The organism is Paenibacillus hexagrammi, assembly GCF_021513275.1.
Classification (GTDB): Bacteria; Bacillota; Bacilli; order Paenibacillales; family NBRC-103111; genus Paenibacillus_E; species Paenibacillus_E hexagrammi.
This window is the reverse complement of the sequence record NZ_CP090978.1, coordinates 5,756,198-5,813,868: the sequence shown is the minus strand read 5'-3', so window position 1 is coordinate 5,813,868 and position 57,671 is coordinate 5,756,198. Positions and strand designations below refer to the sequence as shown.

Below are 57,671 nucleotides of genomic sequence, written 5' to 3'. Positions count from 1 at the left end.
CTTTTATTACACACCATAATGCTCTGGACATGCAGCTTTATATGCGTATTGCGATCGAGCTTCATTTGAAGCGCCTAATTGTCGGAGGACTTGAAAAAGTCTATGAAATTGGCAGGGTTTACCGCAATGAAGGAATTTCGACAAGACATAACCCAGAATTCACTATGATCGAGCTCTATGAGGCTTACGCTGATTACAAAGATATTATGCAGCTGACAGAAGAGATGGTAGCACATATTGCGCAAGAAGTGCTTGGTTCCACAACTGTAAAATATGGCGATCACGAAGTGAATCTGGCTGTTGGTTGGAGACGTGTTTCGATGGTTGATGCTATTAAAGAAGTAAAAGGCGTCGATTTCAGCGTGCACATGTCAGATGAAGAAGCCCATCGACTGGCTAAAGAACACAAAGTTCCAGTTGAGCCGCATATGACGTTTGGACACATTGTTAATCAGTTCTTCGAAACCTTTGTGGAAGAAACGCTGATTCAACCTACATTTATTTATGGGCATCCATTGGAAATCTCTCCTCTAGCGAAAAAGAATCCGGAAGATCCACGCTTTACGGATCGTTTTGAGTTATTTATTGTTGCTCGTGAGCATGCCAATGCATTTACCGAACTTAATGATCCCATAGATCAAAGAGAGCGTTTTGAAGCACAGCTCCGCGAAAAAGAGCAGGGCAACGACGAAGCGCACGAGATGGATGACGACTTTATCCGAGCTTTGGAGTACGGTATGCCTCCTACAGGAGGACTTGGCATCGGTATCGATCGCTTAGTCATGCTGCTTACCAATGCGCCTTCGATTCGTGACGTACTGTTATTCCCATTAATGCGCGAACGCCAAGGGGAGTAAAATGGCTTCATATCGGGGTGCCAATGGTGCCTCGATATTTTTTTAAATAAAACTTGCATTGTTTATGGCGAATGTGGTATCTTAATAAACGTCGCCGCTGAGAAGCGACAGCAACTTACAAGAAACAAAGAAGTTGCAAAGCGATGGAGAACATGATATATTGGTTATCGGCTGTCGGAAGACAGCGAATGATGACGAAAGAAATTGTTCTTTGAAAACTGAACAACGAGTGAAGAAAGCAAGTCGTGTAAACGACTTTAAACAAAGAGATTATACAATCTCGTCAGCTTTAACATTGAGCTATTCAGCTTAACAATAGGTTTACCTTATTGGAGAGTTTGATCCTGGCTCAGGACGAACGCTGGCGGCGTGCCTAATACATGCAAGTCGAGCGGGCTTGTCCCTTCGGGGACAAGCTAGCGGCGGACGGGTGAGTAACACGTAGGCAACCTGCCTGTAAGACCGGGATAACTATCGGAAACGATAGCTAAGACCGGATAGCTGGTTTCTCTGCATGGAGAGATCATGAAACACGGTGCAAGCTGTGGCTTACAGATGGGCCTGCGGCGCATTAGCTAGTTGGTGAGGTAACGGCTCACCAAGGCGACGATGCGTAGCCGACCTGAGAGGGTGAACGGCCACACTGGGACTGAGACACGGCCCAGACTCCTACGGGAGGCAGCAGTAGGGAATCTTCCGCAATGGACGAAAGTCTGACGGAGCAACGCCGCGTGAGTGATGAAGGTTTTCGGATCGTAAAGCTCTGTTGCCCTAGACGAACAGCAGGGGGAGTAACTGCCCTTTGTGTGACGGTATAGGAGAAGAAAGCCCCGGCTAACTACGTGCCAGCAGCCGCGGTAATACGTAGGGGGCAAGCGTTGTCCGGAATTATTGGGCGTAAAGCGCGCGCAGGCGGCTATTTAAGTTTGGTGTTTAAGCCCGGGGCTCAACCCCGGTTCGCATCGAAAACTGGATGGCTTGAGTGTAGGAGAGGAAAGTGGAATTCCACGTGTAGCGGTGAAATGCGTAGAGATGTGGAGGAACACCAGTGGCGAAGGCGACTTTCTGGCCTATAACTGACGCTGAGGCGCGAAAGCGTGGGGAGCAAACAGGATTAGATACCCTGGTAGTCCACGCCGTAAACGATGCATGCTAGGTGTCGGGGATTCGATTCCTCGGTGCCGAAGTAAACACAGTAAGCATGCCGCCTGGGGAGTACGCTCGCAAGAGTGAAACTCAAAGGAATTGACGGGGACCCGCACAAGCAGTGGAGTATGTGGTTTAATTCGAAGCAACGCGAAGAACCTTACCAGGTCTTGACATCCCTCTGACCGCTCTAGAGATAGGGCTTCCCTTCGGGGCAGAGGAGACAGGTGGTGCATGGTTGTCGTCAGCTCGTGTCGTGAGATGTTGGGTTAAGTCCCGCAACGAGCGCAACCCTTGATCTTAGTTGCCAGCACTTCGGGTGGGCACTCTAAGATGACTGCCGGTGACAAACCGGAGGAAGGTGGGGATGACGTCAAATCATCATGCCCCTTATGACCTGGGCTACACACGTACTACAATGGTCGTTACAACGGGAAGCGAAGGAGCGATCTGGAGCCAATCCTAAAAAGGCGATCTCAGTTCGGATTGCAGGCTGCAACTCGCCTGCATGAAGTCGGAATTGCTAGTAATCGCGGATCAGCATGCCGCGGTGAATACGTTCCCGGGTCTTGTACACACCGCCCGTCACACCACGAGAGTTTACAACACCCGAAGTCGGTGAGGTAACCGCAAGGAGCCAGCCGCCGAAGGTGGGGTAGATGATTGGGGTGAAGTCGTAACAAGGTAGCCGTATCGGAAGGTGCGGCTGGATCACCTCCTTTCTATGGAGACTCGGTTCTGCAACGAACCAGTCAAGTGCGTAAAGCACAAACAGCTTCTTCACTCGTGTTCAGTTTTGAAAGGTCAATCCTTTCGGCAGTTTGAAAGAACTGCAATCGTTTGGTGATGATGGCGGAGGGGACCCACGCGTTCCCATCTCGAACACGACCGTTAAGCCCTCCAGCGTCAATGGTACTTGAACCGAAGGGTTCTGGGAGAGTAGAACGTTGCCAAGCGAAGCCCATAGCAAGCTTTCGGAGAAAGCTTCGAAAGCTTGTAGGTGGGTTTTTATTTTGGGTAATTACCCGTATAGATATGGGCCCTTAGCTCAGCTGGTTAGAGCGCACCCCTGATAAGGGTGAGGTCGGTGGTTCGAGTCCACTAGGGCCCACCATATGATTTTTTTATAATAGCATGGGGCCATAGCTCAGCTGGGAGAGCGCCTGCCTTGCAAGCAGGAGGTCAGCGGTTCGATCCCGCTTGGCTCCACCAATAAAAAAAGTCGATAAAATTCGACTTGAAATGACGAAGTGGTTTGTGATAAGATAACTTTCGCCGCTGAAAAGTGGTAAAGAACTTGAATCACAAAGCATGGAATCTCAATACTTGTTCCTTGAAAACTAGATAACGAAACAGTTGCAATCTCTCTAGGCGCAGCTTAGATAAATTGTCAACAGACGTAAAGCGTGAAACTTAGAAATCCTTTTCGTTGACTGTGTTACAGCAGTTAATGAAAGTTATTTTTAGCTGGTTAAGCTAGAAAGAGCACACGGAGGATGCCTAGGCGCTAGGAGCCGAAGAAGGACGTGGCGAACGACGAAATGCCTCGGGGAGCCGTAAGCAGGCTTTGAGCCGGGGATGTCCGAATGGGGGAACCCAGCTGTGGTAATGCGCAGTTACTATGCAGTGAATACATAGCTGCATGAGAGGCATACCCAGGGAACTGAAACATCTAAGTACCTGGAGGAAAAGAAAACAAAATGTGATTCCGTCAGTAGCGGCGAGCGAACGCGGATTAGCCCAAACCAAGGAGCTTGCTCCTTGGGGTTGTAGGACCTCAACGTGGCAAAAGTTTGTTAGGTGAAGTAGTCTGGAAAGGCTCGGCAAAGAGGGTAAAAGCCCCGTAACCAAAAACAAACGTATGCCTAGAGGGATCCTGAGTACGGCGGGACACGTGAAACCCCGTCGGAATCCGGCAGGACCATCTGCCAAGGCTAAATACTACCTAGCGACCGATAGTGAAGCAGTACCGTGAGGGAAAGGTGAAAAGCACCGCGGAAGCGGAGTGAAAAAGAACCTGAAACCGTGTGCTTACAAGAAGTCAGAGCCCTCTTTATGGGTGATGGCGTGCCTTTTGTAGAATGAACCGGCGAGTTACGTTCCCGTGCGAGGTTAAGTCGAAGAGACGGAGCCGCAGCGAAAGCGAGTCTGAATAGGGCGCTTTAGTACGTGGACGTAGACCCGAAACCGTGTGATCTACCCCTGTCCAGGGTGAAGGTGAGGTAACACTCACTGGAGGCCCGAACCCACGAATGTTGAAAAATTCGGGGATGAGGTGGGGGTAGCGGAGAAATTCCAATCGAACTCGGAGATAGCTGGTTCTCCCCGAAATAGCTTTAGGGCTAGCCTCGGAATCAAGAGTTGTGGAGGTAAAGCACTGATTGGGTGCGGGGCCCGCCAAGGGTTACCAAGTCCAGTCAAACTCTGAATGCCACAAACTCATATCCGGGAGTCAGACAGTGAGTGCTAAGATCCATTGTCAAAAGGGAAACAGCCCAGACCATCAGCTAAGGTCCCCAAGTGTGTGTTAAGTGGGAAAGGATGTGGAGTTGCACAGACAACCAGGATGTTGGCTTAGAAGCAGCCACCATTGAAAGAGTGCGTAATAGCTCACTGGTCGAGTGACTCTGCGCCGAAAATGTAACGGGGCTAAACACGCCACCGAAGCTATGGCATGTACGTAAGTACTTGGGTAGGGGAGCGTTGTATGTACGTTGAAGTCTGACCGTAAGGACAGGTGGAGCGCATACAAGTGAGAATGCCGGTATAAGTAACGAAAAGATCAGTGAGAATCTGATCCGCCGAAAGCCTAAGGGTTCCTGAGGAAGGTTCGTCCGCTCAGGGTCAGTCGGGACCTAAGGCGAGGCCGAAAGGCGTAGTCGATGGACAACAGGTTGATATTCCTGTACCACCGTAGCCGTTATGAGCAATGGAGTGACGCAGAAGGATAGTGACGCGAGCTGATGGATGCTCGTCCAAGCAGTGAGGCTGGTGTGTAGGCAAATCCGCACACCGTTAAGGCTGGGCTGTGATGGGGAGGGAAACTTATAGTACCGAAGGTCATGATTTCACACTGCCAAGAAAAGCTTCTAGCCAGGCGAAGGTGCCCGTACCGCAAACCGACACAGGTGGGCGAGAAGAGAATTCTAAGGCGCGCGGAAGAACTCTCGTTAAGGAACTCGGCAAAATGACCCCGTAACTTCGGGAGAAGGGGTGCCTCGGTAGGGTGAATAGCCCGAGGGGGCCGCAGTGAAAAGGCCCAAGCGACTGTTTAGCAAAAACACAGGTCTGTGCGAAGCCGCAAGGCGAAGTATACGGGCTGACGCCTGCCCGGTGCTGGAAGGTTAAGGGGAGCGGTTAGGGGTTTACCCCGAAGCTGTGAACCGAAGCCCCAGTAAACGGCGGCCGTAACTATAACGGTCCTAAGGTAGCGAAATTCCTTGTCAGGTAAATTCTGACCCGCACGAATGGCGTAACGACTTGGGCGCTGTCTCAACGAGAGATCCGGTGAAATTTTAATACCTGTGAAGATGCAGGTTACCCGCGACAAGACGGAAAGACCCCATGGAGCTTTACTGCAGCTTGATATTGGACTTTGGTACGATCTGTACAGGATAGGTGGGAGCCGTTGAAGCCTGAGCGCCAGCTTGGATGGAGGCGCCGTTGGGATACCACCCTGATCGTATCGGAGTTCTAACCTGGTACCGTAATCCGGTGCGGGGACAGTGTCAGGTGGGCAGTTTGACTGGGGCGGTCGCCTCCTAAAAAGTAACGGAGGCGTCTAAAGGTTCCCTCAGAATGGTTGGAAATCATTCGAAGAGTGCAAAGGCATAAGGGAGCTTGACTGCGAGACAAACAGGTCGAGCAGGGACGAAAGTCGGGCTTAGTGATCCGGTGGTACCGAATGGAAGGGCCATCGCTCAACGGATAAAAGCTACCCTGGGGATAACAGGCTTATCTCCCCCAAGAGTCCACATCGACGGGGAGGTTTGGCACCTCGATGTCGGCTCATCGCATCCTGGGGCTGAAGTAGGTCCCAAGGGTTGGGCTGTTCGCCCATTAAAGCGGTACGCGAGCTGGGTTCAGAACGTCGTGAGACAGTTCGGTCCCTATCTGTCGCGGGCGTAGGAAATTTGAGAGGAGCTGTCCTTAGTACGAGAGGACCGGGATGGACGTACCGCTGGTGTACCAGTTGTCTCGCCAGAGGCATAGCTGGGTAGCTATGTACGGAAGGGATAAGCGCTGAAAGCATCTAAGCGTGAAGCCCACCTCAAGATGAGATTTCCCAATTCGTAAGACCCCTTGTAGACGACGAGGTTGATAGGTTCGAGGTGGAAGTGCAGCAATGTATGGAGCTGACGAATACTAATCGGTCGAGGGCTTAACCTAAGAACTTTCCGAAGGAAAGCTAGCTTCGGAAGCATTAAGAAATACTCACACTTTACGTAAGTTTCGTATCTAGTTTTCAGGGCGCAAGTTCCTGGGATATACATCTTGGAGAGATACCCAAGTGGCTATAAGGGGACCCTCTGCTAAGGGGTTAGACTGCGTAAGCGGTGCGAGGGTTCGAATCCCTCTCTCTCCGCCAGTTTCAAACAGTATATCTTTATGTATGGCGGCGTAGCTCAGCTGGCTAGAGCGTACGGTTCATACCCGTAAGGTCGGGGGTTCGAGCCCCTCCGCCGCTACCATACAGAACCCATTTGGAGGCTTAGCTCAGCTGGGAGAGCATCTGCCTTACAAGCAGAGGGTCGGCGGTTCGATCCCGTCAGCCTCCATAGCTTTACTCGATGGAGTAAAGTGACGTAATATGGTTTTTAATTTTCATATATGCCGTTGTAGCTCAACTGGTAGAGCAACTGACTTGTAATCAGTAGGTTGGGGGTTCAAGTCCTCTCGACGGCACCATCCATAAATATATGACACGGAGCCGTGGTGTAGAGGCCTAACATGCCTGCCTGTCACGCAGGAGACCGCGGGTTCGAATCCCGTCGGCTCCGCCATTTATTTTTTGGAGAAGTTGCAGAATACATACGGCTCGGTAGCTCAGTCGGTAGAGCAGAGGACTGAAAATCCTCGTGTCGGCGGTTCGATTCCGTCCCGAGCCATTTGAGATGTATGCGTATTATGAAGCTAATATTACGCAAAGATCTCTTCTGTGGAGGCTTAGTGAAGTGGCTAAACACGGCAGACTGTAAATCTGCTCTCTTCGAGTTCGGTGGTTCGAATCCATCAGCCTCCACCATTAATATAAGAGCCATTAGCTCAGTTGGTAGAGCACCTGACTTTTAATCAGGGTGTCGTAGGTTCGAGTCCTACATGGCTCACTTTTGATAAAAGTGATAAAGACCTAGAGCGGTCTTTTTTTTATGTATTTTAATCATGTGAGGTTTCCAGAACACCAAAAAACCAAAACTCATGGACTATCCCAGAACAGTGATACTGGAGATGATGGTCTTGGTTTTGGTTTTATTTTTTTGCAGGGAAGAAGAGAACTGCGCCATGATTTGAGAGGGTGAACGATCGAATGACCCTATGTTTACCAACGTTATGGCTACAATTTGTCTTTCACGGATTGCAGCTTCTGCTCCATAGTTGCATGCTTATCGCGTCGATCATCAATTTTAATTGAAGTAGATACGCGTTGTGCACCGTGTAGAAAGGGGACCTCGTGGACAAGTCGAATGACTTCGAAAAGTCGCTCCAAAGGACCTTCCAGTATGGTTCCCATGGGGGTCATTTCGAACTGGATGTCGGTGTGTTTTTCAAGCTCCTTATGAAGATCTGCAACGTAGCTGCTTAAACTTGTAGTTCCAGTTCCAATGGGAATAATCGTGAACTCAGCGATGGCCATGCTTAGCCCTCCTTATCGTGTACATCAGGTGATTCTTCTCATTGTAATGGGTGTAAACCTGCTGTGCAAATGTATGAATCCGCAGAATGATGCTTAGGTAAAGAGTGAGGTGCTCAAGCACACGGTACATGGACTCACGATCAGATGTCCTGCAAGGTGGCCAGCTCCATGATATATTCAGCTGTTCTTGCTGCAAGCGCCATAACCGTATTCGTAGGATTGCCCCCACTAGAGGTTACGAAGATACTGGCATCGCAGATGAACAAGTTAGGTATGTCATGGCTCTGACCAAAGGAATTGACAACGGATGTATGTGAATTGCTGCCCATCCTGCATCCGCCCATGAGATGTGCGGTATCCGGTACTACATACTCGACCTGTCCGCCTGCGGCAGTGAGGATGGAGCTCATCGTGTCGACGGCATGTTCGATTAGCTTTCGATCATTGTCGCTATAGCTAAATGTAACCTTGGATCTAGGTATACCTAGCTCGTCTTTTTCGTCGGATAGACTTATGGAATTGTCCCAGCTCGGGAGAACCTCGCCAACCATCGTCAGGCGACCGTAATGATTGTAATTTTTCATAGCGTCACGCAGCGTCTCCCCCCAAAGCATACCGCTTACCGAATTGCTAATTCCATTCGCCATACTAACCGGTCTGGCACCATGAGCGTGGATCGTATAGCCGCGGGCGAAGCCTCTATTTTTATCGGTCTCATAGAGATCTTGCGTAGAAGCAAGGACCGGTGTCCCCTTATACAACCGTACTTCCTCTTCAAACTTCGCGTAGACATCATAGCTGCTGTGAGTCATAAAGCCACGACCTACCCAACCACTGCTGTTACTGAGCCCGTTGGGAAACTGGGCATTCGCAGAATGAAGCAGCAGACGGGGAGTTTCAACAACATATGCTGATACAATCACAACTTTGGCGCGCTGTCGGTACGATTGGCCACCGTGCATAAAGATAACACCGGATGCTTTACCCTCAGCATTGGTCTCAATTTGGGTGACCCTACAATCGGATAGTAGAATTGCTCCGGCATGGATCGCTTTTGGTATATGTACAATTAGAGTACTAAACTTTGCATTAGGCATACAGCCCTGGTTGCAAAAGCCGCGGTTGATACATGGAGGGCGTCCCTCAAAGGGAGCAGATAAAATAGCCAGAGGAGTTACCACTGACTGATACCCTAGCATCTCGCAGCCCTTTTGAAATAAATATGCATTGGGGCTAAGCGGTTCTCTCTCCGGGTAGGGATACGGCCCATGAAAGTTTCCCCATGGAAAATAGCGAGGTCCCGAGACTGCGATTTCTTTTTCAATTTTATGATAGTAGGGTTCAAGGTCTTTATAGTGAATGGGCCAATCCTCACCGACGCCGTCAATCGACTTGGTCTTGAAATCGGACTCGTGGAAACGGAGAAATACGCCGGTAAAGTGCTGGGTCCCGCCGCCCACACCCCAACCCGAGTTATTGTGACCCATGGTTAGTGGGTTAGAGCCGTCGACAAGGCGGGTATCCTGCCAGCCTAGGGATTTCATGGCCAGTTCATCACTGGCAAAATCTTTTTGAGGATCGCGATGGGGGCCTGCCTCAAGGATGACGACACTCATCCCTGCTTCGCTGAGCTCTTTGGCCAAAACTCCCCCAGCAGCCCCAGCTCCAATAATGACAATATCTACTTCATCTTGCTCATAGCGCCATTTCATTGCTCTTTCACAGCCTCCCATGGATCCGTTTGTCCCAAATGAGTTCGAATATAGCCGCGTGGATAAGCAGGCCCCCCATAGCCGATTTCAGACCATACTTGGGGATGAGAATAATAAGCCTCTATGGTTAGGGAGAGAAGCTTTTGAAACAATTCTTTTTGAGGGATACCTTGCCATTGCTCGCTTTGAGCGAGCTGGCCGCTGCTAATTTCGGACATAAGCTGCCGTTTTCGGCTCTCATCTAAATGGAAGAACGATTTTGAATCTGCGAGTTGAGAAGCTTCATCGATCGCCTTAAGGCCCTCTCTTAATAATATGCTTGCAACTGGAGTACCTGGTTTACGTTGGCCTTCACCCTTATGGCTCGAGAGGCTCTCATCAATGTGACAAAGCACATACTGAATGATTTCTCCACGATCGTCATCGACAAGCAGCGCACACCATGCACGGAGGATTTCCGCTTCAGTCAAAGTAAGAAACCTGTACTCATGCTCGCGAATGAGTCTGGATTGCACAATGGATTGTGTATGCGGATCCCAATGTTCGATCTCGTTCATAACGTTATAGGACGGATAGTGCGTATTTACTTTCATGCCATTTTACCCCCCATATACCGCAATTAGGCCAAGTATGCTAAGACCAGAAAAAAGTAACGGCAGCATAATCGGAGGGCCAATAAGAAAGTTACGAAAGGCATATCCGCCAACCCGTTTGCCGACACCTTTGACGTGATAATAAAAACCGATTAAGCCTGAAATAGCCCCAAGCCAAAAAAGCACTTGGGTAAGTCCGAACCACCCTGAAGTATTGGCTAACGTGGAAATGATACTGACCAAGCAAATGAGAGGAGCCAGTAAAACAGGTGCCCACATCACTTTGCTATGGAAGTTTTGCCTGTAATGGAACATGGTAACCTGGGCCCATAACAGGATATAGAACAGGCCGATCATAAAGATAATAACTCGATCCGAAGACCAATGACTCCAAACCATCCTTTATCCCTCCGAATTCATTCTCATGATGATACTTTCACTTGCGGGAATGTGATGCCGCCGTAGGGGAGGACCGCCACGGAGGTTGCCGGGTCTTTGAGTAGCATGGCTAATGTGGCCTTGAGGTCTGGAACCGGCTGAAAACCAAGAAGCTCAATAGATTTTGGTGACATTAGTGAGTGTAGGTAAACGGTATGCTTGTTCAGCACCTTGTCGATATGCTCGATTTTGTGAGCACCCATTGTGAATTTTTCCTTCAGCTTCTGAACCATAACGCGGCGGTCTTGAATAGTATCTACCCAGTACTGCAGGATGCCGTTCCCATACTGCTCCTCGCACTGTGCAATGAGGATTATGGTACCGCCAGGTTTGGTGATGGAAGCTGCATTTGTCAAGGATTTGACAGCCTGATAGAGCTGCGTGTCCTTCGGATACCCTCCGGGTGAAACGATGACTACATCGAACATGTAGGGAACCGTTACGCAAAATGTACGCCTGACCAAGTCCATGGCAGCACGATGAGCCTCGATAACATCTCCGGCTACAGCCCCAAGTAGATTTCGTTCGTGGTCAACTACTACGTTCAGCAAATAATGGATAGGAACGAACCCCAGCATCTCTTCCATATCAGCTCGAACGGCGTTATTTGGATCTCCGGGCGTAGCTGGATAGGCTTGGGACAGGCTGTGATTATGCTCAATGGCTGCTGATGAAGCAGCCCCAGGGAAGAGTGCTTTAACCCCACCGGAAACCCCGGCCAGTGCGTGAGGCTCCAGGTTGCCGGTTACCATGCGAAAGTCAGCCTCCACAACATGCTTGTTGATTTCCACAGGTGTTCCCATTTGGGTGACCCCGAGTTGAATACAATCTTCAGGTAAGCTGGAGTGGTTGAGAACTTGAACTCGGCGGAAGACGGATGTTCCTACAAGCTCCTTAATCTCCTGCTCCGTCTGCTTGCGATGAAGACCTAGAGCTATGACGATGGTTATACAAGCATCCGCGATTCCCCCTTGATTTATCGCATCCAGTAACTGTTCTAAAAACAAGTAGCTGGGACAAAGGCGCGAGGCGTCACTAATCAGAATGACTGCTTTCCTATATCCGCGTACAGCTTCATGCAGGGGCTTGGCCGCAATTGGGTTTTGGAGTGAATGCGATATGTAATCGAAGGCAAGGTCCGCAGGATGCGTGTTATAGGTAACCCAATGCGGAGAACGATGGTCCGGCAGAGGCAGCGGAATTTGCGTTTTCCCAAATGGAATGAAGTAGATAACAGGACCTCCTCTCAGTGGATACGTTCTAATTATTTCCAAAAGTTTGAAGTTTATGAGTGAGTTAATGTATTTCGAGAATCTGGTGAAATGTTACATATGGACCAAGTTTATTCTATTAACTTTGTGGAGTCAGAGATATGACAACTAAAAGTTGGCTCCATGCGGGAAACGGTGGATGTATTGCCATTGGTTTATTTGGCGGGGCTACCAGAGGTTTAGGTAAAGAGGAAACATTTAAGGAATGAAACGCTTTTTACTTCCATGGTAATCTGTTGCTAGATAGAGAGGACATTCCCATATGTACAAAAAAACGCATCGGAGGAAGAGTTATATGTTCAAGAGTCTAGTTCATCGCACTTTAGGAATTACTGTAGCCGTTACAATCGCTATGTCAGCAACTACAGCTGTTTCGGCATATGCAGCCTATGATGATATGGATGCCGTATCTCTAGTTGATAAAATGGTAGGGAAGGATTACTCCAGAGGTGATGAATCACCATCTCAAGGATTCGATTCTTCGGGATTGATCTATTATATTTTCCAGACGTTGGATTACTCGGTTCCTAGAACACTTTCGGCACAGCTTGCTATGAATAAGCCTTATATCAGCAATATTAGCAAAGCGCAGCCAGGTGATGTCTTGTTCTTTGGTAGTGGGAAGAACCCTACGTATGCCGCAATTTATGTTGGAAACGGTAAGATGGTTATGGCCTCCCAAAGCAAAGACGAAGTCGTCACCCGCAATGTCAGTGATTATAAGAAGAGCTTCATCGGAGGAAGAAGTATCTTATCTTCCAAGGATCGTTTGAAGGCACAAATGATTTTGGCAGCGCAAAAATATTTGGGCACCCCTTATGAATTTGGAGCTAAATACGGACAAACGGATACGCTGGATTGTTCCTCCTTTGTAAAGACAGTATTCGCTGAATACGGCATCACATTGCCGCGTGTTTCTCGAAATCAAGCCAAGGAAGGCACTTATGTAAGCAAAAGCAATCTGGAGGCAGGTGACTTGGTATTCTTTACGACGGCAGCATCCGGTAAGAACATCGGTCACGTGGGAATTTATGTCGGTAACGGTATGATGATTCATACGTACGGCGAAGGCGGAGTGAAGTTTACTTCTATTAATAAAGATTGGTGGGCGGACCATTACGTAACCGCTCGTCGGATCCTGAAATAAGACCGTAATGGAACCCTGAGAGCTCCGGCGACCAGGGTTCTTTCGCATCCATTTCGATTCATATGATACAATGGAGGAAGAGAGAGACTATGAGTACAGGGAGAGAGACACATGGAATGGGAACGCATGAAAGAACGATTGGAAGCGGTTTTACATGCGCCTATGAAGATAGGCTTACTGCCCGAGGCGCAATGGAATCGAATCATCGAAGAGTTTCAGGAACATAACGGTACGAAGCAATCGGTACGAAGCGTTGAGTCTGATGGGGATGTGCTCTTTTATATAAACAAGGAAAGCTCGGAGATTCGTGTGCTTCGCATTGCAGCGACAGGCTTATCGGCTACGGAACGAGGGCTTGTTGAATTAATGTTGGAGTCGAAGCAGGCCCCGGAAAAGAAAACCAAAATCTCCTACGTGTCGGAAGACGAGAGGAAAGCGCATCAACTTCGGGACTGGCTGCTAGACCAGATGCAAAAAGGATTCACTCATGCGGAATTACCGGACACATTGGCTTCTCAGTCTTCTTTGTATTCATCCAAAATCCCGCTGCTGCTGTACGGAGATTACTCGCAAAATCAACGCGTCTCCTATATAGAATTGAAGAAACTGTTAGAATCGTTCTTTGAATCCGAGGTAACACTGATACCGCTATTAGAAAAAGAATGGCTGATTCTTGCTTCGGAAAGCTTATTGACCAGCGGCGCAGAAGAGCGTGAGGGTGATGAAGAGGAAAGTGTCGAACAGATTCTCGACGCGATTGGCTCAGGTTTATATGAGATGCTAGCAAATGAATGGATGGGTGAATATCATCTAGCGATTCACTATCCAATGAAACCAGCCAAAGCAATGTTCTCCACGATCCTGCAGCTGAGAGAGACCATTATGCTGGGCCGCTCGTTTCATGTGGGAAGCTTCATTCACCTTCCCTGGGAGCTTCATTTGGAGAAGCTGCTGCACATGGTGCAGGAGCACGATAAGGCGGACTTCCTGGAGCAGGTTCTGCGCGGCACCGACTATGTGCTTGATGCGGAGACGGTTACGACGTTGGAGCAATTTTTTGCACTGGATTGTAACGTAAGCGAGACAGCCAAGAAGCTGTACATTCACCGCAACACATTGCTCTACCGGTTGGATAAATTCAAGCAGGAAACTGGACTGGACGTAAGAACGTTCAATCACGCTGTTTTGGTAAGACTGGCATTATTATTGTACAAAGTCACGAAAAGAAAGTGATTTTTTTGTAAGAGTTGTGCATAGTCAGTCTGGTGGTTGTGGGGTAAGATGAATACATGAAGTTCGAGAAACCGTAGGGGGAATGAAACCATGGCAGGCGTACGTTTAAATCATATCGTTAAGAAATATCCCGGTGCAGAAGAATCCACTGTTAAAGATTTCCACCTTGAAGTTCAAGATAAAGAGTTTGTCGTTCTTGTAGGTGCTTCCGGTTGCGGAAAATCCACGACTCTTCGTATGATCGCAGGATTAGAGGAAATTACAGAGGGTGAATTGTACATCGGCGACCGCCTGGTGAATGATGTAGCTCCTAAAGATCGCGATATCGCGATGGTTTTCCAATCTTACGCTTTGTACCCGCACATGACTGTATACCAAAACATGGCGTTTGGTCTGAAGCTTCGTAAATTCAAAAAAGCTGATATCGACGCTCGCGTTCGCGAAGCGGCGAAAATTCTAGATATTACTCATCTGCTGGATCGTAAGCCTAAGGCTCTGTCCGGTGGTCAGCGTCAGCGTGTTGCTTTGGGTCGTGCGATCGTTCGTGAGCCTCAAGTGTTCTTGATGGACGAACCGCTTTCCAACTTGGATGCGAAACTTCGCGTACAGATGCGCGCTGAAATTACAAAATTAACAAAACGTCTTGGTGTTACAACGATCTACGTAACGCATGACCAAACAGAAGCTATGACAATGGGCGATCGTATCGTTGTTATGGATAAAGGTATCATTCAACAAGCGGCTACTCCAGAAGAAATTTACAACACTCCTGTTAATATGTTCGTTGCAGGCTTCATCGGATCCCCATCCATGAACTTCCTGAACGGTACATTGACACAAGAAGGCGGCGGCCTGTTCTTCAAATCGAACGGACTAAGCGTAGAAGTTCCAGCTGGTAAAGCGCAAGCTCTTCGCGATAAAGGCTACGCAGGTAAAGAAGTGATTCTGGGTGTTCGTCCAGAGGATATTCATGATGAGCCAGTATTCCTGGAAGCTTCCCCTAACTCTGTAGTGAATGTAAACGTAGAGTTGACAGAGAACCTTGGTCACGAAATGTACCTGTACCTGAACGGTATCGGCGCGGGCACAGTAATCGCTCGTGTAGACGGCCGCGCAGGAATCAAAGAAGGCATGAACACGAAGCTTGCTCTGGATATGAACAAAGTTCATTTCTTCGATAAAGCATCTACATTGTCCATCTTGGCTAACTAATTCAATAATGTTGTAAAAAGATAGGCCAGCCGTTATCGGTTGGCCTTTATGTTTGTATATAGGACTGCATTTTCCGCGGTATAAGTTGATTTCGCCTAGGGATTGCATTACGATGAAACTAATGGATATGATACAACTCGAAGGAGACAAGTGAATGGCAAAAAAATTAAAGGTTTCCGACATGGTTGCACAGTTTCACATGGAAGTCTTGGCCGGGGAAACCGGGCTGAAAAGACCGATTACAACCGCTGATTTATACCGGCCAGGTCTTGAAATGGCGGGTTATTTTAACTATCATCCGCGGGAACGCATTCAAATGCTGGGAAAAACGGAGATTACTTTTCTAGAAATGTTAACGACAGGTGTACGCCGTAACAGAGCGGAGCAGCTGTGTGCGCCAGAAGAAACCCCGTGCATTGTTGTAACGAGAGGACTCGATGTGCCTGCTGAGCTTCTCGAGGAAGCAACAAAACGGGAACTTCCAATACTCAGAAGTCAGGTATCTACGACTATTTTTTCAAGCAGATTAACTGGTTTTCTAGAGAATAAGCTAGCCCCGAGTACAACTATTCATGGGGTTCTTGTTGACGTTTATGGAGTCGGCATGCTGATTACCGGAAGCAGTGGGATCGGTAAGAGCGAGACGGCTCTCGAGCTAGTGAAAAGAGGGCATCGACTTATCGCTGACGATGCGGTCGAAATCCGTCAAACAGCGGATAAAGTGCTGACAGGGAACGCTCCTGAACTCATTCGCCACCTGCTGGAAATTCGTGGTGTTGGTATTATCAACGTGATGACGCTGTTCGGCGCTGGGGCGATACGGAACGTCAAAAAAATCTCCGTAGTTGTCAAATTGGAAAACTGGCAGCAGGACAAGCAATATGATCGATTGGGATTGGATGAAGAGCTGACTCGAATTATTGACACGGATCTGCCTCTTGTAACGATCCCGGTACGACCTGGCCGAAACTTGGCCGTCATCGTCGAGGTAGCAGCGATGAATTATCGCCTGAAGCGAATGGGATATAACGCGGCGCTTCAATTTACGAATAAATTGACAGAGTCGTTGTCCGAGGATTTCGAAGACGCCGACTAACATTCATTATGAGGGGGTAACAGATACAGATGCTTAATCCGATCGCATTTGCTATTGGTCCTGTTAAGGTACACTGGTATGGGATTATTTTAGGTACAGCAGCGTTAGTAGGACTGCTCCTGGCTATTCGGGAGGGAAAAAGATTTCGCATTCAGCCTGATTTTTTCATGGATTTGCTATTAATAGGCGTTCCTTCCGCAATTATATGCGCCCGAATTTATTATGTAGCTTTTCAATGGAAAGACTACAAGGATAACCTAGCTGAAGTATTTATGATTTGGCACGGCGGCATAGCGATTTACGGTGCATTAATCGGTGCGATTGCAGCGGGTTTCTTCTATACAAGATCGAAAGGGTACTCATTTTGGCGAATTCTAGACATTTGTGCACCTGGACTCATCGTTGGACAAATGATAGGCCGGTGGGGTAATTACATGAATCAGGAAGCGCACGGCGGTCCTGTCGAAGAGTCGTTCCTGCGGCATACACTGCACTTGCCTAATTTCATTGTGAATCAGATGAATATCGAAGGCGTTTTCTATCATCCTACCTTTTTTTATGAATCGTTTTGGAACTTCGTCGGCCTGCTGCTGCTTTTCTGGCTGCGACGCAGACCTTTTTTGCGAGCAGGGGAGCTCTTTTTCAGCTATCTGATCTGGTATTCCGTTGGCCGATTCTTTATCGAGGCGCTTCGCACGGATAGCTTGGACTTTATAGGACCGACATGGCTTGCTTCCCTGATGAATGCATTATGGTCTCCGATGACCCTCCTGTTCGAGCAAGGGACACTGACATACGGCGGTAATGTCCGAATTTCTCAATTGTTAGCTGTTCTGCTGGTGATTGGCGCCGTTATTACGATAATCGTAAGAAGAAAAAAAGGATATGCCACTGTGCGTTATTCCGATCCGATCGTATCCTCGAAGGCGGTAACGTCAGGTTCGGAGAACAACGACGCGGAAGAGCTATCCACCAAAGGAGCAGAGTATGATTCAAACCGTACTGTTTGATTTGGATGGAACTATTGTTGATACGAATGAATTGATTGTGCAGTCTTTTTTACACGCTTTGGATGGCGAGACGCCGGAGCCTTTGACAAGAGAGATTATCATTCCGAATATGGGTAGGCCTCTTGTGGAGCAAATGGAGTTTTTTACAGGAAAAAAGAAGTGGAAGCGCTCATTCAGAAGTACCGCAAGTTCAATATTACAAAGCATGATGAGCTCGTAAAAGAGTTCCCTCACGTTCATGAAGTGATGGCAAGCTTACATAAGCAGGGCTATAAAATAGGTATCGTAACCAGCAAAATCCGCCAAACCACACTAATGGGGTTAAAGCTTTGTGGACTGGATAAGTACGTTAGCACGATCGTGACGGTTGAGGATGTAACCGAACCGAAGCCGAGTCCAGAGGGAATATTGAAGGCATTGGCTGAATTAAACGGTAAGCCCGAAGAGGCTGTGATGGTCGGAGATAGCCATTATGATATTGAGGCAGGACAAAACGCCGGTGTTACCTCGGTAGGCGTGGCATGGTCGTGGAAGGGGCGGCCCTATCTCAATGAATATAAGCCGGACTATATCATCGATGATATGAGAGAGCTGCTTCCGATTGTCGGCGCCTCTCCGGATGTGAGTGCTGATTGAGACGAACGGAACGCTACCCGGTAGAAGGCACGAACGCTTTGTGGCAGATCTACCATACCGTCAGTAAGTGGAAAGCCGTACGCAATTTTGTCTTCATACAAATTACACGTTATTCCCCATCCCTGCACGTGAAGAATTGGATTTACCGTAATGTGCTTGGTATGAAGGTGGGGAATCATACCGCATTTGCGCTTATGGTTATGGTCGATGTCTTCTTCCCGGAAAAAATTCATATTGGCGAGAACACTATTATTGGATACAATAGCACGATTCTAGCTCATGAGTATTTGACGAAGGAATACAGACTGGGTGAGGTCCGCATTGGCTCCCATGTGATGGTTGGGGCGAATACGACAATCCTGCCAGGGGTGACGATTGGCGACCACGCTGTAATTGGGGCAGGTTCAGTCGTTCATAAAGACGTAGCGCCACATAGCTTTGTTGCAGGGAATCCTCTTCAGGTTATTCGGGTTGGCAATAAGGAATAACGAGTGAAGCAGGCTGATTGAGCAGCAAGTAATGATGATTGGGCTGATTGAGGGTTTAGACCCTACGCGGTTCTCAGAGTTGCTGAATCAGTGGTAAAAGTAGTCTGCAGTTAACGTAACAGAAGGATCATCGTCAGGAGGAGACTCCTGACGTTTTTTATTGCAGCCGGAACGAACGTATAATTGACGCTAGGATGGGTTCGTGATAAAATTACTACATTCTTTATTTTGGTAGTATGGTAGCACGGTAGTGGACTAAAGCAATTGGGATTTGCATAGTTGGTGGATATGTAGAACGTGCAAGAACAATAAATGAACACATGCTCTGCATGATGTTAGATATAAATTGAGGTGAGACAGTGTCTAAGCCAAAGGTGTTTGAAAAACCGGTAGGAGTTAAGGATTATTTGCCGGAAGCGGTGAAGAAGCTTCGAAATATTGAGTTTCGCGTACTGGCTTGTATGGAACGTTGGGGATACAGTCAGATTATGACGCCGACCCTGGAGTATTATGATACGGTGGGAGTGGCAAGCTCCACAGAGGATAAAAAGCTGTTCAAGTTGCTGGATCGTAAGGGGAAGACCTTAGTCATGCGTTCGGACCTTACCGCTCCGATTGCCCGCGTAGTGTCCTCTTTGTTGAAGGAAAAATCTTTTCCGCTGCGCTTGTCCTATCACTCTAATGTCTTCCGGGCCATCGAAGAAGAAGCGGGCAGAGATTCCGAGTTCTTTCAGACCGGTGTCGAGCTGGTCGGCGATGCTTCTCCAGAAGCGGATGCTGAAGTAGTTGCTCTTGCTATCGCTTCCTTGCAGGCGGCAGGTGTGGACAAGTTCAAATTTGCCCTGGGGCACGTTGGCTTTCTGAATGGCTTGTTCCAAGAGACCCTCTCAGGCAGAGAGGAAGCTCAGACCATGCTTAAAGAGTGTCTGCTGAATCGTGATTATGTCGGGTATCGGGAAGCTATTCAATCCCTTTCACTAAAGCCAGAAGTCGAAAATGAGCTGCAAGGCGTACTCAGACTTAGAGGGGGCGATGAAATCTGCGAGCAAGCCCGCCAAGTGTCTAAGGACCCGGTTGCTCAGCATGCGATTCATCACCTCTGTGAAGTGTGGGATGTGCTTAAAGCGTACGGAGTCAGCGAACATGTGGTCATTGATCTCACGATGATAGGCGACTTCTCCTATTACACGGGAATGACCTTTGAAGGCTATGCAGCAGAGTTGGGCTTCCCTGTGTGCAGCGGAGGCCGTTACGATAACTTATTAAATCAATTTGGACGTCCAGCACCTGCTACAGGCTTTGCTCTCAAGACGAATCGGATTCTGGAGGTCATCGGCAAGGAGCCGGTCGACCAACCTGAAAGAGAGTTGATTCTGTATAGCGCAGCGAATAGAGCCGAAGCTCTGAAGCTCGCTCAAGAGCGGAGAGACCGTGAAGGACGCATTGTTGTCACTCAGTTGGTTTCGGATTCGCAGACAGAAGCATACACAGCTTCAAGTAATGGTACCTATGAGTTTGCCGGCACGATCTATCACAATGTGATTAAGATGTTTCCTTAAGGGAGTCGCAGAGCGTTGATAAAAGGGGAATGGAGAGCTTCGTAGTTTTCGGAGAAGAGTAGCTGGCGCCTTTGAAAGTTTTGTTATTACCTTTGAAGGATATGATTTCAATCGAATAACAAAATGTCGACAGCGATCGGGCAAAATCTGCTGAAGCTCGGAGTGGAACCTACGTTATCAACAACCTCTTTCCTTTAAAGGAGTAACGATAGAATCAGCTTACAAGACGAGTAGCCTTGAATGGGAGACTCGAAGGAGGCTTTGCATCATGGAAGAAATTTTAAAAGTAGCGATGCCGAAAGGCCGCATTTATAAACAGGCAGCGAAGCTGTTGCTCAAAGCAGGACTTCCGATTCCGGAAGACTTGGAGGAAGGACGGAGGCTCATTATTCCGGTCCCTGAAGCTAAGATGGAGTTCATTCTGGCCAAGCCGGTCGACGTTCCGACCTATGTCGAATACGGAGTTGCGGACATCGGAGTAGTAGGCAAGGACGTGTTGATGGAAGAAAACCGCAACGTCTACGAGCTGTTGGACTTAGGGATTGCTAGATGCCGCATGTCGGTAATCGGCCTTCCGGACTGGAAGCCGTCGATTCATCCGCGTGTAGCGACCAAATATCCGAATGTGGCATCCCAGTTTTTCAAAGAACAGGGACAACAGGTTGAAGTCATTAAGCTCAATGGTTCCATTGAATTGGCACCTCTGATTGGACTTGCTGACCGTATCGTGGATATGGTCGAGACGGGGCAGACGTTGAAGGAGAACGGTCTTGTGGAGCAGGAGGAAATATTTCAGATCACCAGCCGTTTGATCGCCAATCGAGTGAGCTACCGGATGAAAAATGCGCAGATTCAGCAGCTGTGCGATCTATTGCAGCCTGTTTTGCCGGTGCAAGCGGCGCAGGTATAGTCAAGCGGATCAGCTCAAAGTAGGCTGCTCTGACCTTCGTCGGTCTGGGCAAGCTGGAGGAGGCCTAGGAGGAGCTGTAAGCTCCTAAAAAGGTTTAGGAAAAGCAAAAAAGAGTTTTTAAGCGAGCTAACATTATCAATAGAGAGTCAATGGATATAAAGGAGCGCTAGATGCTCCATAGAAGGGATGATAGGCATGCGGATACTACCTGCCTCGGAATTTCAATTAAAGCGAGAGGTCGAGTACGGCACTCCTGAGCAAAATGAGAGCGTCCTCCGCATCATCGAAGCGGTGCGGCAGGACGGAGACGCAGCACTGCGGCGCTTCGCGCAGCAGTTCGACGGCGTCAGCGTCGCTGAGCTTCGCGTGAGCGACGAAGAAGTGCAGGCGGCGTACGAGCAGGTCGACGCCGGGTTCGTGGCGGCGCTGCGTCAAGCCGCCGCCAATATCCGTGCGTTTCATGAGAAGCAGAAACGCACATCATGGATGGACCTGCAGCCGGACGGCAGTCTGCTGGGCCAAATCATCCGACCGCTGAAGCGGGTCGGATTATACGTGCCCGGAGGAAAGGCAGCATACCCTTCCTCCGTGCTGATGAATGCCATCCCCGCGCTCGTGGCGGGGGTGCCGGAGATCGCCATGGTGACGCCTCCGGCTACCGCTGGCGAGGAAGGCATTAACCCGCACATCCTCGTGGCGGCAGCCGAAGCGGGCGTGCGGGAGATCTACCGTGCAGGCGGAGCGCAGGCCGTTGCCGCGCTCGCCTATGGAACGGACTCCATTCCGGCCGTCGACAAGATCGTCGGACCGGGCAACATCTATGTAGCGCTGGCGAAGCGCTACGTGTTCGGCGTCGTCGATATCGACATGATCGCCGGACCGACGGATATCGTCGTGCTAGCTGACGAATCCGCAGACCCCGAGTATGTCGCGGCGGACCTGCTGGCGCAGGCGGAGCACGACGAGATGTCGCCGGCGATTCTGGTGACACCGTCCCGCGAGCTGGCCGAGTCCGTGAAGCAGGAGCTGTGGAGGCAGCTGGAAGTGCTGCCGAAGAAAGCGATCGCTGCGGTATCGACAGCAACGAAGGGGGCCATTCTTCTGGTCGACAGCTTGGATGAGGGCATCGATGTCATCAACCGCTTGGCGCCGGAGCACTGCGAGCTGCTCGTGCAGGATGCATTTAGCGTGCTGCCGCAAATTGAGAATGCAGGGGCTATTTTCCTGGGGGCATACAGTACGGAACCGGTAGGCGACTATTTTGCCGGACCGAACCATGTACTGCCGACAAACGGTACAGCGAGATTTTCGTCTCCGCTTAACGTCGATGATTTTATCAAGAAGTCCAGTGTGATCCACTACAGTAAAGAAGCGCTGCTCGCAAACGGTGAACAGATTATGATATTAGCTCGGAATGAAGGGCTGGAAGGCCATGCAAGAGCCGTAGAGATCAGGCTCAAAAAAGAAGGGAAGTTGAAGTAACGATGTCACTGCAAGAATCAAACGTTCGCTCGGCGAGCGTTTCCCGCAAAACGAACGAAACCGATATTCAGCTGACGTTTCAGGTAGATGGAACAGGCGTTTCCGAGATTCAGACGGATGTCCCTTTTCTTAACCATATGCTCGATCTGTTCACCAAGCACGGTCAGTTTAATTTGAACGTCGTGGCAAAGGGTGACATCGAGATCGATGATCACCATACGGTTGAAGATATCGGCATTTGCCTCGGTCAAACACTGCGCGAAGCGCTAGGCGACAAGAAGGGCATCAAGCGCTATGCGAGCGTATTTGTGCCGATGGACGAAGCGCTGGCGCAAGTGGTCATCGATATCAGCAACCGTCCGCATTTGGAGTATCGCGCGCAGTATCCGTCCCAGAACGTAGGCAGCTTCGATACGCAGCTCGTTCATGAGTTCCTGTGGAAGCTGGCGCTGGAAGCACGGATTACGCTGCACGTCATCGTTCATTACGGCCAGAATACGCATCATATGATTGAAGGCATATTTAAGGCGTTGGGACGCGCGCTTGATGAAGCGACTTCGATTGATCCTCGTGTGCAGGGGGTTCCTTCGACGAAGGGAGTGCTGTAAACATGATTGCAATCATCGATTATGGAATGGGTAATTTACATAGCGTTAGCAAAGCAGTAGAACGTCTGGGATATGAAGCTGTCGTGACCGGCGATGCGGAGCGGATTCTTGCGGCTGATGGAGCGATTCTGCCAGGCGTAGGAGCTTTCGGCGATGCGATGGGGAATCTTCGGGAATCCGGGCTGCAGGACATCGTGATCCGCTATGCGGAGACGGGCAAGCCGCTGCTGGGGATTTGCCTCGGTATGCAGCTGCTTTTCTCAAGCAGTGAGGAGCACGGTAATCATGAGGGTCTGGGGCTTCTGCCAGGCAAGGTTATTCGTTTTCAAGGCGATTACAAGGTGCCTCATATGGGCTGGAACCGCCTGGTCTACAAGAATAGCGGAAGTCCGTTATTTGTGGATGTGGAAGAAGGTCATGTGTACTTTGTGCACTCCTTCCATGCAAAGCCTGAAGTTGAATCGGATTTGCTCGCGGTTACGGATTATTATCAGCAGGTAACGGCTATCGTAGGCAGGGACAATGTGTACGGCATGCAGTTCCACCCGGAAAAAAGCGGAGATATTGGCATGCGTCTGCTCGCTAACTTTTTGAAGCTGACAGGGTCGACGGTGGCGTCGTAGCCTTCAACTGGAAAGGGTTGTGTATTGTGAAATTCAGGCCATGTATAGATCTTCATCAAGGCAAGGTCAAACAAATCGTCGGCGAAACGCTGCAGACAGACAGCGATCGTGTCATAGAGAATTTCGTATCCGAGCAGTCTCCTGGCTACTACGCGTCGATGTATCGTGAAGACGGTCTTCAGGGCGGCCATGTGATCATGCTTGGCGGCGGCAACGAGGAGGCGGCTTCGGAAGCGCTGCGCGCTTACCCTGGCGGCTTGCAGATTGGCGGCGGAATTTGCGCAGACAATGCGGAACAGTATCTGGAGCTGGGCGCTTCGCACGTCATCGTAACCTCTTATATTTTTCAGGATGGCAAGCTGAATTGGGAGCATCTTGAGGCCATCGCCTCCAAGGTAGGGCGCGAGCGGCTCGTGATTGACCTCAGCTGCAAGGAGCGGGACGGCAAGTATTATGTGGTGACCAATCAATGGCGCACGTTCAGCGATTTTGAAGTGAATGCTTCCGGAATCGCCAGTCTGGAGCAGTATTGCGATGAATTCCTAATTCATGCGGTGGATGTGGAAGGCAAGCGTCAGGGCGTTCAGGAACGTCTGGCTGCTCAATTGGCAGAATGGACGACGATTCCAACGACTTACGCAGGAGGCGCGCGGTCACTGGATGATCTGGCTCGTTTTCGGGATATCACCGGGGGCAGGCTCGATATTACGATCGGCAGCGCTTTGGATATATTCGGCGGAGAGCTTCCGTACCGTGATGTGTTGAAATTTTACCAATCTTAATTTGGCAGGCGGCTACTGAAGCTCGGAGTGACCCTGCTTTATCAATAAACTCGCAGGCGGTTGGGCGCCTGAGGCTTTAAGAACTTTTCAAAAAAAGGAGGTGCGCCTCATGTTAGCCAAACGAATTATCCCTTGTCTGGATGTCAAAGACGGACGGGTGGTCAAAGGCGTCAATTTCGTGAATTTACGCGATGCCGGAGATCCGGTTGAGCTGGCGGCCATTTATGACCGTGAAGGCGCCGATGAGCTGGTTTTCCTGGATATCTCCGCTTCGCATGAAGGCAGAGCGACGATGGTCGAGGTGGTGCGTCAGACAGCGGGCGAGATCACAATTCCTTTTACCGTTGGAGGCGGGATCGCAAGCGTGGATGATATGAAGCGGCTGCTGAGGGCGGGAGCCGATAAGATAGGGATTAATACGGCAGCTATCCGTAATCCTCAATTGGTGTCCGACGGAGCCCGTAAGTTCGGCTCCCAGTGTATCGTTGTCGCGATGGATGCCAAGTTCAATCCGGAGTGGGGCGAATGGGAAATCTACACGCACGGCGGTCGAAATGCTACGGGCATCAAAGCACTGGAGTGGGCCAAGAAGGTGGAGCAGCTGGGAGCCGGTGAAATTCTGCTGACCAGTATGGATGCGGACGGTACAAAGGACGGCTTCGACCTTAAGCTGACACGCGCTGTATCCGAGCTGCTGACGATTCCGGTCATTGCTTCAGGCGGAGCCGGCAAGATCGAGCATTTCTACGATGTGTTTGCGGATGGGAAAGCGGATGCCGGTTTGGCCGCTACGATTTTTCACTATAAAGAATTAACGATCCAAGAGGTTAAAGATGATTTGAAGAACAAAGGAGTTGAAATTCGATGACATTCTCTATAGATGCTATTCAATTTGATGCACACGGTCTAGTTCCCGCTGTCGTGCAGGACGCCGTTAGCAAGGAAGTACTGATGCTGGCTTATATGAACAAAGAGTCGCTGCAGCGCACGATTTCTACAGGTGCTACTTGGTTCTGGAGCCGCTCGCGTCAAGAACTTTGGAACAAAGGTGCGACCTCCGGTCATACGCAAAAGGTAAAATCCCTCCGTTATGATTGTGATGCGGATACATTGCTCGTTCTGGTTGAACAAGCAGGACCTGCATGCCATAATGGGACGTATACCTGCTTTACGAACAACATCCCGATGGAAGCGCAAGAGGAGTCTGCTGATGCGGCCGCATCACCTGCTCAATCATCCTCCGCTGGACGTTTTGCTATCCTGTCCGAATTGGAATCTGTCATTGCTTCACGCGAAGCGGAGCGTCCGGAAGGCGCTTATACGACATACCTGTTCGAGAAGGGCATTGACAAGATTCTGAAAAAAGTCGGAGAAGAAACGGCTGAAGTCATTATCGCTGCCAAGAACAACGACGCCGACGAGCTTCGCTATGAAGCGAGTGACCTCATTTTCCACTTGATGGTGCTGCTGCGCAATAACAAGCTTCCTCTGGATGAAGTCATGCAGGAGCTTGAGCGCCGGCACGTGAAAAAATAAATAAAGAAGGCTGGAGTGATACCTGATGCTGATTGATTACCACACTCATCATGTGCGCTGCGGTCATGCCTCCGGGGAACTGGAGGAGTACGTCAAACGCGGCATCGAGATCGGGCTCACGCAATTAGGGCTATCGGATCATATGCCGCTTTTGCATGTGGACCCGGCAACCTATTTTCCGGAAATGGCCATGCCGATGGATGAGCTTCCCCGCTATGTGGAAGAGTGCTTGCATCTCAAAGAAAAGTATAAAGAGCAGATTGACATTCGTGTGGGCTTGGAAGGCGACTACATTGAAGGCTACGAAGCTGAAATTGAGAGCATTATTAAGGCCTATCCTTGGGACTATGTGATTGGTTCCGTTCACTTCTTAGGCGAATGGGACATTTCCGATTTTCGTCAGCTTGCGGGCTGGGAAGGTAAGAATGTTTACGAGGTTTATACCAGATACTATGAGCTTGTAAAAAAAGCGGCAAGAACGGGATTTTATGATTATATCGGACATATCGATGTAATAAAGCGCTTTGGCTATAAACCGGACCGGGATCCGTGGGAACTGGAGAAAGCGGCCTTGGATACGGTCAAAGAATGTGGTCTTGCCATCGAACTGAACGCTTCCGGGCTTCGGATGCCTTGTGAAGAAATGTTCCCCAGCAGACGCATGTTGGAATACTGCCATAAGGTGGGGATTCCGCTTACAATCGGGTCCGATGCGCATCAGCCTGAGCGACTGTCCCAATATTTGGACCAGGCGAGAGCACTGCTCAAAGAGATCGGATTTAACGAAATAGCCACATTTTCCGCTAGAAAGCGACATCTTGTTACTTTTTAAATTCGACACCTATCATGTATAATGAGTAAGGCATGAATAAACTTATTTAATGAACCTTCGGAGGTAGCCATTAACCATGTATAGCGACAATGTTAAAATTTTTTCCGGATCTTCGAATCCGAAGCTTGCGGAACGTATTTGTAAGGAGCTTGGCCAGCCGCTAGGACAAATTAAGTTGTCCCGTTTTAAAAGCGGAGAAATCTACTGCCTGTACGAAGAAACGATTCGTAACTGTGACGTATTCCTGGTGCAAACCTTCTCACATCCGATCAATGAGCATATGATGGAGCTTTTGGTCATGATGGATGCGGCGAAAAGAGCCTCCGCAAGAACAATCAACCTTGTCATTCCTTACTATGGTTACTCCCGTCAAGAACGCAAAGCAGCTCCTCGTGAGCCGATTTCTGCAAAATTGGTCGCTGACTTGTTTAGCGCTGCGGGCGCTGACCGTGTCGTGACGATTGACCTGCACGCACCAGCGATTCAAGGCTTCTTTAATATTCCAGTGGATCATCTGACAGCACTTGATGTCATCAGCGATTGCATTAAGAAGAAAAATCTTCCTGATCCGATTATCGTATCTCCGGATGCGGGCCGTGCAACTACAGCTGAGAAGATGGCCAACATTCTCGATGCGCCGTTTGCGATGATGATCAAGAAACGTCCCGCTCACAATGAGTCCGTCATTACTCACGTGATCGGCGATGTTGCAGGACGCACACCGATTATTATTGAAGACTTAATTGACACAGGCACAACGATTGTTAATGTAGTAGAAGGGCTTAAAGAACGCGGAGCCCATGACGTATATATTTGCGCGACGCATCCAGTCTTCTCCGGACCTGCGCTGCAGCGCTTGGACCACCCGAACATCAAGGAAGTCATCATCACGGACTCCATTGCGATTCCTGAGGACCACTCCGAGAAGTTCCGCGTGCTTTCCGTAGCTCCGCTGCTATCCGATGCGATTCGTATCATTATCGAGGGCGGTTCCCTGTCCTCGCTGTTTAAGTACGGCGGCGTGTAAGTAAAGCAGTTTTGGCTTCCGCGCTTTCTATGGTATAATTTGATGGAAATCAAATTGCCGGAGGTGCCTTGCTATGGAAAAGAAAAAGCGTGTGTCCGAAGCGCTGAAGCCTAAAGTCATTTCGATCAACATGGATGCCGCGTTCTTTTTCGAGAGAGCGGTTCAATCCCTGGATCGGTTTCATTACGATAAGGCATTGAAATATTTCCGGCGGGCTGCGGAATACGAGCATGATAATCCTGTTAACCACTGCAACCTGGCGGGGGTCCTCTCCGAGATGGGCAACTACGAAGAATCGAACCAGATTTTGCAGCAAATTCTTGATACAATCGATCCGACGATGACGGAATGTTATTTTTATATGGCCAACAATTATGCCAACATGGAGAATTTTGAATTGGCGGAGAAATCGTTGGTTCAATACTTGGAGAACGATCCAAACGGTCATTTCCTAGAAGAATCCGAAGAAATGATGGAGCTTCTTAACTATGAACTGGATCGGCCTGCCCCTCTCACCAGCATCAAGAGTCGAGAAGGGCTCTTCGAGCATGATAAAGCAAGAGCTATGCTGGAAGAGGGTAAATTTGCCGAGGCAGTTCGGCAGCTGGAGAAGCTGATCAAGAAGCAGCCTGATTTTTTGGCAGCACGCAACAACCTGGCGTTAGCCTATTATTATATGGGTCAATTCGAGAAGTCCATGGACACGATTCACAGCGTTCTTGAATTTGACTCGGGGAACCTGCATGCCCTATGTAATTTGGCGATCTTCCATCAGCATTTCGGGAACAAGAAAGAACTGCGAGAGCTGGTCGAACTGCTTTGCAAAACATATCCTTTTCAACAGGATCATGTGTTTAAACTGGCTACTACCATGGGGATATTAGGTGAGCATGAGAAAGCTTACCACCTGTTTAAGCGGTTGCTGAAAGCAGGTGACGGTGGAGCGGATCCGTGTTTGTATCACTATACAGCCGTAGCGGCCTGCCATATCGGAAGATTCCAAGAAGCTCACAGCCACTGGAAGCAAGTCAGCAAGCTGGATCCGGCTTCGGAGATTCCAAAGTTCTATATGGAACAGCTTCGCCTTCGGGAGCAAGGGGACACATCGCCGACATGGAGCTACCATTACCACCTGCCTTTCGAAGAGCAGTTCCGGGTGTTGGAGAAGTCTTCACAGGGCATTCCCGAGCAGCTGAAGAAAGATCCGTTAGTCCGCTCCTCCTTCTTCTGGGCTTTGCGACATGGTGACATGGATACGAAGCTGCAGGTTATTCAAGCTTTTGGCTTGATCGCCGACAATGAAGTGAAGGATGCGCTGAAAGACTTTATTGTAGAACATAATGAAGATGATTATTTGAAAAAGGTCGCCATCTTTGTGCTCCGCAGTATCGGCGTGCGTGAACCGCTTCGCGCTTATCTGGAGAGCCGGGAAACGATGGTGGAAGCTTCACCGTATTCCCCGCATTTGCCTGTATGGGATTCCAAATGGCAGGGTGTGATGGAAACGGCGCTGGCCCATATGCATAAGCGGTACGATATGGTGCAGCAATATGATCTGGAAATTCTCTGGGTGGAGTACTTAACGAAGACGTATCCGGGAGTTCCGAAAATCCAAAAATCCGAGGGCTGGGCAGCAGCTCTGGAATATTTAATCGCGAAAATGCATCGCAGAGCCATCTCTTATCAGGAAGTATCGGTGCGATACGGTGTCACCGTATCGACGGTCAGCAGGAACGTCAAGCTGATTGACGAGGCATGCGGACTGAAGGAGAAAATGGAGGCCATTTTCCCGAAATTCACGAGTATTTGACGGGCTTGTTTCCCTTTTATTCAAGGGAGGCTCTTCATGATATAAATAAAGTAGGCGGAATACAGCTTCCGTTTGCGTATAGAGATGTTCAAATAGGAGGGAACCCATATGTACAAATCAGTCGTTGTAGGAACAGGACCGTCGGGTCTAACAGCAGCTATCTATCTGGCGCGCGCGAATCTAAGCCCGCTGGTTATTGAAGGACCTGAGCCGGGGGGCCAGTTGACAACCACTACGGAGGTTGAGAACTTTCCTGGATTCCCTGAAGGGATTATGGGACCTGAGCTTATGGAGAACATGCGCAAGCAGGCTGAACGCTTCGGCGCGGAATTCAAAACAGGCTGGGTCAACTCGGTAGAGCTGACGAATCGTCCTTTCAAGCTGCAAGTGGAAGGCTTAGGGGAAATTGAAACGGAATCGCTCATTATTTCCACGGGGGCTTCAGCGAAGCTGCTGGGCATCACGAATGAGAAGGATAGCATTGGACGTGGCGTGAGCACATGCGCAACCTGCGACGGATTCTTCTTCCGAGGCAAAAAAATCATCGTGGTCGGTGGCGGCGACTCCGCTATGGAAGAAGCGAACTTCTTGACTCGCTTCGCTTCAGAGGTACAATTAGTACATCGCCGTGAAGAACTGCGTGCTTCCAAAATCATGCAGGATCGTGCCCGCGGTAACGATAAAATCAAGTGGGCTCTGAACAAGACGCCTCTTGAGGTCGTAGCTGGCGACAAAGGTGTAACAGGTCTGAAAGTGAAAAACAATGAGACCGGTCAAGAGGAAATCATTGAAACCGACGGTATTTTCGTAGCGATTGGCCATACGCCAAATACGAAGTTCCTGGGCGGTCAAGTAACGACTGACGAGCAAGGATACATCGTGGTGAAGCCAGGTTCAACAGAAACGAATATTCCGGGCGTATTCGCCTGCGGAGACGTTCAGGACACCAAGTACCGTCAGGCGATTACAGCAGCAGGCAGCGGCTGCGCGGCTGCACTCGAGTGCGAGAAATTCCTCGAAGGTCATATGGTACATGATTGGAGTCAGTCAGTATAATCGACTGGATCCTGATGATATAAACGTGGAGGGCATTGCTTTCCGCGTTTTTATTTTGATACAGGCGGCAGAGGTTCAATCTTGACCAGCTTACAGGCTTGTCATATAGTTGGAACAGGAGCTTATGCCCGAAAATTTAATGATGATTCGTTGAGGTGACCTTGCAATGTCAAATCAGATTTATATCGGTGTGGATTTAGGCGGTACCAATATTAAGGTCGGCATTTGTGACGAGCAGGGTAATCTGCTGCACACTTATGAGGGACCTACGGGAGCGGAAGAAGGACCGGATGCCGTTCTAGGTCGGATCGCTCAGTACGTGCGTAAAATTGTCGAAGATTCTCCTTATGAGTGGGAGCAAGTTGCTGGTATTGGTGCAGGCCTGGCAGGCTTTCTGGATATCCAGGAGGGTGTTGTCAAATTTTCGCCGAACCTGCAATGGCGTAATGTCGAGGCCAAGCGCACGTTGGAAGCTTTACTTGGCAAACCGGTAAAAATCGATAATGATGCCAATGTTGCTGCACTCGGAGAAGCGTGGGCTGGAGCGGGAGCCGGTGTGCCTAACATCGTCTGCTACACGCTGGGAACAGGCGTAGGCGGAGGTATTATTATTAATGGTAAGATCTATCAAGGTTCTAACGGTATGGCGGGCGAGCTTGGACATATGGCTATTGTTCCGGATATCGAAGCGATCAACTGCGGTTGCGGTCAAGTCGGCTGTCTTGAGACGGTTTCATCCGCTACGGGCATTATTCGTATGGCGAAGGAAGCGGTTGAACGCGGCGAGCATACCTCTCTTGCACTTCATGAGAACATGGAAGCGAAGCATGTGTTTGATGCTGCCAAATCGGGAGATGAGGTTGCGCTGCGCATTGTGAACCGTGCCGCCTACTACTTAGGCCGTTCCATGGCTTCTATTTCCATTGTGCTTAATCCAAAAAGATTCGTAATTGGTGGAGGCGTATCCAAAGCAGGAGAGATTCTGTTTGCGCCCATCCGCGAGACGTTTAAAAAATATACGCCGGAGGTTGCTGCAGAAGGTGTAGAGATTGTGGCTGCAACCCTGGGCAACGATGCAGGCGTCGTCGGCGCTGCCGGTTTGAATTTGCGTTAATCTAGCGAGTTGTAAGGATACGTAAGGTTTTGCAGGCGGGCGGTGTCGGCGCTTTGCTTTATTCGCCTGAAACGCACTCCAAAGGAAGGTGTTACCCATGGAAGAAAACCACCCTTTAGCGAAGCTTGTCATCATTACAGGAATGTCGGGAGCGGGCAAGACGATCGCTGTACAAAGTTTGGAGGATCTCGGATTTTTTTGCGTGGATAATTTGCCTCCGTGTTGATCCCTAAGTTTGCAGAGCTCATTGAACAATCCGCGGGCAAAATAGGGAAAGTTGCATTGGTGATCGACCTTAGGGGCCGTGAGTTTTTTACAGCGCTGCAGGAATCGCTTCGCCACATTCAAGAGCATTTTACGCTCACCTATGAAATTCTGTTTTTGGATGCCACGGACGCATCGCTGGTACAGCGCTATAAAGAGAGCCGCCGGCGTCATCCTTTGGCTCCCCAAGGTGTTCCGCTTGATGGTATTGCACTGGAGCGCAAGCTCCTAGAGGAACTGAAAGGGCTGGCTACCCAAGTAATTGACACAAGCGTACTGAAGCCTGCTCAGTTGAAAGAAAGAATTGTATCCAGGTTTACCAATTTGGAGACGAACCGCATATCTATAAATGTAGTCTCTTTTGGCTTTAAATATGGTGTGCCGATTGATGCTGATTTGATTTTTGACGTCCGTTTCTTGCCCAATCCGCATTACGTAGACCAGCTTAGGCCCCAAACCGGCCAAAATCAGGATGTGTACGACTATGTGATGAAATGGAACGAAACGCAAGAGTTTCTCGCCAAGCTGCTGGATATGCTGCACTTCCTCATGCCGCAGTATAAGAAAGAGGGGAAGAGTCAGGTTGTTGTGGGCATCGGCTGCACGGGCGGCAAGCATAGGTCTGTAGCCATCTCCGAATATCTGGGCAAGGTTATGGGAAACAGCGAGACGGAGGTTGTCAGAGTCAGCCACCGGGACGCAGAGCGAGACCGCGCATAAGCATCAGGAAGAACAGCATGTGGTTGTTCACGACTAAGAGGGTGTATAAATGAAAAGAGAAGATACACAGCGCACTCCGAGCATTGTCGTCATCGGCGGGGGCACCGGGCTGTCGGTCATGCTTCGCGGGCTGAAGGAAAAGCCCGTTGACATCACGGCCATTGTTACGGTAGCTGATGACGGCGGCAGTTCGGGTATACTACGTTCAGAGCTGCAGATGCCGCCGCCTGGTGATATTCGCAACGTGCTAACCGCATTAGCAGATGTGGAGCCCCTGATGTCACTGATCTTACAGTATCGGTTTCAAAACGGTACAGGACTCGCCGGGCATTCACTCGGCAATCTCATCCTTGCCGCTCTAACGGACATTACGGGTGACTTTGTCACCGCCGTGAAAGAGATGAACCGTGTATTCGCGGTCAAAGGAAGAGTGCTTCCGGCTGCCAGCCAGGCTATTGTGCTGAAGGCGGAGATGGAAGATGGTTCCGTGGTGGAAGGGGAGTCGAAGATTCCCAAGGCGCTCGGACGGATTAAGCGTGTTTCCATCGAGCCGCCTGATGTGACTCCTTTGGAAGAAGCCATCCGCGCCATTCGCAAAGCGGATGCGATTCTGGTTGGTCCTGGCAGCTTGTATACGAGCATTCTTCCTAATTTGCTCGTTCCTCAGGTTGCAGAGGAAATTGTGAAATCGGATGCAGTGAAAATGTTCATTTGCAACGTGATGACGCAGCCTGGTGAGACGGATGATTACTCGGTCAGCGATCATTTAGGTGCGATTCACGAGCACTTGGGGCATCATTTATTTGATTATGTCATTGTGAATAATGGAGAAATACCCCCACAGGTACAGGCTAAATATGCAGAGAAGGGCGCCAAAGCCGTTCATCTGGATCTGGATGAAGTAACCAAACGGGGCTATCGTGTCATAGCGGACCGGTTGGTACTGTTCCGTACCTACCTGCGTCACGATGCTGAGAAGCTGAGTGACCATATTTATCAGCTTGTTGAAAGCTGGATGTTAAGGAAGAGGTGAGACCTTTGTCCTTTGCGGCACAAACAAAGAAGGAACTAACCCTAATTGAAACGGAATCATGCTGCGAGAAGGCGGAGCTGTCCGCGCTTATTCGGATGAACGGTACCGTTCAGCTCTCCAATCAACGTGTGATCCTGGATATTTCAACGGAGAACGCCGCCATTGCAAGGAGAATCTATACCCTCCTGAAAAAGAGGTATCAGCTTCATACTGAGCTTCTTGTACGCAAGAAGATGCGCCTCAAGAAGAACAACGTATACATCGTCAGAGTGCCGGCACAAGTACAGGAGCTGCTAAGCGACCTGAAAATCGTATCCGAGGGATTCTTGTTTACTCCAGGAATTGAGAGAGAGATTATACGGGGCAATTGCTGTAAACGCGCTTATCTGCGCGGTGCCTTCATGGCCGGCGGCTCTGTCAATAACCCGGAAGGCTCTTCCTATCACTTGGAAATAGCCTCCATTTACGAAGAGCATTGCAAGTCATTATGCCAGCTTGCTAACAGGTTCGATTTGAACGCCCGATTTATTGAACGTAAGAAAGGTTTTGTCCTCTACATCAAGGAAGGCGAGAAGATTATTGAATTTCTAAGTCTTATTGGAGCTCACCAAGCGCTCCTTCGTTTTGAAGATGTTCGTATTATGAAGGATATGCGGAATTCCGTGAATCGTATCGTCAACTGTGAGACGGCGAATCTAAACAAGACAATCGGCGCAGCTGTGAGACAGATTGACAACATTCGTCTGCTTCAGAGGGAAGTAGGACTTGAGAACCTTCCGGAGAAGCTTCGTGAAGTCGCGGAGATTAGATTGCAGCACCCGGACATGAATCTGAAGGAAGTAGGCGATATGTTAAAGGGGAGTGTCAGCAAATCCGGAGTCAATCATCGCCTGCGAAAAATAGATGAATTAGCCGAAAAACTTAGAAATTCGTAAGCAGGGACTGGAAACTCGTGGGATATGCAAGTTTTTCTCTTTTTTTCTAGTGTACTTGCGTGAAAAATGCTATAATGTTTAAACATAAGGAAATGAGCTGTTATTTGAAGTATTTCATATAAGCTTGAGTAGGGGGAATTGGTTCCATGTCCAGACGGCCAGTCGTTGTGAAGTTGAGAACGGGACTTCATGCCAGACCTGCGGCATTGTTTGTTCAAGAGGCAAATAAGTTTTCATCCGAAATCTTCGTGGAAAAGGATGAAAAGAAAGTGAATGCGAAAAGCATCATGGGAATTATGAGTCTCGCTATTAGCACTGGGACCGAGGTCTTCATTAGTGCAGAAGGTTCGGATGCCGAGCAGGCTGTAAACGCTTTAGTCACATTGGTTAGCAAAGAAGAATTGGAGAACCAATAATTCGTTCAAAAGCTTCCTTTCGAGGAAGCTTTTTTGCGGATGCATAAGTGTTCTCGTTGAGTGAAAAATAAAAATAATGGCAAATTTGTTAACATGCAGGTACATAGAGAAACCTTTTCCACTTGGCACACGTCTAATCACGTGAACAAAGAAGGAAAGGGATATTTGCCGTTCCGTTAGTTATCGTTCAGAAGGAGTATGTTTAAGCATGAAACTGTACAAGAAAGAATTAACCCTGCTGCTGACATTGCTTATGATGTTGATGAGCGTCGTTGCAGCGCCTGCAGCAGGAGCTGTCTCCGCCAGCGCCTCAATGATTTTGCTGTACTTGGACAAGACAGAAGCATTTGTAAACGATGAGCAGTACGAACTTAGCTCGCCAGCTACCATTATTGATGGAAGCACCTTTGTTCCGGCGAAATTCTTGGGCGATTCCATGGGCTTCAAGGTGGAGTGGAACGACGTTACACGTACGATTCACTTATCCCCGCCCGGATACGAAATCGATATGGATGTTGATAATAAAAAAGTGACGATTAACGGTGCGGAAATCCCGTTTGACTCCGTGGCTGCGATTGTTAATGGCAGCTTGCTTGTGAAGCTCACATGGGTCGCCGATTATATGGGGGCTAAGTATTCGTATAATGAAGAGTTTCGCCGTGTCGAAATTATTCACTTTCCTACACCGGAAGGGATCTATGTAGACCAGGACAGTAATTCCAGACCTGTTGCTAAGTTTACAACCGGTAAAGCATCCTATCGTCTTGGAGAGCCCGTCAAATATATTGATTTGAGCTACGATCCAGATGCAGAGGGTCTAATCTCATATGATTGGAAAGGGAATAAAGAAGTCTTTTTTCAACCAGGAAAGTACCCGGTGACGTTGACGGTTACCGATACGCACGGGCATGTCAGTAAAGAATTCAAGAGCTACGTCAATGTTGTGGATGAGCCCTACTTAAGTGAGTTCGAGTATCCGATTTACAACAAGCCTGTCGGCAGCTCCATTAAGGCGGATTGGGGCATCATTTGGTCTCATTTTAACAAAATGCCTGAGCTTAGTAAGAAAGTAACCGAGGTTACAGATAGAACGCTGCTTCTTAGTGACAGTCCTGAAGAATTTACAGAGCAGGGGATTCTATATCAAGATCAAATCAATGGCAAAGCAAGACTGTACGCAGACCATATTAACGGTACCGGGAAAAAGATGACGATGGCGATCTTTGCCACGAATAACACAGATAAACCGGTCACGATTACCACAACAAACAAAGGGGAAGTATGGCCATCCGTATACGCCAACTTAATCGGCAGTGAAGCGTCCGTAGATTTCCTGCTGAACAATGTGTATGATCAGAAGCTAACGGTTCCTCCGCATCAATCTTACGTGTATGCCAAACTGCCGGATTTTTATCCAGGTCAAGGTGTCAATCTGTTCTATGACTTGGAGACAGACGGTGAGCTGCAAATGTCCTTCGTCGTTGCGGAGAAGCTGACTCCAACTACACTGCAGCAGCTTCATCAGCTGCCTTACACCGGCCATGTTCGCGGGACGTTCCCAATATCGGAGTTACAGTGGAATATTAATGCGACCAATTTCTCGAAAACGTCCGTGGTCACCATTGGTGACAATAAGTCCGATCCTTTTGTAAAGGGCTATGACGTTGCGCGTAAGGAGAATGTTGAGAATGGCGGTAACTACGGCGTCGTGTATAAAATCCATGCAGACAAACCGCGGAAAATGGCGGTCATGATGATGGCCAAAGGCGGCGTGTTCAAGGGACCGTTTAAAGTGAATGGCGAAATGATCCCAGTACCTTATTCCGGGGTTGTTACAGCCTTTGACGGAGTCACGCTCCTGGCCCGGACAACGGGAGACGAGGATGCGCTCGATATTGAATTTACACCTCCTGCGGGATCGGCATTCCCGATTGATTTGATCTTTTATCCGCTGGAAGATAAAAAGTAACAGAAAAAACCAGCCTCTGCGAGCTCCTAAGCTCGTATGGGCTGGTTTCTTTCGTTTCCGATACAACGTAATGATTACACGCGCTCGATGACTTTATCGATAAGTCCGTATTCGGCTGCTTCGGCTGCGCTCATGAAGTAGTCGCGGTCGGTATCTTTCTCAATACGCTCGAGTGGCTGGCCGCTGCGCTCTGCGAGAATTTTGTTCAAGTTGTCGCGCATCTTGAGAATACGCTTTGCGCGGATCTCGATGTCGGAGGCTTGCCCTTCGGCACCGCCGAGCGGCTGGTGAATCATAACTTCACTGTTAGGCAGCGCGTAACGTTTGCCTTTGGCGCCGGCTGTTAGCAAGAACGCGCCCATAGATGCCGCCATCCCTACGCAAATCGTAGATACGTCAGGCTTAATGAATTGCATCGTATCATAGATGGCCATACCTGCAGTGATCGATCCGCCAGGGCTGTTGATGTACAGGCTAATATCTTTGTCAGGATCTTGAGCAGCAAGGAAAAGAAGTTGAGCAATAATGGAATTGGCAACAACGTCATTCACGCCTGTACCAAGGAAGATAATTCTGTCCTTCAGCAAGCGGGAATAAATGTCATAGCCTCTTTCACCGCGAGCGTCCTGTTCGACGACCATAGGGATAAAACTCATGAGAATGACCTCCTTCAGGTGTGTGCAATGGTTTCTTCTGGGTTATGCTACTTACAGTATTTCCAAGAGATTGTTTAATAAGACCACGGATATACGGGAATTACCAAAGGAACCTGCACATCCCTTGCGCCATGGAATGATTAAACAGCTGCTACACTATGTATGATACCGAAAAAGAGGATAAAGGTCAATAAAGGTCAAACTAGAGAAATAAAAAAATCAGTCTTCACTTGGAAAACTGATTGTCGTGTTTGAAAGTGGCGCGCCCGAAGGGAATCGAACCCCTATCTCAGGCTCCGGAGGCCTACGTCATATCCATTGGACCACGGGCGCATCATATGAATTTAGTGAAGCAAGGGTTATTATATGATAGGCAGCGGAAAAAAGCAAGATGGGATGTCAGGGTCATAAAAAATGGGCAAAATTGTTTGAACAATTGTTGAATCTCTCGAAGGAATTGGTTATAATAAACGTGCAAGGCAAATTTTTTTCGCCCCGGTGGGACACAAAATGTATACGCGGGACGAAAAGTGTCCATCACTATCTAAGGAAGCGGAGCGTTGATTCGTCTATGAGAGAAATCCTTGACATTCAGAAGCAGCTCCTGCCGGATCTGATGGATGTAATGAAGAAGCGGTACTCGATTCTCAGGCACATTCTTGTATCGGGTGTTGTCGGCAGAAGAACGCTCGCCAGTTCGCTGGATATGACGGAGCGAGTGCTGCGTGGAGAAGTTGATTTTCTCAAGGAGCAAGGTCTTTTGGAGACGGATGCCTCCGGGATGAAGATCAGCGAATCAGGCCGTCAGCTCTTGGAGAAGATGGAGCCGCTCATTAAGGTGGCCTTCGGGCTAACCGACCTTGAGGAAAGAATCGCAGAAGCTTTCGGATTGATTCATGTCGTTGTTGTTCCAGGTGATTCCGACAATTCCTCATTTACGAAGAAGGAGCTTGGCCGGGCAGGGGCGGCAGCGTTAAGGAAGTTTGTCGTTAAGGACGACGTAATTGCTGTGACAGGCGGTTCAACCATGGCTCAGGTCGCACATCACATGTCGATATCCTCTCGGATGAAGGGCAGCTGGTTCGTACCTGCCAGAGGTGGACTCGGAGAAAGCGTCGATATGCAGGCCAATACGATTGCCTCGACGATGGCGAAGAAGACTGGCGGTAAATATCGGCTACTGCATGTTCCTGATCATCTGGGTGAGGAAGCGTATCAAACCTTGATGCAGGACCCGCAGATTCAAGAGGTTGTCGATGTTGTTCGCAAATGCCGCATCGTCGTTCATGGAATCGGAGATGCTATGGTCATGGCTCGCAGACGCAAGGTCGATCAAGACACAACGCGCAGCCTGCAAGCCGAGGGAGCATTAGCGGAAGCGTTCGGGTATTATTTTGACAGGCAAGGCAATGTGGTGCATAAGATGCCTACCGTGGGACTGAGGCTGGATGATATTCAGAAGACTGAAGTTGTTATCGGAGTGGCAGGCGGCAAGAGCAAGGGGGAAGCGATTGCTTCCGTGCTTCGTCATGGGCAGGAAGACGTGCTTGTAACGGATGAAGCAGCAGCACTGGAAATGATGAAACATGCTGTGAGCAGGCCATCTTGACGTGTCTTCGGACCGTCTTGACATATAAATATTGTAAATCTTAGGAGGAATTCGCTATGGTAAAAGTAGGTATTAACGGTTTCGGACGTATTGGACGTAACGTATTTCGCGCAGCTTTGAACAGCTCCGAAGTACAAATCGTTGCAGTTAACGATTTGACAGATGTAAAAACATTGGCTCACTTGCTGAAATATGACACAACTCACGGTAAGCTTGACGCCACGGTTGAAGCTGGCGAAGGCGAATTGATCGTAAACGGTCGTTCCATTAAAGTATTTGCTGAGCGCGACCCTGGAAACCTTCCTTGGGCATCCGTTGGCGCAGAAATCGTAGTTGAATCTACTGGTATCTTCACAGCGAAAGACAAAGCTTCCCTTCACTTGAAAGGCGGCGCTAAGAAAGTTATCATCTCCGCTCCTGCTACAGACGAGGATATCACAATCGTTCTTGGCGTTAACGAAGATAAATACGATCCAGCTCAACACACAATTATCTCCAACGCTTCTTGCACAACAAACTGCTTGGCTCCATTTGCAAAAGTAATCAACGATCAATTCGGAATCATTAAAGGTATGATGACAACTGTTCACTCCTACACAAATGACCAATCCGTACTTGACGTTCCTCATAAAGACCTTCGCCGTGCTCGCGCAGCAGCTGAGAACATCATTCCTTCCAGCACTGGCGCAGCAAAAGCAATCGGTCTGGTTCTGCCTGAACTGAAAGGCAAATTGAACGGTATGGCAATGCGCGTTCCTACTCCTAACGTTTCCGTAACGGATCTAGTTGTAGAAACTAAAGTAAACGTAACTGTTGACGAAGTAAACGCAGCTCTGAAAGCAGCAGCTGAAGGTCCTTTGAAAGGAATCCTTAACTACTCCGATGAGCCGCTTGTTTCCAGCGACTACAACGGCGACCCAGCTTCCTCCACAATCGATGCTCTGTCCACGATGGTAGTTGGCGACAACATGCTGAAAGTGGTTTCCTGGTACGATAACGAGTGGGGCTACTCCAACCGTGTCGTTAACCTTGCTGCATACATCGCAAGCAAAGGTTTGTAATTTATAATCCGCACATTTGGATACACGTAAAGAGGAGAAGCGATTCTCCTCTTTACGTATGATTTTTACATAAAAAACCGCTCGGGAGGTCTGTTCCATGAATAAGAAAAGTGTTCGCGATGTTGAAGTATCCGGTAAAAGAGTGTTCGTCCGCGTCGATTTCAACGTGCCTTTGGAAAATGGTCAAATCACAGACGATACACGGATCAGAGAAACGCTGCCAACGATCAAATTCCTGGTAGATAAAGGTGCTAAAGTCATCCTGGCAAGCCACCTTGGCCGTCCAAAGGGTGAAGTCGTGGAAGAGCTTCGTTTGACTCCGGTAGCAGCTAGATTGTCCGAACTGCTGGGCAAGCCTGTAGTGAAAGCTGACGAAGCAGTTGGCGAAGCGGTTAAGGCGCAAGTTGCAGCTCTTCAAGATGGAGATGTATTGCTGCTTGAAAACGTGCGTTTCTACGCTGGTGAAGAGAAGAATGATGCTGAATTGGCAAAATCTTTTGCAGAACTGGCTGACCTGTATGTGAACGACGCTTTCGGCGCGGCTCACCGTGCTCATGCTTCTACAGAAGGCATCGCTCACTACCTTCCGGCTGTTTCCGGTCTTTTGATGGAGAAAGAATTGGATGTCCTGGGCAAAGCGCTGAACAATCCGGAGCGTCCTTTTACAGCCATCGTTGGCGGAGCGAAAGTAAAAGACAAGATCGATGTCATCAACAACCTGCTGAACATCGCAGACAACATCATCATCGGCGGAGGCTTGTCCTACACCTTCTTGAAAGCACAAGGTAACGAAATCGGTAAATCCCTCGTGGATAACGAAAAGCTGGATCTTGCGCTTAGCTTCATTGCAAAAGCAAAAGAAAAAGGCGTAAACTTCCTGCTTCCGGTTGATATCGTAGTCGCAGACAAATTTGGCGCAGACGCAAACACGCAAATCGTAGGCGTTGACGGCATCCCTGCTGAGTGGGAAGGCATCGACATCGGACCGAAAACTCGTGAAATTTACGCGGACACAATTGCGAAATCCAAGCTGGTTGTGTGGAACGGACCTATGGGCGTATTTGAAATCGAACCTTTCTCTCACGGTACTCGTGCGGTAGCTCAAGCATGTGCAGAAGCTTCCGGCTACACAGTCATCGGCGGCGGTGATTCCGCAGCGGCTGCTGAGAAATTCCACCTGGCTGACAAAATGGATCACATCTCCACAGGCGGCGGCGCTTCCTGGAATTCATGGAAGGCAAAGCACTGCCGGGCGTTGTGGCTTTGAACGATAAATAATTGGCTTACGAAGCCAGTTTATACAGTTGATAAAGAGTAATGAAGAGCTCAGTAGTTTTCGGAGAAGTGTAGCGGTCCCCTTTGACAGGTCGTTATCACCTTAGAAAGTTTTATTTCAATGAAAGAACGACATGTCAACAGGGATCGGAGAAAAGCTGCTGAAGCTTGTAATGGATCTGCTTTATCAACATTGGAACTTTGGTTACGAAGCCAGCTTTCTGGCGAAAACTCTAAGGAGGCTTACCCATGAGCAGAACCCCCATTATCGCAGGTAACTGGAAAATGTTCAAAACCGTTAGCGAAGCGACAAGCTTCATTAACGAGGTAAAAGGCGCAGCGGAAGTTGCAGGCGTAGAGAGCGTAATCTGCTCTCCTTACACGAATCTTCCGGCACTTGTTGAAGCTGTGAAAGGCACTGCGCTGCATATCGGCGCGCAAAACCTTCACTTCGAAGACAACGGTGCTTACACAGGCGAAATCAGCGGCGTGATGCTGAAAGAGCTTGGCGTTGAGTATGTGATCATCGGACATTCCGAACGTAGAGCTTACTTTGGCGAGACAGACGAGATCGTCAACAAGAAGGTAACTGCGGCGTTCAAGCACGGCTTGAAGCCGATCCTTTGCGTAGGTGAGAAGCTGGAAGAGCGCGAAGCAGGTCAAACCAAAGAAGTTTGCAAAGTACAAACAGAAGCAGCTTTCCAAGGTCTGAGCGCGGAGCAAGCAGCTCAAGTTGTCATCGCGTACGAGCCAATCTGGGCGATCGGCACTGGCAAATCTTCCACTGCGGCAGATGCACAGGACGTTATCGGCTACATTCGCGAGCTTGTAAGCGGTCTGTACGGCGCTTCCGTTGCAGATGCAGTTCGCATCCAATACGGCGGCAGCGTGAAGCCGAACAACATTGCCGAGTACATGGCACAGCCTGACATCGACGGTGCGCTTGTAGGCGGAGCGAGCTTGGAGCCTGCTTCCTACATCCAATTGGTTCAGGGGGCGAAGTAAGATGTCCAGACCGAAACCGGTAGCGCTGATCATTCTGGACGGCTTCGGACTTCGTTCGGATGAACAGGGCAACGCTGTGGCTCATGCCAAAAAGCCCAACTATGACCGTTACTGGTCGACGTTCCCGCATACAACGCTTACTGCTTGCGGTGAAGCTGTAGGATTGCCGGAAGGCCAGATGGGGAACTCTGAAGTAGGGCATCTGAATATCGGTGCAGGTCGCACGGTATACCAGGACCTGACCCGGATCTCCAAATCGATTCGCGATGGTGAGTTCTACGACAACGAAACACTGATCGGTGCCGTTCGCCATGCGAAAACAAACGGTAAGAAGCTTCACCTGTACGGCTTGCTTTCGGACGGCGGCGTACACAGCCACATTCAGCATTTGTTCGCATTGCTGGATCTGGCTAAGAAAGAAGAATTGGAAGAAGTGTACATTCATGCGTTCCTGGACGGCCGCGACGTGGCTCCGGACTCCGCCAAGAAGTACATGGAGAGCCTGCTTGCCAAAATCGCCGAAGTAGGCGTAGGCAAAATCGCAACGGTTCAAGGCCGCTATTATGCGATGGACCGTGACAAGCGTTGGGAGCGTACCGAGAAGTCCTACAGAGCCATGGTGTATGGCGAAGGCCCGACGTACACAGATCCGATGCAAGCGATCATCGAGTCTTACGAGAAATCCGTTTTCGACGAATTCGTCATGCCGACGGTTATCGTAGGAGCGGACAACAAGCCAGTTGGTCTTGTGGAATCTGGAGACGCGGTTGTGTTCTTCAATTTCCGTCCTGACCGCGCGATCCAATTATCGCAGGTATTCACGAATGAAGACTTCCGCGGTTTCGACCGTGGAGACAAAGTGCCTACGAACCTGTACTACGTATGCTTGACGCTGTTCAGCGAGTCCGTGGATGGTTTCGTAGCGTATAAGCCTAAGAACTTAGATAACACGCTCGGGGAAGTGCTGGCTCAGAACAATCTGAAGCAGCTTCGCATTGCCGAGACGGAGAAATACCCGCACGTTACTTTCTTCTTCAGCGGCGGACGTGATGTCGAGCTTCCAGGCGAGACGCGCATTCTCATTCCTTCGCCAAAGGTCGCTACTTACGACCTGCAGCCGGAAATGAGCGCTTATGAAGTGGCTGAAGCTGCGGTAAAAGAAATCGAAGCTGAGCGTCAAGATGTGATCATCTTGAACTTTGCGAACCCTGACATGGTAGGTCATTCCGGTCTTCTGGAGCCGACAGTCAAAGCGATTGAAGCTACGGACGAGTGCCTGGGCAAAGTCGTTGAAGCTGTTTTGGCAAAAGGCGGCGTTGTATGCATCACAGCCGACCATGGTAATGCAGACGTTGTTACCAACCCGGACGGCACGCGCAACACGGCTCATACGACGAATCCGGTGCCATTTATTGTCACGGACAAATCTGTTACACTAAGAGACGGCGGAATTTTGGCGGATATTGCCCCTACGATGCTGGATTTCCTGCAAGTGAAACAACCGGAGCAAATGACCGGTTCTACGATCATTAAGCGATAATCGCAACCATATTATAAAAGGAGTGTTTTTCACGATGACTATCATTTCCGACGTTTACGCTCGCGAAGTCCTGGACTCCCGCGGTAACCCAACTGTAGAGGTAGAAGTATACCTTGAATCCGGCGCTTTCGGCCGTGCAATCGTTCCTTCAGGCGCTTCCACTGGCGCATACGAAGCTGTTGAGCTTCGCGACGGTGACAAAGGCCGTTACCTTGGTAAAGGTGTTCTGAAAGCTGTTGATAACGTGAACGAAATCATCGCTCCTGAGCTGATCGGCTTGGACGCTCTTGATCAAGTTGGTATCGACAACAAAATGATCGAAATCGACGGTACGCCTAACAAAGCAAAATTGGGTGCTAACGCAATTCTTGCTGTTTCCATGGCTGTAGCTCGCGCAGCAGCAGACGCTCTGGATGTACCTTTGTACACATACCTGGGCGGATTTAACGCAAAAACATTGCCAGTTCCAATGATGAACATCATCAACGGCGGCGCGCATGCTGATAACAACGTAGACGTTCAAGAGTTCATGGTTCTGCCAGTAGGCGCTCCAACGTTCAAAGAAGCTCTTCGCATTGGCGCTGAGATCTTCCACAGCTTGAAGTCCGTTCTGAAAGAAAAAGGCCTGAACACAGCAGTTGGCGACGAAGGCGGCTTTGCTCCTAACTTCGCATCCAATGAAGAAGCTCTTTCCACAATCATCACTGCAATCGAAAAAGCTGGCTACAAACCAGGTGAAGATGTATTCTTGGGTATGGACGTTGCTTCCACGGAGTTCTTCAAAGACGGTAAATACCACCTTGAAGGCGAAGGCAAATCCTACACGCCTGCTGAGTTCGTAGACTTCTTGGCTGCATGGGTAGACAAATACCCAATCATCACTATCGAAGACGGTTGCTCTGAAGACGATTGGGAAGGTTGGAAATTGCTTACTGAGAAATTGGGCGGCAAAGTACAGCTCGTTGGCGACGACTTGTTCGTAACGAACACATCCCGTCTGTCCACAGGTATCGAGCAAGACATCGCAAACTCCATCTTAGTAAAAGTAAACCAAATCGGTACGTTGACTGAGACTTTTGATGCGATCGAAATGGCTAAACGCGCTGGTTACACAGCGGTAATCTCCCACCGTTCCGGTGAGAGCGAAGACAGCACCATCGCTGACATCGCTGTTGCTACGAACGCTGGACAAATCAAAACAGGCGCGCCTTCCCGTACGGACCGCGTTGCGAAATACAACCAATTGCTTCGCATTGAAGATGAGCTTCAATCCGTTGCTCAATACGCAGGTAAAAAAGCTTTCTACAACCTGAGAAACTTCAAGTAATCTTCTGCGTACGAAATAACTGAATAAGACCTGGAGGGGATTACGATGAGCAATTGGGTGAAAACTATTTTATTTTTAATAGGTTCCGCGCTGTTGACGCATCTGATCCCTCTTCGTTTTTTCGCAATCTGGATACGATGGTTCATGAATTCGGGCACGCAGTTGTAACGCTTGCTCTATCCGGTAAGGTGCAGTACATAGAGCTATACGCTGACCACAGCGGAGTAACCCACTCGCTAATCACGAAGTCATGGTCGGTCATTCCCGTATCGCTAGCCGGTTATATGACGGCCTCTCTCTTTGCTTGGTTTCTGTTTGCTGTCTATGCCAAAGGGAAGCAGCGTCTCGGCTTGCAGGTAATGACGGTGGTTGCCGTTCTCTCCCTTGTTCTCTTTGTACGAAATGCGTTCGGTATAACCTTCATACTCGGACTAATTGCAGTTACGGTTCTGGCTCTCGCGTTGGCGCCAAAATGGCTCAGGGACTTTTATTACCTCTTGCTGGCATTCCTGTGCTTGGAGGAATCGGTTTTCGGACCGCTGTCGCTTGTGCAGTACGCATGGATTAACGCACGTCAGGCAGGGGACGCAACCAATTTGGCACTTAATACGGGAATACCCGCTATTGCTTGGGCTATCGGTTTTACCTTGTTCGCTCTGTGGTGCGCGAAGCAGGCGGTTCAAGCGTTCTTGGGACGCAAAGGAAGCAGGTCTACTCGTGCGAAAAAGCCGGCAGTGTCGTATAGAGAGTGATGCAGATAACATAGGGGGAGAAAGCGCTTTAAAGCCTTTCTTGCCACCAAGGACAAACTATGTTAAAATACACTTGCTGAACTTTTAGCAAAGTAATGGTTATTGGGGTGCTAATCATGGTAATCGCAATGAAGATTCTGTTAATTATAGCTTCGATCGGTTTAATTTGCGTTGTCTTGCTTCAAAAAGGTAAGAGCGCTGGTTTATCTGGTGCGATCTCCGGTGGAGCTGAGCATTTGTTTGGTAAGCAAAAAGCTCGCGGGCTAGAGTTGTTCTTGTCTCGTTTTACAATGGGACTTGCAGCTGCATTTTTCATTCTCTCCATTGTCGTAGCCTACGTAGTGAAAACCGCTTAACACACATAAAACGATAACAGCAGGGGAAATCTACTCCTGCTGTTTTTTCATTTTTATGTAGTGCTGAGGTGTGGTTTCATGGATATGGGTGAGAATAGAGTATATAGGTCGACTGAGCCTTTCAGCTTTAAGGGGCTTGGTTCAAAAAGTCAGATCGCTTTGCTAATGGTGCATGGATTTACAGGGTCGCCATCGGAATTCAGGAGAGTCGGTTATTTTTTACATGACCAGGGGTACACCGTACAAGCTGTAAGGCTGCCGGGTCATGGCACTTCGCCGGAAGAGATGCGCAGAACTGAATGGACGGATTGGTATGGGCATGTGAGGGACCAATATGACGAATTGGCTGCGGTGTGCAAGAATATTGTAGTGATAGGACATTCCATGGGCGGGCTGCTGACCTTCATGCTGGCAGCGGAGCGGAGACCTGCGGGTATTATATCCCTGGCCGCCCCCATCTACCTTGCCACTCGACATGCTTCATGGGCGGTATTACTTCAATACATGCTCCATTATGTAGAGAAAAAGTCAAAGAACATCCCCACTTTGTTAAATGAATCATGTGCGTATACCAAAACGCCGATTCGTTCTGTCGTTTCGCTGCTGCGATTGATTAAAAGAGTTAGAAAGCTTTTGCCAAAGATTGCAGCGCCGGTTTGGATCGGGCAGGGGAACCAGGATGCAGTCGTAAGACATCATAGCGCCGAATTTTTATATCAGAAGGTGGGTTCATCAGTCAAAGAGCTCCACTACTATCCACGGTCATCTCACGGCATGCTGCTGGATTTGGAAAGAGAACAGATTTATGAAGATATTACCTCGTTTATCGAATCTCTGCAGTTCGAACAATAGGTACATAGGAAGTCCGTGAATTCGACAAGAAGGTGAACAACGATGGTAAATGAACAAGATATATTAAGCTTTATGCAAGAAACGGCGTATAAGCCGATGACGTATCAGGAGCTTGAGAAACATTTTGGCGTGGAGAACGCCACCGATTTTAAAGAATTTCTCAAAATCCTCAACAATTTGGAGCAGGAAGGTCTCATTCTGAGAACGCGCAACGACCGTTACGGCGTACCAGAGCGTATGAACTTAATTCGAGGCAAGCTGCAAGCTCATGCCAAGGGCTTTGGCTTCCTTATTCCTGAGGATCGGGATCAACCGGACGTGTACATTCACGCCAATGATATGAATACCGCTATGAATGGGGATCTCATTCTCGTTAGAGTCACTTCAAAGAGCCCGGCGGGCGGGAGAATGGAAGGCGAAGTGGTTCGTGTCGTAACGAGGGCGAACTCGCAGATCGTGGGGACTTTTCAAAGCCAAGAAACGTATGCCTTCGTAATTCCTGACGATAAGAGGGTAACTAGGGATATCTTTATTCCTCAGCACGCTTTCATGGGCGCAGTTACGGGGCAAAAGGTCGTCGTCAAGCTTGTCAGCTACCCGGAGGGCAGAGCTGCGGCGGAAGGTGAAGTTGTCGAGATTCTGGGGCATAAGGATGACCCGGGTATTGATATTTTGGCTATCGTACGTAAATTTCAGCTCCCAGAAGCGTTTCCAGAAGAGGTTCTTCAAGAAGCTGATGCTGCACCGGATACGATTAGCGAAGAGGAGATTCAAGGGCAAGGCCGTAGAGATTTGAGGAATAAGCGGATCGTCACAATTGATGGTGAGGATGCCAAGGACCTGGATGATGCGGTGAATGTTGAGCGTCTGGAGAACGGTAACTATGTGCTAGGTGTGCATATTGCCGATGTCAGCTACTACGTGCGTGAAGGGTCCGCTTTGGACCGTGAAGCTTATAATCGGGGCTGCTCCGTCTACCTGACTGATCGTGTCATTCCGATGCTTCCTCATCGGCTTTCTAACGGAATATGCTCGCTGAATCCGCGAGTGGATCGGCTTACGATGTCCTGTGAGATGGAGTTTGACGAGAACTTAACAGTGGTTCGCCATGATATTTTTACCAGCGTTATTAAAACGAGTGAGCGGATGACGTATACCAATGTCAGAAAGCTTCTGACAGGTGAAGCGGAGCCGGAAGTGCTCGAGCGCTACGAGTATTTGATGGATGACTTCAAGCTGATGGAAGAGCTGGCGATGAAGCTTCGTTCCCGTCGTATGAAGCGGGGAGCCATTGATTTTGACTTCGAGGAATCCAAGATTCTCGTAGATGAAGAAGGTAAGCCAACCGATATTATCAAAAGAGAGCGTTCCATCGCTGAGATGATCATCGAGGAATTCATGCTTGCTGCCAATGAAACGGTGGCCGAGCATTTCCATTGGTTGAAAGTGCCGTTTCTGTACAGGATTCATGAGGATCCCGATATGGAGAAGCTGTTTCACTTCATGGAGTTCATTACGAATTTCGGGTATTCCGTTAAAGGCAAGGGCAACTCGGTTCACCCTCGTGCGCTTCAATCCTTGCTTGAAGAAATCAAGGGAACGACAGAAGAGACGGTTATCAGCAAAGTGATGCTTCGTTCCATGAAGCAGGCGCGTTATGATTCCCAGAGCTTGGGGCATTTCGGATTGGCCGCGGAATATTATTCCCACTTTACGTCGCCGATCCGCCGATATCCCGATCTTATTATTCATCGCGTGATTCGTGAGGTACTTGAGAGCGGGGTGCTATCGGATCAACGTACGGAGTATTTGGCTGGGCGTATGGACGATATTGCCCGTCAGTCCTCGGAACGTGAGAGAATGGCCGTTGAGGCGGAACGGGAGACTGAAGCGCTCAAGAAAGCCCAATTCATGCTTGATAAAATTGGTGAGGAATTCGAAGGCATCATATCCAGCGTGACCAACTTCGGTATCTTCGTAGAGCTTGAAAATACGGTAGAAGGCTTGATCCGTTTAAGCGATCTGACCGATGATTATTATCATTATCATGAAATGCATCATGCGCTGGTCGGGGAGAGAACTTCCCGTACTTACCGAATCGGTGATCAGGCCAAAGTACGCGTAGCCCGCGTTAATATGGATGAGCGTACCATTGATTTTGAAATGGTGGATATGAAGCCTCGCAGTGAGAGCCGCGGCGGGTTCCGGGGAGGAGATTCGCGAGGCGGCAGCAGAGGCGGTGCGGCCCGCGGTGGACGTGGAAGCGGCGATCGCGGTCGTGGCGCCGGAGACCGTGAACGGAGTGGCGGAGGTCGTGGGACCGGAGACCGCGGTCGAAGCGGCGAAAGTCGAGATAGTGGAGCAGGTGAACGGAGTAGCGGAGACAGCCGCGGTCGTGGCGGTAAAGCCGGCGGTGGCAGTAAGGGCGGCAAGCCATGGGGCAAAAGCGGCAAAGGTGGCTTTGTCGGCGCGAAGGCCGGTGCGCGGACGGGTGCAGGTGGTGCGGGTCCAGCTGCGGGAGGAAAGGGTAAGGAGAATAGGGACGGCTTTGCCGGAAGCGGCAAGCGAAGCAAGGACGGCAAGGTTCGTCTGGGCGACGCGCCTGCCTTTGGAGCTGCGGAGTCCCAGAGGAACGCAGCAGTTGGTGTGGAAGAGCGAGGACGAGGTCAGCATGACTCGTTCGAGAGCGCGGGAGGCGCCGCAAGAGAGCGCAGCGGCGCTTCGGATCGAGAGCTTCGCGGCGGTGTTGAGGGCGCGAAGCGAAGGGCTTTAGGCGCTGCCGGAGGCAAGAGCGGCGGCAGCGATTGGGCGAGCGGCGTGAACGCGCTCGCCAAGGGCGGACGCCGCCGCGGAACGGGCGGCAGCAGCGGTGGAGGCAAGAAGCGGCGCAAGTAGCCGCTTCTTGCTTTTCAGGCGCGAACTTGCTACAATAAGTTTCACATTGGAGCAAGTTCGCGCATGCTTTTGTAAGCGTGCGGAAGGAGGATCTCACGTGGCAACGAAGAAGGCCGAGGGCAAAGTGCTCGCCCAGAACAAGAAGGCGTCGCACGACTATTTCATTGAAGATACGTACGAGTGTGGCTTAGTCCTGACCGGCACGGAGATCAAATCCTTGCGTGCAGGCAAAGCGAATTTGGGAGATAGCTTCTCCACCATTCGCAATGGTGAAGCTTTCGTGCATAACATGCACATCAGTCCGTTTGAGCAGGGCAATCGCAGTAATCCGACGGATCCTACGAGAGCACGCAAGCTGCTCATGAAGAAGCCAGAGATCGCGAAGCTGCTGGGACAGTCGAAGCAAGAAGGCTACACGTTGGTTCCCTTGAAAATCTACATCCGCAACGGCTACGCTAAGCTTTTGCTTGGATTAGGCAAAGGGAAGAAGCAGTACGACAAGCGTGAAACCGCAGCGAAGCGGGATGCGCAGCGTGATATTCAGCGGGCGCTTCGCGAGAAGCAGAAGGTGGCCAGATAGCTCTTGTTGCTGGTTGAGCCTGTGCTTTAGTTCCGCGATAACGAATGAATATGGCATGGAAGACTTGGCAAACAGCGCCTGAACTGCCATGAACCTAGAGGTTCACAAGTAGATAGAATGTGCTATACTAAGTAAGCAGCCGAGGGAACAACAAGGCTCGAAACGAAAGTCGAAGCAACACCTTTCACCTTCCTTGCTTCAAGGGGCAAGACAGAAGGTCAATCCGGGGGCGTTCTTGGATTCGACGGGGATAGTTCGAGCGCGGGTTGCGGGTAGTGGGGACGCGTCCACTTCATCAACGCTAAAGCCTATTAAATGGCAAACAAAACAACAACTTAGCTTTCGCAGCTTAATAACCTGTGAGCTAGCTTCTACCCTGCATCGCCCATGTGCCGGGATAGGGGCCCAACTTTAGTGGGATACGCCGCTTCGGTCTCCGCCTGGGGTCGACGGAAGAAGATAATCAGGCTGACCCAACGCAGAGCGGGTTACGGCGCGCTGCTCGGGTGACATCAAAACTGTGACTACACCCGTAGATGCCTGTGTGGCGATATTTTCGGACAGGGGTTCGACTCCCCTCGCCTCCATATGTTAAATCCACACAAAACCTCACCTTCAACTAAAGGTGAGGTTTTTATCTAGTTTATTCCAACTATTTATTTGGAGGATAAAATGTATACTACTCTTGAAAAAGAAGGTTTTATTAAGGTTTTTGAGACATTAAAACTTTTTAAAAGAATTACCTCGAACAAATTGGCACAAGATGAGCAACAAGAAGGCCAAGAAATAATAAAAGATCTATATGTTGATTTGCTTCCACATGAAGGTATCTTAAGAAAGCTGCTATCGAATAATACGTTCATTCTGTTAGGAAGAAAAGGAACAGGGAAATCGACATTATTTGCACGAGCACAATATGATATTGCAACAAAAAAGGTGAACTTATCTGCATATATGAATGCAAAGTCTATAGTAGATGATATGAAGAATAAAAATAACAATGTTAAATTACCAAAATTGGAGGAGGTTTTGGACACCGTACAATTAGAGAGATTATTATTAATACGACAATTTTTAAATGAATTATTAAAAAGCATTGTTGACGATCTTAAGAAAGAAGATCAAGGTTTTTTTGAAAAGATACAGAACAAATTTAGGGATAATAAAATAGAGCATATAATCAATTCCATCAAGGATAAAATTGAGAATCCAACATTGTTTAAAGTAAATAGTGTCCTTATACAAAAAAGCAAAAAAACTGAGTCAAATAAAAATACAACATCTTCAGAACATAAAGGTGAAGTTGGTGGTTTGAAGGAAATTTTATTGAAATTATATTCTAAGATTAATACATCTCGAGAGCGCACCTCCGGTCGAGAGAATGAAAACATAAATGTGTTTGCAAGACTTTTTGATATAGGAGAAATTATTGATGGGATTAAAGAATTATTATGTGTAACTAAAAGGAAGAGATTATTCATATTCATCGATGACTTTTCCGAGCTTTCAAAGGAAGATATGGAAATTTTTTTCCAAACAATTATTAATCCGATATATAACTCTGCACGTGATGAATTAGTACTAAAAATAGCAGCCTATCCTGGAAGAATTTCTTACGGAGAGTTGGAGGCCGGTAAATATGACCAACAGTCAATAGATGCCTTTGAGTTGTATGGGAGACATTATATTGATCTTGAGAGAAAATCCAGTGATTTTATAAAGCGCCTGCTAGAGAATAGAATAAATTATTTTTGCAAAGTAAATATTGACAAATACTTTGACCTAAAGGAGATGCATATCGAAGAACTATGTTTACTTCTATATGAGGCGACAATTAATATTCCTAGGACTTTAGGGCATATTCTCAGTTTTTGTTATGATAATGCTATTGTTTATAATAAGCCAATAAACAAGTCCATAATCTTTGAAGCGATAGAGTATGTTTATGATAAAATAACAAAAACTTATTTTGAAAAAGAATATAGAAGCTTGGGAGTTTACGAGGAGAAGATTGATATTTATAGTCAAAATCAGCTCTTAGAAGCGCTCTGTGACAAATCTCTTGAATTAAAAGCAGAACTTCCTAAAACAGATAATTCGCATTTTTCAGGTTTAGAGTATGCGTATACAAGTCATTTCCAAGTAGCTCCAAGTGTAAGTCCCTTTCTGGATTCTTTGGAGCTAAATGGATTAGTACATAAAGTTAGTATTCTTGCTCAGAAGGGAGTAAAGGATGGACAAAATCCAGATGCTTTTATTTACTCTCTTGACTATGGTCTTTCTCTTAATAAAAAAATTCTTTATGGTCGTCCTGAGAGGACAACTAAATATACGAAATATTACCAACAAAGAAGATTTGACTTTAGTCATTTAATCGCACAAACACTATCTTCAAACAAGAAAATCGTATGTAAAAGTTGTAAGGCAGAATATGATATTTCCGAGTTGCCTAACATAGAGAAGTTTCATATGATGTGTATCACATGTGGTCAAAAGACATGTGAAATTGACTATGATCAAAAATTAAAGAATTTAGTACAAGAAAATCTTGATAAGGCGAAATACCATAAGGATGAGTTAGACATCTTACATGCTGTGGGACTTTTTAGTACGAATTCAGGGATAAAGCCTTACCCTTTGGAGGTAGGGCAGGAACTTGACACAACATACCAATCAGTAGTAAGGAATGCTAAAGAGTTGATAGAAAAGGGATTACTTACTAGAGAAGAAGACACTGATAAAAAGAATAGGCCATACTATAAGTTGACAGAACAAGGGAAACATGTAATTAAAAGTATTTATTCTTGATTTCAATATTATACTTAACTGCGTCTTTTAGAACATCGCCGTTCTATAGTATATCTCCATCAGAACATACTATATTAAAACGTATATCTAAACCACGCCCCGGTTCGAAAAAAGTTTTTAATCAAGGCTTCTAGCCTGACCAATTGCTTTTATGGACAGGCTTTTTGTGTGCTATACTTAACGTAAAGAAGAAATACCTTTCGGAGGTGAAGGGAATGCGTTGGGGAGAGGTTAGAGAGCAATTCCCAGATGAGTGGGTGGTATGCGAGGCTTTGAAGTCTCGTTCGGAAGACGGCTATTGGTTCGTTGATGAAGTGGCACTTATTGATCGCTTTGATGATTCCACAGTGGCAATGAAGCGCTATTACGAATTGCATCGGGAACAGCCTTACCGGGAGTACGGCTTTTTTCACACATCTTGTGAAACTCTGAAACTTCGTGAGAAATGGGCGGGGGTAAGAGGGCCCAGATGAACATAGAAGTGAAATACGGGTTACCTTTCATAGAAGTTACGATTTGTTACCGTGGAGAAGTGCTGCACTTGAAACATGTTTTGCTTGATACTGGTTCAGCCGGGACGATTTTCAGTGCTGACGTAGTGGAGGCCATCGGGGTTAAAGTTGAGCCTGGAGATGTTCTGAACAAGATCAGGGGTGTAGGAGGCGTAGAGGTCGTGTACTCCAAATTTTTCGATTTTGTGAGGACAGGCGGAACTTCTCTAGAAGGCTTTGAAGTGGAGATTGGAGAAATGAATTACGGAATGGAGATTGACGGTATCATTGGTTTTGATTATATCCAATTAGCAGGTTTGATAATTAACTCCAAAGAATTGACGGTATCAGCGAGAGAGTAGCTAAGCGACAACACCAAACATCCTCAGCATGACGTTACGGCGGATTGTGGATTTACCCGTCCACGCTTCGCCTCCATACAAAAAGTAAAGGACACCCGATAGGGTGTCTTTTACTTTTGTATGGAAGTTACAGGAGGGGGCGAACCCGGGGTTTAGTCCTGCCCGTAGGGAGCGGAGCGGACGAGCACGGTATCGAAATCTACCGCTTGGTTGTCAACGTCGAATTCTTCCAAGGATTCAGGAGTACCCCAATATACATTTGTTGAACCAAATGAGTTTACTAAATTAGTTGTATACCTTAGGACAAAAGGCAAAGGACTAGTTGTCGAAGGTCCATGGGGTATTGGAAAAATATCTAGGATAAAGAAGGCAATCGAGAGTAAGCGTCTAACAAGAAGGTGTATTCCAAGTCAGTCTAGATTTTGAGACAATTCCCTTAGAGTAAGTCGTTGGAGTTTTTCGACTCTACTCGAAAAACTCTAATGGGAGTGTGTTCAATTGCAAACTCTAGAAATGAGGAATCGCTATCGGCTTCAGCAGTGGACCGAGATTGTTCGTGACTGCCGCTCCAGTGGTCAGACTGTGGTTCGATGGTGTGCCGAGCACGAGGTCAGTGTGAAAAGCTATTATTACTGGCTTCGGAAAATCCGTGAAGCTGCTTGTGAATCCCTTCCTGCTTTCTCCTCTCCGAATGAACCAACTCTAGTGCCGGTCCCTCCATCTTTGCGGACGAACGCCTCACGTTCCGAAGCAAGTCATGAACAAGCGGCGATCATCCTTCGTACGGATGCCGTTACGATCGAAATTCATCAGCATGCGTCTACCGTACTTCTCGAACAGACGCTTCGCATCCTGCATTATGTTCGGTGACATTTCTAAGGCTGATCAACTGTATATTGCCTGTGGTTATACGGATATGCGAAAATCTATTGACGGTCTTATTCTCGTGGTGCAGCATCAGCTACAATTGAACCCGTTTCAGAATCATTTGTTTTTGTTCTGCGGTCGCAAGCGCGATCGAATGAAAGCCTTGTACTGGGAAGGTGATGGCTTCGTCCTGTTATACAAGCGACTGGAATCAGGTCAATACCAGTGGCCCATGGATGCGGAGGCCGTACGCTCGATCACGCCACAGGAGTTTCGGTGGTTGCTGGAGGGGCTATCCATCCATCAGCCGAAAGCGGTCAAAAAGCTTGATTTTACCCCTTCCATCTAAGTCGTAACAGAGCCAAAAACCTTTGCGAAATCTGGGTTTATACCTGCTTCTATGTTATAATGGTAGACATAGAAGACAGTGAAGGAACGGTATCTCATGAGCCCCTCGGAACAGCTACAAAAAATGGAACATCGCATCGGCGACCTGGAAAAAGAGAATAAGCGGCTACAAGAAACCGTGCAATTTCTAACGCAGAAGCTTTACGGCAAAAGCTCCGAGAAAACAGCTCTCCTCCCCGTAGGAGTGGAGCAACTGTCTTTATTTGATGAGGCAGAGACAGCAGCTTCACGAACTGCACAAGAGCCGACCACCCAGCAGATCCAAAGCTACCAGCGGAAGAAGCAGGTAGGTGAACGAGCGGAGCTGCTTCAGGATCTTCCGCATGAAAAGCGACTATTTCAGGTTCAGGACCGTTGTTGTGACGTATGTCATAGCGAGCTTGTCTTGGTGGGCGAAGAGTTTGTGCGCACGGAGGTGGAGTTTATCCCTGCCCGTGTTCAAGCCATTGCTATCTACAGAGAAACCCTGGAGTGCCGGACATGCCGTAAAGAGGACAAACCTCAAATGAAAAAGGCAGCGACGCCTACGCCGGTCATCCAGCATTCGATGGCCTCCGCTTCCTCTGTGGCATGGGTCATGCACCAGAAATTTGTGAACAGCATGCCCCTGTACCGTCAGGAGAAGGAATGGAAGAGCATCGGTCTTGATCTGAGTAGAGCCACTATGGCGAATTGGATGATTGCGGCCTCAAGAGACTGGCTGAAACCACTCGTGAATCGACTGCATGGGCTGCTTGTAAAAGAGCGATATCTTCATGCAGATGAAACGCCCTTGCAGGTGATGAATGAGAAGGGACGGAAGAACACGACTGACTCTTACATGTGGATCTACAGCAGTGGGCAGCATAGTGAGCATCCCATACGAATCTTTGAATACCAACCAGGGCGAGGGGCGAAGTACCCGCAAGCGTTCCTGAAAGGATTCAAGGGATATCTACATAGCGACGCCTACTCGGGCTATGCGAATCTAACAGGGACAACATCCTGCCTGTGCTGGGCGCATCTTAGACGTAAGTTTGTTGAGGCGTTGCCACCAGAGGCGAAGCAGTCTGCAGAGTCGCTTGCAAGTAGAGGAGTCGCTTATTGCAACAAGCTTTTCGAGCTGGAGTCACAGTTTAAGTCACATACTGCTGAAGATCGAAAGGAGCAACGTCTGGTGCAGGAAAAACCTGTACTCGATGCTTTTTGGTCATGGGTAGAAACGGCCAAAGGTAAAGTTCTTCCTAAATCCAAGCTAGGCGAAGCACTGAAGTATGCGCATAACCATAAGCAAGAGTTGATGAATTACTTACAAGATGGGAACTGTGTGATCTCGAACAATTTAGCTGAAAACAGCATTCGTCCCTTTACCGTGGGTCGTAAAAACTGGTTGTTCAGCGGCAGCCCACGGGGTGCAACCGCAAGTGCAGCGATCTACAGCATCGTAGAGACCGCAAAGGCAAATGGATTGAACCCGTA

General features: G+C 48.6%; 46 protein-coding genes, 11 tRNA genes, 3 rRNA genes, 1 other RNA gene and 3 pseudogenes (2 of these 64 running past the window's edge). 57 read left to right on the top strand and 7 right to left on the bottom strand.

Going from position 1 to position 57,671, the window contains the following annotated elements:
- From lysS to L0M14_RS26565, 14 genes are all read left to right on the top strand, one after another.
- Positions 1–857, top strand: partial view of a lysine--tRNA ligase gene (gene lysS / locus L0M14_RS26630; protein ID WP_235119429.1) — the 3' portion only. 640 nt of this gene lie to the left of the window's left edge; the window shows 857 of its 1,497 coding nt (coding positions 641–1,497); its start codon lies off the left edge, out of view; the stop codon is at positions 855–857.
- 326 nt (positions 858–1,183) lie between these two features.
- Positions 1,184–2,725 (top strand): 16S ribosomal RNA (locus L0M14_RS26625).
- Between the two features lie 117 nt (positions 2,726–2,842).
- Positions 2,843–2,959 (top strand): 5S ribosomal RNA (gene rrf, locus L0M14_RS26620).
- A gap of 81 nt (positions 2,960–3,040) precedes the next feature.
- Positions 3,041–3,117, top strand: a tRNA-Ile gene (locus L0M14_RS26615).
- Positions 3,118–3,139: 22 nt separating this feature from the next.
- A tRNA-Ala gene (locus L0M14_RS26610) sits at positions 3,140–3,215 on the top strand.
- Between the two features lie 257 nt (positions 3,216–3,472).
- A 23S ribosomal RNA gene (locus tag L0M14_RS26605) occupies positions 3,473–6,392 on the top strand.
- The 16S, 23S and 5S rRNA genes sit together here with 10 tRNA genes alongside, the layout of an rRNA operon.
- 107 nt (positions 6,393–6,499) lie before the next feature.
- Positions 6,500–6,591 (top strand) — tRNA-Ser (locus tag L0M14_RS26600).
- A 26-nt stretch (positions 6,592–6,617) separates the two neighbouring features.
- Positions 6,618–6,694 (top strand) — tRNA-Met (locus tag L0M14_RS26595).
- A gap of 14 nt (positions 6,695–6,708) precedes the next feature.
- A tRNA-Val gene (locus L0M14_RS26590) sits at positions 6,709–6,781 on the top strand.
- A 54-nt stretch (positions 6,782–6,835) separates the two neighbouring features.
- Positions 6,836–6,911, top strand: a tRNA-Thr gene (locus tag L0M14_RS26585).
- Positions 6,912–6,929: 18 nt separating this feature from the next.
- Positions 6,930–7,006: transfer RNA gene (locus L0M14_RS26580), tRNA-Asp, on the top strand.
- 32 nt (positions 7,007–7,038) lie between these two features.
- Positions 7,039–7,111 (top strand) — tRNA-Phe (locus L0M14_RS26575).
- A 52-nt stretch (positions 7,112–7,163) separates the two neighbouring features.
- A tRNA-Tyr gene (locus L0M14_RS26570) sits at positions 7,164–7,248 on the top strand.
- A gap of 9 nt (positions 7,249–7,257) precedes the next feature.
- A tRNA-Lys gene (locus L0M14_RS26565) sits at positions 7,258–7,330 on the top strand.
- 227 nt (positions 7,331–7,557) lie between these two features.
- Here L0M14_RS26565 and L0M14_RS26560 read toward each other — a convergent pair.
- The 5 genes from L0M14_RS26560 to larA all read right to left on the bottom strand — a co-directional run bounded on the left by L0M14_RS26560 (position 7,558) and on the right by larA (position 11,874).
- Positions 7,558–7,857 (bottom strand): MTH1187 family thiamine-binding protein, encoded by a 300-nt coding sequence (locus L0M14_RS26560; RefSeq protein ID WP_235119428.1) that lies wholly within the window; start codon positions 7,855–7,857, stop codon positions 7,558–7,560.
- Between the two features lie 140 nt (positions 7,858–7,997).
- The gene (locus tag L0M14_RS26555; RefSeq protein ID WP_235119427.1) at positions 7,998–9,569 is read right to left on the bottom strand and encodes a GMC family oxidoreductase; all 1,572 of its coding nucleotides are present in this window, start codon (positions 9,567–9,569) and stop codon (positions 7,998–8,000) included.
- Positions 9,566–10,162 (bottom strand): gluconate 2-dehydrogenase subunit 3 family protein, encoded by a 597-nt coding sequence (locus tag L0M14_RS26550; protein WP_235119426.1) that lies wholly within the window; start codon positions 10,160–10,162, stop codon positions 9,566–9,568. Before L0M14_RS26550 ends, L0M14_RS26555 begins: the two co-directional genes overlap by 4 nt.
- 6 nt (positions 10,163–10,168) lie before the next feature.
- A complete protein-coding gene (locus tag L0M14_RS26545; protein WP_235119425.1) occupies positions 10,169–10,561 on the bottom strand; it encodes a hypothetical protein in 393 nt (130 codons plus the stop codon).
- A 23-nt stretch (positions 10,562–10,584) separates the two neighbouring features.
- Positions 10,585–11,874, bottom strand: coding sequence for a nickel-dependent lactate racemase family protein (gene larA, locus L0M14_RS26540; RefSeq protein WP_235119424.1), 1,290 nt, complete (start codon positions 11,872–11,874; stop codon positions 10,585–10,587).
- 292 nt (positions 11,875–12,166) lie between these two features.
- Between larA and L0M14_RS26535 the strand changes: the two genes are divergently transcribed.
- The 25 genes and pseudogenes from L0M14_RS26535 to L0M14_RS26415 all read left to right on the top strand — a co-directional run bounded on the left by L0M14_RS26535 (position 12,167) and on the right by L0M14_RS26415 (position 37,369).
- Positions 12,167–13,018: a C40 family peptidase gene (locus L0M14_RS26535; RefSeq protein ID WP_235119423.1), complete on the top strand. Its 852-nt coding sequence runs from the start codon at positions 12,167–12,169 to the stop codon at positions 13,016–13,018.
- A 111-nt stretch (positions 13,019–13,129) separates the two neighbouring features.
- Positions 13,130–14,251, top strand: a complete 1,122-nt coding sequence (locus L0M14_RS26530) for a PucR family transcriptional regulator (protein WP_235119422.1) — start codon at positions 13,130–13,132, stop codon at positions 14,249–14,251.
- 90 nt (positions 14,252–14,341) lie between these two features.
- On the top strand, positions 14,342–15,463 hold the full coding sequence (locus L0M14_RS26525; protein WP_235119421.1) for an ABC transporter ATP-binding protein: 1,122 nt from the start codon (positions 14,342–14,344) through the stop codon (positions 15,461–15,463).
- A 154-nt stretch (positions 15,464–15,617) separates the two neighbouring features.
- Positions 15,618–16,559 carry an HPr(Ser) kinase/phosphatase gene (hprK, locus tag L0M14_RS26520; protein WP_235119420.1) on the top strand — a complete coding sequence of 314 codons (942 nt, stop codon included), beginning with the start codon at positions 15,618–15,620 and terminating at the stop codon, positions 16,557–16,559.
- A 29-nt stretch (positions 16,560–16,588) separates the two neighbouring features.
- Positions 16,589–17,569: a prolipoprotein diacylglyceryl transferase gene (gene lgt / locus L0M14_RS26515; RefSeq protein ID WP_235119419.1), complete on the top strand. Its 981-nt coding sequence runs from the start codon at positions 16,589–16,591 to the stop codon at positions 17,567–17,569.
- A pseudogene (ppaX, locus tag L0M14_RS26510) lies at positions 17,547–18,205 on the top strand (pyrophosphatase PpaX). The gene lgt and the pseudogene ppaX overlap by 23 nt, the downstream one beginning before the upstream one ends.
- On the top strand, positions 18,202–18,693 hold the full coding sequence (locus L0M14_RS26505) for an acyltransferase (RefSeq protein WP_235119418.1): 492 nt from the start codon (positions 18,202–18,204) through the stop codon (positions 18,691–18,693). Before ppaX ends, L0M14_RS26505 begins: the two are co-directional and overlap by 4 nt.
- Before the next feature lie 359 nt (positions 18,694–19,052).
- Positions 19,053–20,252, top strand: a complete 1,200-nt coding sequence (locus tag L0M14_RS26500; protein ID WP_235119417.1) for an ATP phosphoribosyltransferase regulatory subunit — start codon at positions 19,053–19,055, stop codon at positions 20,250–20,252.
- A gap of 268 nt (positions 20,253–20,520) precedes the next feature.
- On the top strand, positions 20,521–21,162 hold the full coding sequence (gene hisG, locus L0M14_RS26495) for an ATP phosphoribosyltransferase (protein ID WP_235119416.1): 642 nt from the start codon (positions 20,521–20,523) through the stop codon (positions 21,160–21,162).
- Between the two features lie 195 nt (positions 21,163–21,357).
- On the top strand, positions 21,358–22,644 hold the full coding sequence (gene hisD / locus L0M14_RS26490) for a histidinol dehydrogenase (RefSeq protein ID WP_235119415.1): 1,287 nt from the start codon (positions 21,358–21,360) through the stop codon (positions 22,642–22,644).
- 2 nt (positions 22,645–22,646) lie between these two features.
- Positions 22,647–23,252 (top strand): imidazoleglycerol-phosphate dehydratase HisB, encoded by a 606-nt coding sequence (hisB, locus tag L0M14_RS26485; RefSeq protein WP_235119414.1) that lies wholly within the window; start codon positions 22,647–22,649, stop codon positions 23,250–23,252.
- Between the two features lie 2 nt (positions 23,253–23,254).
- The gene (gene hisH, locus L0M14_RS26480; RefSeq protein WP_235119413.1) at positions 23,255–23,875 is read left to right on the top strand and encodes an imidazole glycerol phosphate synthase subunit HisH; all 621 of its coding nucleotides are present in this window, start codon (positions 23,255–23,257) and stop codon (positions 23,873–23,875) included.
- Positions 23,876–23,901: 26 nt separating this feature from the next.
- Positions 23,902–24,657: a phosphoribosylformimino-5-aminoimidazole carboxamide ribotide isomerase gene (gene hisA / locus L0M14_RS26475; RefSeq protein WP_235119412.1), complete on the top strand. Its 756-nt coding sequence runs from the start codon at positions 23,902–23,904 to the stop codon at positions 24,655–24,657.
- 109 nt (positions 24,658–24,766) lie between these two features.
- The gene (hisF, locus tag L0M14_RS26470) at positions 24,767–25,525 is read left to right on the top strand and encodes an imidazole glycerol phosphate synthase subunit HisF (protein WP_235119411.1); all 759 of its coding nucleotides are present in this window, start codon (positions 24,767–24,769) and stop codon (positions 25,523–25,525) included.
- The gene (gene hisIE / locus L0M14_RS26465) at positions 25,522–26,193 is read left to right on the top strand and encodes a bifunctional phosphoribosyl-AMP cyclohydrolase/phosphoribosyl-ATP diphosphatase HisIE (protein ID WP_235119410.1); all 672 of its coding nucleotides are present in this window, start codon (positions 25,522–25,524) and stop codon (positions 26,191–26,193) included. The genes hisF and hisIE overlap by 4 nt, the downstream gene beginning before the upstream one ends.
- Positions 26,194–26,218: 25 nt before the next feature.
- Positions 26,219–27,025 (top strand): histidinol-phosphatase HisJ, encoded by an 807-nt coding sequence (gene hisJ, locus L0M14_RS26460; protein WP_235119409.1) that lies wholly within the window; start codon positions 26,219–26,221, stop codon positions 27,023–27,025.
- 76 nt (positions 27,026–27,101) lie between these two features.
- Positions 27,102–28,052 (top strand): ribose-phosphate diphosphokinase, encoded by a 951-nt coding sequence (locus tag L0M14_RS26455; RefSeq protein ID WP_235119408.1) that lies wholly within the window; start codon positions 27,102–27,104, stop codon positions 28,050–28,052.
- A gap of 73 nt (positions 28,053–28,125) precedes the next feature.
- Positions 28,126–29,862, top strand: coding sequence for a tetratricopeptide repeat protein (locus L0M14_RS26450; RefSeq protein ID WP_235119407.1), 1,737 nt, complete (start codon positions 28,126–28,128; stop codon positions 29,860–29,862).
- A 108-nt stretch (positions 29,863–29,970) separates the two neighbouring features.
- A complete protein-coding gene (gene trxB, locus L0M14_RS26445; RefSeq protein ID WP_235119406.1) occupies positions 29,971–30,918 on the top strand; it encodes a thioredoxin-disulfide reductase in 948 nt (315 codons plus the stop codon).
- A gap of 166 nt (positions 30,919–31,084) precedes the next feature.
- Positions 31,085–32,032, top strand: coding sequence for an ROK family glucokinase (locus L0M14_RS26440; RefSeq protein ID WP_235119405.1), 948 nt, complete (start codon positions 31,085–31,087; stop codon positions 32,030–32,032).
- Positions 32,033–32,129: 97 nt separating this feature from the next.
- Positions 32,130–33,016: pseudogene (gene rapZ / locus L0M14_RS26435) on the top strand (RNase adapter RapZ).
- A 49-nt stretch (positions 33,017–33,065) separates the two neighbouring features.
- Entirely contained in the window at positions 33,066–34,049 is a 984-nt protein-coding gene (locus tag L0M14_RS26430; protein ID WP_235119404.1) for a gluconeogenesis factor YvcK family protein, read from the top strand.
- A gap of 5 nt (positions 34,050–34,054) precedes the next feature.
- Positions 34,055–34,984 (top strand): DNA-binding protein WhiA, encoded by a 930-nt coding sequence (gene whiA / locus L0M14_RS26425; RefSeq protein WP_235119403.1) that lies wholly within the window; start codon positions 34,055–34,057, stop codon positions 34,982–34,984.
- A 146-nt stretch (positions 34,985–35,130) separates the two neighbouring features.
- Complete coding sequence (locus L0M14_RS26420; RefSeq protein WP_028555561.1) at positions 35,131–35,400, top strand: HPr family phosphocarrier protein; 270 nt, start codon at positions 35,131–35,133, stop codon at positions 35,398–35,400.
- A gap of 208 nt (positions 35,401–35,608) precedes the next feature.
- Complete coding sequence (locus tag L0M14_RS26415) at positions 35,609–37,369, top strand: stalk domain-containing protein (protein ID WP_235119402.1); 1,761 nt, start codon at positions 35,609–35,611, stop codon at positions 37,367–37,369.
- Positions 37,370–37,443: 74 nt separating this feature from the next.
- Here the strand turns inward: L0M14_RS26415 and clpP are convergent, their stop codons facing one another.
- Complete coding sequence (clpP, locus tag L0M14_RS26410) at positions 37,444–38,025, bottom strand: ATP-dependent Clp endopeptidase proteolytic subunit ClpP (protein WP_235119401.1); 582 nt, start codon at positions 38,023–38,025, stop codon at positions 37,444–37,446.
- A gap of 258 nt (positions 38,026–38,283) precedes the next feature.
- Positions 38,284–38,358: transfer RNA gene (locus L0M14_RS26405), tRNA-Arg, on the bottom strand.
- Between the two features lie 238 nt (positions 38,359–38,596).
- Between L0M14_RS26405 and L0M14_RS26400 the strand changes: the two genes are divergently transcribed.
- The 18 genes and pseudogenes from L0M14_RS26400 to tnpC all read left to right on the top strand — a co-directional run.
- Entirely contained in the window at positions 38,597–39,634 is a 1,038-nt protein-coding gene (locus tag L0M14_RS26400) for a sugar-binding transcriptional regulator (protein WP_235119400.1), read from the top strand.
- Between the two features lie 56 nt (positions 39,635–39,690).
- Complete coding sequence (gene gap, locus L0M14_RS26395; RefSeq protein WP_235119399.1) at positions 39,691–40,695, top strand: type I glyceraldehyde-3-phosphate dehydrogenase; 1,005 nt, start codon at positions 39,691–39,693, stop codon at positions 40,693–40,695.
- Between the two features lie 97 nt (positions 40,696–40,792).
- Positions 40,793–41,973 (top strand): annotated as a pseudogene (locus tag L0M14_RS26390) (phosphoglycerate kinase).
- Between the two features lie 246 nt (positions 41,974–42,219).
- A complete protein-coding gene (gene tpiA / locus L0M14_RS26385; protein ID WP_235119398.1) occupies positions 42,220–42,975 on the top strand; it encodes a triose-phosphate isomerase in 756 nt (251 codons plus the stop codon).
- A gap of 1 nt (position 42,976) precedes the next feature.
- Positions 42,977–44,515, top strand: a complete 1,539-nt coding sequence (gene gpmI / locus L0M14_RS26380; RefSeq protein ID WP_235119397.1) for a 2,3-bisphosphoglycerate-independent phosphoglycerate mutase — start codon at positions 42,977–42,979, stop codon at positions 44,513–44,515.
- 34 nt (positions 44,516–44,549) lie between these two features.
- The gene (gene eno / locus L0M14_RS26375) at positions 44,550–45,842 is read left to right on the top strand and encodes a phosphopyruvate hydratase (protein ID WP_235119396.1); all 1,293 of its coding nucleotides are present in this window, start codon (positions 44,550–44,552) and stop codon (positions 45,840–45,842) included.
- A 53-nt stretch (positions 45,843–45,895) separates the two neighbouring features.
- A complete protein-coding gene (locus L0M14_RS26370) occupies positions 45,896–46,594 on the top strand; it encodes a M50 family metallopeptidase (RefSeq protein ID WP_311198787.1) in 699 nt (232 codons plus the stop codon).
- A 116-nt stretch (positions 46,595–46,710) separates the two neighbouring features.
- Positions 46,711–46,950: a preprotein translocase subunit SecG gene (gene secG, locus L0M14_RS26365; RefSeq protein WP_235119395.1), complete on the top strand. Its 240-nt coding sequence runs from the start codon at positions 46,711–46,713 to the stop codon at positions 46,948–46,950.
- A gap of 84 nt (positions 46,951–47,034) precedes the next feature.
- Positions 47,035–47,802 carry an alpha/beta hydrolase gene (locus tag L0M14_RS26360; protein ID WP_235119394.1) on the top strand — a complete coding sequence of 256 codons (768 nt, stop codon included), beginning with the start codon at positions 47,035–47,037 and terminating at the stop codon, positions 47,800–47,802.
- 42 nt (positions 47,803–47,844) lie between these two features.
- Entirely contained in the window at positions 47,845–50,697 is a 2,853-nt protein-coding gene (rnr, locus tag L0M14_RS26355; RefSeq protein ID WP_235119393.1) for a ribonuclease R, read from the top strand.
- A gap of 97 nt (positions 50,698–50,794) precedes the next feature.
- On the top strand, positions 50,795–51,277 hold the full coding sequence (gene smpB / locus L0M14_RS26350) for an SsrA-binding protein SmpB (RefSeq protein WP_235119392.1): 483 nt from the start codon (positions 50,795–50,797) through the stop codon (positions 51,275–51,277).
- Positions 51,278–51,502: 225 nt separating this feature from the next.
- Positions 51,503–51,867: a transfer-messenger RNA gene (ssrA, locus tag L0M14_RS26345) on the top strand.
- An 82-nt stretch (positions 51,868–51,949) separates the two neighbouring features.
- Positions 51,950–54,085 (top strand): helix-turn-helix domain-containing protein, encoded by a 2,136-nt coding sequence (locus L0M14_RS26340; RefSeq protein WP_235119391.1) that lies wholly within the window; start codon positions 51,950–51,952, stop codon positions 54,083–54,085.
- A 215-nt stretch (positions 54,086–54,300) separates the two neighbouring features.
- Positions 54,301–54,558 carry a hypothetical protein gene (locus L0M14_RS26335; protein ID WP_235119390.1) on the top strand — a complete coding sequence of 86 codons (258 nt, stop codon included), beginning with the start codon at positions 54,301–54,303 and terminating at the stop codon, positions 54,556–54,558.
- Positions 54,555–54,938 (top strand): retropepsin-like aspartic protease, encoded by a 384-nt coding sequence (locus L0M14_RS26330; protein WP_235119389.1) that lies wholly within the window; start codon positions 54,555–54,557, stop codon positions 54,936–54,938. Before L0M14_RS26335 ends, L0M14_RS26330 begins: the two co-directional genes overlap by 4 nt.
- A 498-nt stretch (positions 54,939–55,436) precedes the next feature.
- Complete coding sequence (gene tnpA, locus L0M14_RS26325; protein ID WP_235119388.1) at positions 55,437–55,808, top strand: IS66 family insertion sequence element accessory protein TnpA; 372 nt, start codon at positions 55,437–55,439, stop codon at positions 55,806–55,808.
- A gap of 46 nt (positions 55,809–55,854) precedes the next feature.
- On the top strand, positions 55,855–56,154 hold the full coding sequence (gene tnpB, locus L0M14_RS26320) for an IS66 family insertion sequence element accessory protein TnpB (protein WP_235119387.1): 300 nt from the start codon (positions 55,855–55,857) through the stop codon (positions 56,152–56,154).
- 96 nt (positions 56,155–56,250) lie between these two features.
- Positions 56,251–57,671, top strand: the 5' portion of a protein-coding gene (gene tnpC, locus L0M14_RS26315) for an IS66 family transposase (RefSeq protein WP_235119386.1). Its footprint extends 115 nt past the window's final position; only the first 1,421 of its 1,536 coding nucleotides appear in the window; it begins with the start codon at positions 56,251–56,253; its stop codon lies off the right edge, out of view.

Bases quoted from the DNA above. Each gene is read 5' to 3' on its own strand.
- L0M14_RS26560 (WP_235119428.1), bottom strand. From the start codon at position 7,857: ATGGCCATCGCTGAGTTCACGATTATTCCCATTGGAACTGGAACTACA.
- L0M14_RS26555 (WP_235119427.1), bottom strand. From the start codon at position 9,569: ATGAAATGGCGCTATGAGCAAGATGAAGTAGATATTGTCATTATTGGA.
- L0M14_RS26550 (WP_235119426.1), bottom strand. From the start codon at position 10,162: ATGAAAGTAAATACGCACTATCCGTCCTATAACGTTATGAACGAGATC.
- L0M14_RS26545 (WP_235119425.1), bottom strand. From the start codon at position 10,561: ATGGTTTGGAGTCATTGGTCTTCGGATCGAGTTATTATCTTTATGATC.
- L0M14_RS26535 (WP_235119423.1), top strand. From the start codon at position 12,167: ATGTTCAAGAGTCTAGTTCATCGCACTTTAGGAATTACTGTAGCCGTT.
- L0M14_RS26530 (WP_235119422.1), top strand. From the start codon at position 13,130: ATGGAATGGGAACGCATGAAAGAACGATTGGAAGCGGTTTTACATGCG.
- L0M14_RS26525 (WP_235119421.1), top strand. From the start codon at position 14,342: ATGGCAGGCGTACGTTTAAATCATATCGTTAAGAAATATCCCGGTGCA.
- hprK (WP_235119420.1), top strand. From the start codon at position 15,618: ATGGCAAAAAAATTAAAGGTTTCCGACATGGTTGCACAGTTTCACATG.
- lgt (WP_235119419.1), top strand. From the start codon at position 16,589: ATGCTTAATCCGATCGCATTTGCTATTGGTCCTGTTAAGGTACACTGG.
- hisG (WP_235119416.1), top strand. From the start codon at position 20,521: ATGGAAGAAATTTTAAAAGTAGCGATGCCGAAAGGCCGCATTTATAAA.
- hisD (WP_235119415.1), top strand. From the start codon at position 21,358: ATGCGGATACTACCTGCCTCGGAATTTCAATTAAAGCGAGAGGTCGAG.
- hisB (WP_235119414.1), top strand. From the start codon at position 22,647: ATGTCACTGCAAGAATCAAACGTTCGCTCGGCGAGCGTTTCCCGCAAA.
- hisH (WP_235119413.1), top strand. From the start codon at position 23,255: ATGATTGCAATCATCGATTATGGAATGGGTAATTTACATAGCGTTAGC.
- hisF (WP_235119411.1), top strand. From the start codon at position 24,767: ATGTTAGCCAAACGAATTATCCCTTGTCTGGATGTCAAAGACGGACGG.
- hisIE (WP_235119410.1), top strand. From the start codon at position 25,522: ATGACATTCTCTATAGATGCTATTCAATTTGATGCACACGGTCTAGTT.
- hisJ (WP_235119409.1), top strand. From the start codon at position 26,219: ATGCTGATTGATTACCACACTCATCATGTGCGCTGCGGTCATGCCTCC.
- L0M14_RS26455 (WP_235119408.1), top strand. From the start codon at position 27,102: ATGTATAGCGACAATGTTAAAATTTTTTCCGGATCTTCGAATCCGAAG.
- L0M14_RS26450 (WP_235119407.1), top strand. From the start codon at position 28,126: ATGGAAAAGAAAAAGCGTGTGTCCGAAGCGCTGAAGCCTAAAGTCATT.
- trxB (WP_235119406.1), top strand. From the start codon at position 29,971: ATGTACAAATCAGTCGTTGTAGGAACAGGACCGTCGGGTCTAACAGCA.
- L0M14_RS26440 (WP_235119405.1), top strand. From the start codon at position 31,085: ATGTCAAATCAGATTTATATCGGTGTGGATTTAGGCGGTACCAATATT.
- L0M14_RS26430 (WP_235119404.1), top strand. From the start codon at position 33,066: ATGAAAAGAGAAGATACACAGCGCACTCCGAGCATTGTCGTCATCGGC.
- L0M14_RS26420 (WP_028555561.1), top strand. From the start codon at position 35,131: ATGTCCAGACGGCCAGTCGTTGTGAAGTTGAGAACGGGACTTCATGCC.
- L0M14_RS26415 (WP_235119402.1), top strand. From the start codon at position 35,609: ATGAAACTGTACAAGAAAGAATTAACCCTGCTGCTGACATTGCTTATG.
- clpP (WP_235119401.1), bottom strand. From the start codon at position 38,025: ATGAGTTTTATCCCTATGGTCGTCGAACAGGACGCTCGCGGTGAAAGA.
- L0M14_RS26400 (WP_235119400.1), top strand. From the start codon at position 38,597: ATGAGAGAAATCCTTGACATTCAGAAGCAGCTCCTGCCGGATCTGATG.
- gap (WP_235119399.1), top strand. From the start codon at position 39,691: ATGGTAAAAGTAGGTATTAACGGTTTCGGACGTATTGGACGTAACGTA.
- tpiA (WP_235119398.1), top strand. From the start codon at position 42,220: ATGAGCAGAACCCCCATTATCGCAGGTAACTGGAAAATGTTCAAAACC.
- gpmI (WP_235119397.1), top strand. From the start codon at position 42,977: ATGTCCAGACCGAAACCGGTAGCGCTGATCATTCTGGACGGCTTCGGA.
- eno (WP_235119396.1), top strand. From the start codon at position 44,550: ATGACTATCATTTCCGACGTTTACGCTCGCGAAGTCCTGGACTCCCGC.
- secG (WP_235119395.1), top strand. From the start codon at position 46,711: ATGGTAATCGCAATGAAGATTCTGTTAATTATAGCTTCGATCGGTTTA.
- L0M14_RS26360 (WP_235119394.1), top strand. From the start codon at position 47,035: ATGGGTGAGAATAGAGTATATAGGTCGACTGAGCCTTTCAGCTTTAAG.
- rnr (WP_235119393.1), top strand. From the start codon at position 47,845: ATGGTAAATGAACAAGATATATTAAGCTTTATGCAAGAAACGGCGTAT.
- L0M14_RS26340 (WP_235119391.1), top strand. From the start codon at position 51,950: ATGTATACTACTCTTGAAAAAGAAGGTTTTATTAAGGTTTTTGAGACA.
- L0M14_RS26335 (WP_235119390.1), top strand. From the start codon at position 54,301: ATGCGTTGGGGAGAGGTTAGAGAGCAATTCCCAGATGAGTGGGTGGTA.
- L0M14_RS26330 (WP_235119389.1), top strand. From the start codon at position 54,555: ATGAACATAGAAGTGAAATACGGGTTACCTTTCATAGAAGTTACGATT.
- tnpB (WP_235119387.1), top strand. From the start codon at position 55,855: ATGCGAAAATCTATTGACGGTCTTATTCTCGTGGTGCAGCATCAGCTA.